The sequence below is a fragment of the Crocosphaera sp. genome (genome assembly GCF_030064895.1).
Lineage (GTDB): Bacteria > Cyanobacteriota > Cyanobacteriia > Cyanobacteriales > Microcystaceae > Crocosphaera.
The window spans coordinates 1-41,987 of the sequence record NZ_JASJEB010000025.1 but is presented as its reverse complement, the minus strand read 5'-3'; the positions used below and the strand labels follow the sequence as shown (position 1 = coordinate 41,987).

Below are 41,987 nucleotides of genomic sequence, written 5' to 3'. Positions count from 1 at the left end.
TAGGGTTTTAAACACAATAACCTACTTATTTATGAAATTTAGATACTAATATAAGTAATTTTAGGGAATATTAGGTAGGTTTTTGGGAGCAGCATCAACCCCCTCCAATGAAATAAATCTGAAATGATTAACGAACGCGATGGCCAATATCACGACGATAATATATACCAGGAAAATCAATAGCTTCGATACAACCATAAACCTTTTCGATCGCAGTTTGAAAATCTTTTCCCGTAGATGTAACTCCTAATACTCGTCCCCCGTCAGTCAAGAGTTTATCACCGTTTAACTTAGTTCCTGCTTGAAATACTGTTGATCCTAAGTTTTCCGCTTCCGTTATACCTGTAATGACTTTTCCCTTCTCATAAATTCCAGGATATCCTTCAGAAGCAGCTACCACACACACAGCACTACCGTCATACCATTGTAAAGGGGGAAACTCTGCTAAACGGCCTTCGATACAGGCCATCAATAACTCATCCAAGGGCGTTTCCAATAGAGGTAACACCGCTTGAGTTTCGGGATCACCAAAGCGACAATTATATTCTAGAACCTTGGGATCACCCTCTGGAGTCACCATCAAACCAGCATAGAGTACCCCACAATAATGAATCCCCTGTTGACGCAAAGCAGACACAGTAGCTTCTAAAATCTCAGTTTGTACCCTTTCTAATAACTCAGGAGTAGCGATGGGTGCCGGTGCATAAACCCCCATTCCCCCCGTATTCGGGCCAGTGTCCCCTTCTCCAATGCGTTTATGATCCTGTGCAGGAAGTAAAGGCCGTACCGTTTTCCCATCGGTAACAGCTAAAATAGACACCTCTTCCCCTTCTAAAAATTCTTCGACCACCAGGGAAGAGAACCCTGTTTCTATTAACTCATCTACTGCAGCTTGCGCTTCTTCCACCGTTTGAGCAACAATAACCCCTTTTCCGGCAGCTAACTTATCTGCTTTGACTACAATCGGGGCCCCTTGTTTAGCAATATAAGTCTTAGCTGCATCTGGATCTTTAAAAGTTTTCCCTTCGGCGATCGCAATACCAGCAGAGGCCATCAATTTTTTTGCCCAAGACTTACTGGACTCGATTTGCGCACCATCCTGAGTTGGTCCAAACACCTTAACATTGTAGCGTTGTAAATAATCAGTGATCCCTTTGGCCAAGGGAACTTCTGGCCCCACGACCACGAGATCAATTTTATGTTTCTGCACAGACTCAGCAATCTTAGCAAAGTCATCCACGGAATAAGGGAGGTTTTCGCATTTTTCCAACAAAGCAGTGCCTCCATTACCAGGAGTACAAAAACACTGCTCAACTTGAGGGGACTGAAGTAGTTTCCAAACTAGGGCGTGTTCGCGCCCTCCATTGCCAACAACTAATACTTTCACGCTTCAATAATGGATAATTGATAATGGATAATTGATAATGGATAATTAACCCATCTCTCAATTGCATAACCCATCAATATAATAAATCTGTGAGTGCTATTATTGCAATCTTCATCAAGAAGAAGAAAGTGTCAACAACTAAAAACTGATCACCGATCACTGATAACTGATAACTGAAAAAACTGATGTTTCGCATATATACGAATCAATTACTAGGACAAAAATGGGTTAAAAACTATCAAGGATATTTACCCATTTTTGCTTGTATTTTAGGCTTTACTGATACCGGTTTAATTCCTGGTATTTCGGCAGCAGGGGCGACTCCAGAATCACGAAAATATACTGCGATCGCCGATGCAGAATTTTTAATTAATGGGGTACGATCTTCTTATAAATATCAGTTACCTCCTTTACATCAAGGAGTTTCTCCTGTGTTTATTACTCGTGCAGTTATAGAAGATTGCAATATCCCCATTCATTTATTTAATGCTGGTTTACCTATACCTCCTGCTGTTTCTTATATTGATTTAAAAGGACAACCTGCACAATGTTTAACCACAGGAAAAGCCTTGCCAATATCCTTAGTTTATGATTTATTTCAACAAGGATTAAACTGGGGACAAAATTTGTCTAAAAATGCAACAAATAATTATTTAATTATCAGTGAATGTGTAGTTGGTGGAACAACAACAGCTTTAGCAATTTTAACAGGATTAGGTATTGATTCCAACGGAAAAGTTAATAGTAGTCATCCTAATTGTAATCATGAACAAAAAGAATTGATTGTCAAAAAAGGGTTAAAAAATTCTGGATATTATAATTTTTTTCAACCTATTAATCCTTTTCAATTAGTCGCTGCTGTATGTGATCCCATGCAAATTGTAGTAGCAGGAATGGCTATTAGTGCGAGTAGAAAAACAGGAGTAATGTTAGCAGGTGGTACCCAAATGTTAGCGGTTTATGCTTTAATTAAAACCATTATTAATACATCTCAATATAAGGCTAATTTAGATAATATTATTGTGGGGACAACTCGTTGGGTAGCAGAAGATTTGACAGGGGATACTGTCGGTTTAGCTGATTCTATTGGGACAGTTCCTTTATTAGCAAGTAAACTAAATTTTTCTAACTCTTCTTATCAACAATTAAAAATGTATGAACAGGGTTATGTTAAAGAGGGTGTGGGTGCTGGAGGAGCTGCGATCGCGGCTTCTTTATCTTTTAATTGGACACAAGAAAAGTTATTAAATAGTATTGAAAATCTTGTTAATAATTATCACAGAATAATAAATTAGGTATATTTTGACTAGCCAATTCAACACTATTATGATCAAGAACCGCTATAATCTTAAAAAAAGGCAATCCAATGTTTAGAAAAAATGCCCAAGAAGATTAGAGAATTAAAGAAAATATTAAAAAAAGTAGGATTTACTGTTAAACCTGCCAAAGGAAGTCATAGTAAATAGACAAATCCTAAACTCTCTCAATCTATTATTATTGCAGGAAAAGATAGTAATGACGCTAAACCTTATCTTGAAAAACAAGTTACCGAAGCACTTTTAGCCTTAAAACAACTTAATCAAGAGGACAATTAATTATGAAATATACAATTGTTATTCAATGGTCAAATGAAGATAACTGTTTTGTTGTATTTTTACCCGAATTTGAGGATGTAATGCAACCAGTTACTCATGGTGAAACGTATCAAGAAGCCTTTGAAAATGCCCAGGAAGTGCTAGAATTATTAACTGAATCTTTAATTGAAGAAAATAAACCTTTACCCAGTATTAAACCACTTTTTAAAGTTGCATAGTGGTTAACTTGAGGTGAGAAATTTTATTAATGTACTCAAGGAATTAGTATGATCCCAAAATCACTATTCTCGAATGATTTATAATTTTCCATATTAAGATAAATGTTCCCTTAGCTTCTGTTTTTGCGAATCATAATTATCATTTAGTAATCAATATATTAAGTAATTTCTAGTTTATTAGAGTATAACCTCTTAGCTATTGATGATTAACTCTTTTTGATTTTAAATTGTTATGATGTATTAACGAAATATAATTTTAGGAGAGTCAAACTATCGATGTTTCAATTACTTTTGAATTCCTTGGTATTACTATCTTTAAATATTGATAATCAATCATCAACTAATCCACCAAAAAGTATTGTTGAAGTTATTAAAAATAGTCAAATAATTGCTCAAAATAGTAAAAAAAATCAACAATTTAATCAATTAAAACAAGAATTAGAAACAGCAGGATTTGAGGTCATTATTGCCTTACCACCAAAAAGAGGTGCTTATGGACTCTTACAAGTTAGCACAAAAAAAATATGGATTAATCCTGTCGTTTTCGATCTTAATATTGCCCTACCGACTCTTATTCATGAATCGGTTCATGCGTCACAAGTTTGTGCAGGAAATGGACAAATAACAACATTAGGATTAACCCTAAACCCAATGAATCAAGCGCGTCCATTTTTTCAAGGCTATACTGATACTCATCGAAGAGACTTAGAAAGAGAAGCGTATACCGTACAAACCCAACCAAATAGTTTTGAACTAGCATTATCTTTACTCAGAGAAAATTGTAAACTAAGTAATTAATTATTAACTGTTAACTGATAACAGATAACCGCTTCAATTTTCCCCCAATACTTCCTGAAAATTAAACTCAGATGCAGCTAAAACAAAGACAGTAGTTGGTAAATCTTGAGTCCATTGTTGTAGTTTTTCGTAGTTAGTAACAAACAACTTATCCTCAGTAGGAGAAGGCATTCCCAAAAAGATAAAATCGGCCCCTTTTGATGACTGTTTAAGAATAGTAGCAAAAGTACGTCCATCAGCTACAATAATCTCAGATACAGCATCAATACGTAAATCTTCGACTAATTTATCTAAATTATTTTGTGCCTCACTAACAGCACTCTCATCCATTACCACTAACTTAAGATGAATCTCGCCCTTTTGCCACTTAGGATTAGAATGGAGCAAATAAGCCAAAATCAGCATTAAACTACCATTACCTTGTATTCCTCCACTCCACCAAACATCGATGCGAAAACGGCGGCTTTTCGACTCATTCCAGGGATCATAAGGTAAATTAGGATTTTCTCGCAAAACAATCACATTGCGTTTTGCCTTATAAAGATTAGCGATCATTTGACAATAGCGATCGCGGTGAATCATTTGCTGAGAATCTCCCAGTAAGATGGTATTAGGAACAATGGATCCTAAACCGTAGGTTTCCACCAGTCTTTCTGCCCCATCAAAAGGATCCGGGGCCGTAATTAATCTCACTAAAGCTTCTACCCCATGACGTTCCAAATAGTCCCGAATGCGCCTTTCTAAAACAGCTTGACTAGCAACATCTCGTGATCCTTCGGGCAAAACACTCGACACAGTAATTAACCCTCGATTATGGGTTAAAGCTTGTGCTAACTGGATCAACGGCCAGCGTTTGCGTGGGGCCCCAGACAACACCAAAAATTGAGGCCGCCAATTTTTCGTATCATCAGTCTGACGATCCATTTGTAAAACGGCCATCCGCAATAAAGCCATCCAAATACCCCGTCTTACATCCCCCCAAGTCACCATCAACTCCCGTTGACGAACCCAGAAATAGATAGCAATAACAACAATTCCTGCCACACAAGTTGCTACAGGATCGATGAGAAACATCACCCCTAAACAACCGATCGCCCCTAACCAAGATAAAGCCCAATGTACCCGAAAAGATGGACGAAAAGAAGGACTATTTAACAACCCTTCTAACCCGGCCGAAATATTTAACACCAGATAAGTGGTTAAGAAAAACATCGTCAATACCGGGGCAATTAAATTTAAGTCCCCAATAAAAACAGCCGCGATCGCCACAGTAAAGGTGACTAAAGTGCCTATTCTCGGTTCATCCTTAAACCCACTCCCTTGGCCTAAAAAGCGCATCCAGGGGGGTAAAATACCGTCTCTGGCCAACGCTTGCAGAATACGTGGGGCCCCTAAAATACTGCCAATAGCACTACTGAGGGTTGCCCCCCAAACCCCTAAAGAAATAGCTGGCCCCCAAACCGCCATCTTTTCCATGATGAAAGGTTCTGCGATCAAGGTGCTAGTATCAGCCCGCATCGCTAAAAAAAGAGGTAAAGTAATATAAATGACAAATCCCGTACCAACGGCGGCTAAAGTTCCCGTAGGTAAGGCTTTAATAGGATCACGTAGATCACCCGACATATTCACCCCGGCCATGATCCCTGTTACCGCCGGAAAAAATACAGCAAATACCGTCCAAAAGGGTTCTTTGTCTGTTACCCCCCAGAGTTCAATGGAAGTCTCTTCTACAGGATGTCCAAAATAGAAGGATAATAAGGAGAGAATAATCGCTCCCATAATAAAGTATTGCGCTTTGATGGCGATATCTGCCGAAGCAAAGGCTAATATTCCTACCCCAACGGTAACTATTAAGGCAATATAGAGTTGATTGAGGTTATATTGAGGAAAAGCTGTTACCACACTTTCCGCAAAACCGATGGTGTATAGGGCTACGGATAAGGCTTGAGCAAAATAGAGAGGGATACCTACTGCCCCTCCAGTTTCCACACCCAGAGAACGACTAATCATATAATAAGCCCCTCCTGTCCTGACCACACGGTCCGTAGCGATCGCACAAACAGAAAGAGCGGTTAAAAAGGTGATAGCATTAGCTAAAATAACAATTAAGGCGGTTCCAATTAAACCCGCATTCCCTACTACCCAACCGAAGCGTAAGTACATGATTACGCCCAGGATGGTGAGAATGGAAGGTGTGTAAACGCCCCCGAAGGTTCCTAAACCCGGTGTAGGGTCTTTGAGGGTTGGTTTGGAGAAGAAAGGCAATTTCACAGATGACTCTAACCATATCTAGTTTCTCATCGTTAATTATGCCAGATTTTTTTTGATTGGGAATTTCTAAGAGGTCATAAGTTAGCTGCCCCTAACTTTTGAAAGATAGGGGAGATGGGGAGACTTGGGAGACGGGGGGACTGGGAGATGGGGGGACTGGGAGATGGGGGGACTGGGGGACTGGGAGATGGGGGGACTGGGAGACTGGCAGATGGGGAGACTGGCAGATGGGGAGACTGGGAGATGGGGAGACGGGGGGACTGGGAGATGGGGGGACTGGGAGACTGGGAGATGGGGGGAAAAATATTAATTTTGTTTTTATTCTTTCCACATTTTCCACACTCCCTCCCCAGGAGAGAATTAGCGGTTTTTCAATTGCTAGTTTCTGATTCTTGAGTTTCTGGAGTTTCTTTTTTCTCAAGAAGTTCTGCTGTTTTTTCTGCTTCAGTTGAAGCGCGTTTTTTGCGATCAGCTTCTAAGGTATCTTCTATAACCGTTAATAACTGCTGCATTTTGTCGAGGTTACCACGATAGATATCGAGATCCTTTTGTAGTTTTTCTGAGGAAAATTTGAGACCTTCGGAAATCTGTGTAATGGTTTCAGTGCGTTTTTCCTCATCTTTGACGAGATCAGCGTCAATTTCCATCAATAAGGTGTATAAACCGATGGCAAATAAACGACTATACTTAAATTTGGGGTTAGCTGCGATCGACCCAAAGGTTCCCCATAAAATACCTTCTCCTGCTTGGACATCGGTAACATGGGTGAGTTTGTCTTTAAAATCAGCAATAGGCAGTCCTTTAGCTTCGTTTAAGATAGCCTCAGCTTCTTGATGATACTTATCACTACTATCATCAACTGCTTGACATAGGCCGTTAAAAATAGAAGCTTTATCGCTTTCGGGACTGTACCCCTGCATAAAACGTTGAAAAGAGGTAACAACACCTAAAGCATAGATGGGATCGTAGCGAAAATCGATGTTGACGGACAGGAGGTGCATTTCTACCAGCAATTCTTCTACAAACCGCCGATAAATGGAGTTTATGGGCCGGGTGTGATAGCCATAAAATTTACGCTTGGTATCAGAAACAGTACGAATATTATCCACGAAGTAGAAATAAATAAATTTTCAATAGTCACTGTTATCTATTGTCCCCTGTAAGGAGTCCTTTGCCAAGTTTTCCGTGTTTGGTGTGTGTGTGGGGAGTGTGGGAAGGGTGGGAGGAGTGGGGAGTGTGGGGAGAATTTGTATTTTGAACGTTTTAGAAAAAAATTATTGTTTATAATCGAGCCATAATGTTTAAAACTGTTCCCTTTCTTGTCTCTCTCAACCCCCATAATTAACCCTGTAGGGGCGAACGGCCGTTCGCCCCTACCTAGAAACTATTATGAAAGCATCAACAGTTATAAACAATTATAAAAATGGACAACGAGACTTCTCAGGGCAAAAACTGAGGGGACAAAACTTTACTGGACAAAACTTATCAGGTGCAAACTTTAGTAACTGTGATATCCGAGGTGCAAACTTTAAAGGAGCAACCCTTATAGGGACAAACTTTGCAGGGGCAACGGCAGGGCTACAAAAACGCTGGATGATAGGATTATTATTGGTGGTATTCCTGTTTATTGGGCTATCTAGCTTCTTTTCCACTGTTCTTGGAGGTTTGGTTACTGATATTTATAGCTCCAGTGTCGAAAACCAAGTGGCAGGATGGACTAATTTACTGGGACTGCTTATTTTTTGTATTTTTAGTTACTTTCGTGGACTATGGGGGGGGCTAGTAGCTGTAGCCATAGCCTTCGCCATAGCCTTCCCCGTAGGCATAACTTTCACCGTCACTATACCTTTCGCCGTAGGGATAGCCTTTGCTGGAGTCTTCACAGCAGCAGTAGTCTTGGTCGGAGCCGTAACTTTCGCCGTAGCTTTCGCCGTAGCTTCCGCTTTATATGGAGCCTTAGTCGGAGTCGTAGCTTTCGCCGGAGCCGTATACGGAGCCATAGCCGTATACAGATTCATAGCCGTAGCCATAGCCACAGCGTTAACCCTATTTGCCTTTTATAGCAGTCGCCAAAGCTATTAGGACATTTTTCTGTTCCCTGTTCCCTGTTCCCTGTTCCCTTAAAATATAATTTATGTGTCCTAACTAGCCTGTCTATTGCTATATATTGCTTATCGTGCCATCAAAGGAGATCCTAGAGATGCTTGGATAAGAAACTTTGCGGTTGCTTTTGCTGCAACCGGCGGCACAACCTTTAAAAATGCTGATCTTACTGATGCTAACTTCACCAAAGCTAGACTAAAAAGTACAGACTTTCGAGACGCTATTTTAATCCGTACTTGTTTTAAAAACACCCAAAAATTAGATCGTATTCGTCCAGGGAAAACACTTCTTAGGCAACCCCGTGTCAGAGACTTATTAATAACAGGAGATGGCTACAAAGAGAACTATCAAAATGATGATTTACGGGGTGCAAACTTGGATGGAGCTAACTTAAATAAAGCAAATTTAAAACAATGCGATCTCAGTGAAGCATCATTAAGAGCCACTAATTTAGAATGGGCAAACTTAACAGAAGTTTCCGCATTACAAACAAATTTTACCAGATGTAATTTAACAGGAGCTTGTTTAGAAGCTTGGAATATTGATAAAACAACTATTTTAGATAATGTAGATTGTCAGTATGTTTTCTTGTTAGAAAAACCAGATAAAAACGGCAATAGAGATAGGCATCCCCACGATCCTGATAAAGTGTTTCAACCAGGAGATTTTGAACAACTGTACAGTAAAATTATGGAGACAGTACAGTTATTATTACGTAATGGGGTTAATTCCGAAGCTTTTAAAATTGCCTTTCAAAAAATCATGGCAGAAAATCCCGAAATTACTTATGATTCTATCCAAGGTATTGAGAAAAAAGGTAAAGATGTAGTGGTTACTGTGGAAGTTCCCAAAGATGCTGATAAAGGAAACATTGAACATCAATTTAATGAAGCTTATGAAATGAGATTAGAAGCGGTTAAAAAAACTGTTTTATTGGAAGCAGCAGAAAAATCTAAAAAAGAAATGAAAGAATACAATAAAAATCTTACAGAAATTGCTAAACTAGCTTTAACCAATCAACCCAAATTAACCAATATTATCGATAATAAAGCTATGAATAACAGTCCAGACAATAGCCAAAATATTACCGCAGGTGGAGATGTTACTTTAACTAATTCTAATGCAAATTTACGAGAAATGAGCGGTAAGATTAATAACCTAATTCAACAATTACCTGATCAAAAAAATGAACAAATTCATAGCATAAAAGAGCTATTAAGTCAATTAAAAACCCTAATAGAAACTGACGAAAATCTTGATAATGAAAACCAAAAAGACGCATTAGAAGCTGTTGAAAGTTTGGCAGAAGCAGCTAATAAACCAGAAGATAGTAAGTTGAAAAAATATGCAAAACTTTCTAAAAATGCCTTAATTGGAATTGGAAAAAACTTACCCCATGCGACAAAATTAGTGGAAGGATGTAATGAATTATTACCTGTGATCGCTGAATTATTAGGGTTAGGTTAATATATCATTGTAGGGTGTATTACGCCACGCTAATACACCGAAAAACTCGATTCTGGTGGGTTACGACGGATTCTTATCATCTCGTTATGACCAAACATTGAACATTGAACATTGAACATTGAATATTTTGGTTTCAAGCCTCTCCCTTTAGGGAGAAAGAAGTTTGGGAGAGGTTTCAAGCCTACTTCCAAACGAATGATAAATGATAAATGTTAAATGATAAATGAAATGACCTAAATTATAGTCGTCTAACCCACCCTACTTGAATTAACTGTTAACTGCTAACTGTTCACTGATATTACGGGCGAATTAATAATTCTCCTTCACAGACTAATTTATCGGTGTCTAACTGAAAGGAATTAATAGAAACATCTGAACCTAAATCCACTGAAAAATCTTTAACATTATGATTATTTATATCAGGAATACCCTGAATTTCAACTTCAGATAATTGTAATGTTTGTGGAGGAATCAAAGTTAATTTTGCTTTAATATTTAAAGGATTAGTAACACCATTATGAGTTAAATTTCCTTGTAAAATAAAATAATTATTATCTAAATAAGCTCCGTGCCAATCAATATCATAACTTTCTAATAATCGAGAGGGTTCTGAGATTCCTTGATGTTCTAATAAAGTTTCCAGTAACCCTTTAAACCCTTCTCCTAATAAAGCAGATGAAATAGAAGCTTGTAGATTTTGATTACTAATTGCTACCGCTCCAGATACCCGAATAGTCTCCAATAATTGTAGAGGTTTGCCTCGTAAAACTTGACCAATATTAATACGAATATTTTCCCCTTTTAATTGAACTTCTCCTAAATGTAAACCTTGATAAATAGCTTGATTACCATTTAAAGTAACCCCAGAAACATGACCTTTCAAAATTTGGCGATCGCTGCCTTGAATAGAAATATCTAGGGTTTCCACTTCCTCAACTTGGGAACGTAACCAAAACTGCATAGCAGGGGATAGAACCTTACTGATAACACGACTCATAAATTTTTCACTCCACACACACATATCAACCTAAAGTTTAGGCTATTTGTGAATTATATTGCAATCAATTTTAATTATCAGTAACAGCATAGCGTAGCCACTTTCCGAACTCCGAACTCCGAACTCCGAACTCAACTTAAGATTTTTTGGCTTTTTCAGCCCCTTCAATATGGAAACGTTCCACAGAAGACAGTAAATCACGGGAAATACCCACCAAATTTTGTAAAGAACCAGCCACCCGTTGAGATTCTTGGGAAGTTTCTTGAGCAGTTAATTCCACCGACTGCATAACTTGACTCACAGCCTTAGAATTTTCCTGTTGTTGAACCGTATCCCCAGTAATCGATCGCACCAAGGTATTAATGTGATTAGAAACATCGATAATATCTTCTAGAGAACGTTTCGCTTGTTCCGATCTATCCGTCACATCAATCACCTGTTGAATACCCTCTTCCATCGCCGTCATTACCGAACCAGTTTCACTTTGAATTTGCAGTACAATTTGTTCAATTTCTTTCAAAGATTTTGCCGAACGATCAGCCAACTGACGAACTTCATCAGCTACGATCGCGAAACCTCGTCCAGCTTCTCCTGCCCTAGCTGCTTGAATAGAAGCATTGAGAGCCAGTAAATTGGTTCTAGAAGCAATTTGAGAGATTAGAGCAACAATTTTGGAAATTTCTTGAGACGCTTCTGCTAAACGTTTTACCTTACGAGTGGTTTCAGACACAGTTTCTCGAATTTGCAGAATACCAGCCACAGTTCGTTCTACCGCTTCACCCCCTTTCAGAGCAGTTACCGAGGAGGTATGAGCAACTTCCTCCGCTTCACGGGCATTTTCTGCCACCCGTTGGATAGATTCCGTCATCACCTGAACCGAGTTCAAAGTAACAGCTAATTCTTCCGCCATCCGTAGCGCGTCACGGGAATTATTCCGAGCGAACAATTCACTATCAGTAGAACTCTTATTAACCTGTTTAGCGGTGCGTTTCACCTGGGCGACAATTTCCCGTAGATTATGAATAGTCAAGTTAAAGGCATCAGCAACCGCCCCTAATACGTCGGCAGTCACTTCAGCTTCTACAGTTAAATCCCCTCTAGCTGCCCCTTCCACATCATCCAGAAGGCGAATAACCTGCCGTTGCAGTTCTTCTCTAGCTTGTTCTATTTCCGCAGCCCGTTGTTGCGCCTCTTTGGTGGTAGTGAGGATGACACTGGAAAGTTGGTTAAAACTATGGGATAACTGACCTAACTCATCTTCCGAGTAAACCGTCGCCTTAACATTGAAATCACCAGCATACATGGAATCGAACTGGGTCTGAAGATCCTCGATAGTGCGTTTTAGTTGATAAGAACTGAGTAGGCCAAAAAGGAGAGTCCCTCCAAACCCGACTAAACCGCCCGTTAAAGCCAGTAACAATAGAGTATTACCTTTTTTGGGTTCCGACGAAACTTCCGCCCCCTCTTCCGATGGTTTCACTTGTTCAGTGGCCGGCCGTTCTTCCTTTACCTCAGTAGCTTTTGGTTTAGGAGACATTAACCAAGCGAAACCACTAACCAACAAAATAGCCATAAAAGAAGCAACTCCCGTGCTACCGGCCGCTATCCAGGGTTTTGATTTCAGAGGAGCATTGAAAAACCAACGGAAGTAACCTTGTTCCGTTTCTACCTGTGGTTTGTTTACTTTGAGACTACTATCAGACAAAGAGGTATTACCCCCATCATCAGACTTGACCCAATTAATCGTTTCCGGTTCTTGTTCCGATAAGAGATTATCAGTTTGTAACCCGAAACTATCACTCAAATTCTCTGTCCCTTGGCTAAAGAGACCAGAATCAGGTAACTGATCGTTCATCTCTGTGAAATCAAAATTAGATAAATCCTCTAAAGCCTCATCTTGAAACGAATCAAGCTCATTTAATACTTGCTTATGTTCTTCGATTTGGCCAGATGTCATCATTTCGGGATTGGCCTTAATAGTGGGAGTATCCTCACCAGCATGATTAGACCAATGATTAGCAGAGTCCAGTGAGGAGGTTGTGTTCTCACGGTTGGCCAAAGAAGGAGGGTTAAGATTGGAGGAGACAACAAAAGTATTATCTTCGTCGTCTGCTATTACTGAGTTGGTAATGGCTTCAGTTTCTAAACCTTGTTCATCACTAAAAGGAAAGTCAGGAAAGTCCTCGTCAACAAAATCGGACCAATCATTGTCTTCGGAGTCGGATTCATCGCTGTCAGCCAGATCAGTTTGAGAATCAAAAGGTTTAACCTCGCTGAGGGTGCTAAAAGGATCAACTTCCATTTGAAAGCCGCTTACTTCTTGCTCCTGATGATTCTGATGATTATTGTCTAAAGGTTTCCCTTGAGATCCTTGTTGCCCAATAGTGGGTTCTCCTAAATCTTCGTCATCAAAAATAGTACTATCCCAGTCTAGTGCATCGAGATCAAAATCTTGAGATCCCCAATCATCTGATGAGGATTCCGACTCTGACCATTTTTCTTCCATATCAATGTCTCCAGAACTGATATTAGAGGATTGAGTCAGGTTATTACCGTTATGATTATTCTCAGACTGATCCAGTAGTTGTTGTGCTTGTGTCAATCCTTGTTTAGCACAGTCTACTAAATCGGGGCGATCGCTACGACTAATGACCAATTGATATTGCTGACAAGCAGTTTCGTATCTTCCTAAACTGAAATAAATATGACCCCGTAATAACAAAACATCAGGATCTTCAGGGAAAGCCTCAACCATTGGTTCCATAAGGGTAGCGGCCTGTTCAAAGTTTCCCTGTCCGTAAGCGGAATAGGCTTCATTATACAATTTTGCGTAGTCGGTCCCTGATGTCATTGCCTTTCTCCTATGGGTTAAATATGGTCAGTTATGGGTTTTAAGTTAAGGGTTATCAATTAGGTATATCTATGTAAATGAATCTCTGCCTCAGATGATTCGTTTATGTCGCCCATCGGGCTGAGCGTAAAATTGCAATTTGGTCTAGTAGTCTTAAAACTTGATTGCTATTGTCTTGGTTTACCCATTCTCCTTGAACATAGGGAGCAATGTGATCGGCAACATTATTGGGGGCTTGTAATTGTTCAATATCAAGCCACTCCATATCACCTAACTGATCGATGGCTAAACCTAAAAGGGTGTCTTGTTCTTCTACAGCAATCACAGGAATTTCTGGGCGATCGGTTCGTAAAGGAACAATGTTGCCCAAAAATTGTCCCAAGTCCGCTACCCAAATCACTTGTCCCCTCAAATTGAGAGTTCCTAAGAGTAAGGGAGAGGCATTAGGAATGGGAGTGATACGTTCTGGACTTTGCTGCATTACTTCGCGAATGGCAATAGCCGGAAGGGCAAATTCTTCTTTTGAAGGCAGATGAAACCGTAAATATAGCTCGCCTTCAGGGGTTTTTAATTCCTGAAGTTCAGGGGAAATATCCTGCTGCTTGTCTTGATCGAAATCTAAATCTAAATTCCCAACCATAGTTTGTTCGATGTTATCAATAAGAGTGGGTTTATTAACGTAGCAGTTGTTGAATTGTGCCAATCAGTTCAACATCTTCAAAAGGTTTAGCGATGTACGCATCTGCCCCTTGTTTCATACCCCAATAACGATCAAATTCTTCTCCTTTAGAAGAACACATGACAATAGGAACATTTTGGGTGCTAGGATTGGTTTTAATACGACGACAGACTTCATAGCCATTCATCTTGGGCATGACGATATCTAAGACAATTAGATCCGGATTAGATTCTTCAATCTCTTTGAGGGCTTTAATACCGTCCTCTGCTACTGTTACTTTCCAACCATTCTTTTTGAGAATATTGGCAATCATTTTTTGTTGTGCTGGACTATCTTCTACCAGTAAAACTGCTCTCATAATGTTTTCTCTATAGACTGGGGATTTAGATAAATCACTCACTTTCTGGCTGATAGATGATTGTTTAGTCATAATGAATAAATGAGAAACTAAAATCTTTAAACTCAACCGAATTGTTGGGGACTGATAAGACTCCGTCGGGACGGACAGGGTTGAAAAAACACTTCTTTTCCCCAAGTGTACATACTTAATTTGCCCAAATTTTCTGAGAAAACAACAAGACAAACAGAGAAATTTTTTTGGTTCTCTAGTGAGAGCGACTTCTCATTTTTGGTGTGACATATTTTTCAATCAATAACAATAACTCTTGTTCTCCGAAGGGTTTGGTGAGATAGTCCGTTGCTCCTACCATACGCGCTCTAATGCGATCGATAAAGCCTTCTTTTCCTGTAAGCATCATGATTGGTGTATATTTAAACACTTTTGAGTGTCGGAGCATGGCACAAATCTCATAGCCATCTAATTTTGGCATGGCAATGTCACAGAGAATGACATCGGGTTTTAGTTCAAAGATTAGACTTAAGCCTGGAAGAGGATCGGTAATTAGGGAGATTTGATAACCGTTTTTCTTTAAAATACTCTCTACTGTTTTGCTAACGGAGAGATCGTCATCGATACAGACTACGTGAGGGCTATTTCTACTTTTGGCTTCTGTTGATGGTTTTTTTGTCTTAGATATTGAGGGGGATATGGTCATGACTGGGTGTAACCATCCTCTTTCCACATAAGGATAAAGTCCCCGTGCCAGGGTTCCTAAATTCCTTTGTAAGCGACGGGAAAGTCGTCTCAGGGAAGTTTTCCCATCAGCCCAGTGCAATAATTGTTCATAAGCTTTTTGCGGCAAGGTATTTTGTAATTGTTGTGGTGCAGCAATAGTTAATGCTTGTTGGGGACTCTCAAAGTAAGGATGTAATTGTTTCCACTGTTGCACCTCTTGCATCATTTCCCTGACTAATGGCTCAATTTCTATACTGATTAAAAGTGGATCTAATGCTAAACCCATTTCAAAGACAAATGCTCCTTGTCTTAAACTGAGTAAGTCAAAGAGGGTTTCTCTTACCATTTGTTGTATGATACTTTTTCCTTGATCTGGAGTTAAGCGATTTTGTTTAATTAATTGCCATAAATACGCATATTCAGCTTCATTATGACTGATTCTCTGTATTTTTTCCAGGTCTTCTGGAACAATATTCACCTGATAACGAAATAAATAGTCTCGCAGCCTACGACACCCTCTATTTTGACTTTGGGTGGCATAAACGATTTCCCCATTGACAAAAAAAACTAACCAAAATATCCCGGGGGAGTCAATCTTCTCAGTTGCTGATGAGTATAATAGCGATGCCTCCCCTAGTGATGTTTGATCTGCTTCGATCAAAAGCTCTCCTGTTCGTTGTCCTAGTTTGATCAATTGCAGGATGCTACGTATATCAATTTCATTTAAAGTTCCCTGCATAATGATTTACACGAATTGGGTATTCTTATGTTAGATGCGGGTTAAATCTCCATCTATACCGATGTCCTGCCTCGGAGCCTTTCAACGGCTGGTAGTTGAGCAAATGGGGTTTCAACCCAGTGTATCTATGATACAATTATAGAGTTTAATTATAGCTTAGTTGTTTAGACTTTAAGCCGCAAAGGAAGGGGCTTAATCCCCTAATTTATAGGTCGAAATAGTAAACATTTTTATAAGTTCTTTAATCAAGTTGTGTGGATATGTGACAATAATAGATTCAGGTAATGCCAGAGAGGCGATTTTGTGATCACGCGGACTAACACTGTTGAATATTGCATTACTACCTCGACATTATCCCCATGTTAACAATCTAGACAACAGCAATATCGAGAGGATTGTGGCTAGTGCTATATCTTGCAGAAGTCAAAAAACAAACAAGAGGTTTTATTGGTGGTTATCGGACAGAGATTAAACTCTTAGCTTGTCAACATAACGATCAAACCTGGAGTCCTGTTCCTGGGGAAGAAGTCATCGCCCTTGACGAATTTGATCAGATGGGGGAAGGAACTCTCTTGATGGTGAATCTGGGCAATAATCGTCAAGTTCAGGGAGAACCCGAAGCAGCGGCCCCGGAATTAGTGAGACAGTTACAAAAGTTATCGCGGCTTTCCGAAAAGCTCAAAAACCAAGAAGAAGAGATAGAACAGTGGAAACAATCTCTCACCTATCAAAGTCAAGAGCTGGGCAGACGTGAAGCGGAAATGGAAGCTCGTCTTGAACAGTTAGAGGAGGTGGAAAAGGAGCTTTCTCAAATCGAACGCCGTCGTCAGGAAGCTGATTCAGCTTGGGATCGAGTTGATCAAACTCAACAACAATTAGAGGATTTTCAGCGTTGTTTTGGTCCGATCTTACAATTACCTGGGGTAGAAGCCGAAAAAATTCAACAACTTGTGATTCGTATTTCTGAGAGTTCTCAGGGCCTAGACTCTTTAGAAAAACCCTTTTCTGCAGCCCTAAAAGCGTTAGAAGAACAGCAAGCAATTTTCCAGCCGTTTTGGCAAGAGTGGGATAGCCTCAAAGCACAAGTGCAACGCCAAAACAGAGAAGTAAAACAACAAGGAGAAATTCTTGAAAACCGTTTTCAGGCTTTAGAAGAAACCCAAATTTCTCTTGAAAAAGCGAAGATTCAATGTGGCGTTCAACAAAATATTCTTAGCAATAAAGAAGACCGCTTAAAAAAGGTTAACGATAATTTACAGGTTATTCAAGACTTACAACAAACCTTAGAACAAGTTGCTAACGGGACGGGCGATATTGGCTCAGAAGGGAAAATCGATCTGGTGTCCCTGGAAAATATGCCCTTGGGAGAATTAGAAGAAAAGGTAAAAAGTCTACAAGAAGATTTAGAGAAATTGGTGCGTTTTGTCAATGATCAAGAAGAAGAATTGACCCTGCAATGTCAGACGGTTAAAGAACTACGAGATAAGTTAACTGATGCCGGTGATTTTGAGCGTTTAGATATAGAAAACGAACTGGCGGAAGAACAGGAAAGAAAAGAATTTTTAGATGAAACTTTGGTTGGTCAAAGACGTAATCTTAAAGAAAGACAAGAAGTTCTACTACAACATCTACGGGTTTTACGTCGTCGTCAAGGAGTGATGGACTTTGATGGACAAACACCAAGTATTAATTTAGACCCCATACTTCTTCAATTGGAAACATGGGAAAATAAAACTGTTTACGAACAGCAAACCTTAGAAACAGAAATTCAGAATCTATACAATAGCGTTGAAGAAATCCAGACTATGATTAAACAAATGGATACAGAACAATGTCAAAAGACGAAACAATTGGAAGCAGAAAGAGAAAACTGGCAGCAAGCACAAATTGAAGTTGCTCAATTACAAGTTCGTATCGATCTGTACGAAAATGCTTTGAAACCACTACAAAGACCAATGGATGAAACTAAACATCAATTAGGCATTCTTGGAGAGTGGTTGAATCCCTCTTAAACTCAGTAGATCAAAAACTTACTTGTTTAGGCTGCAAGGGAGCAGGGAGTGGGGAGAAGGGGAGATTATTTTCAAACTTTTTCGAGTAAATAAAGTTGTTTAACTGAAACTTAGTTATCAGTTATCAGTGACCAGTGACCCACTGGTTAGCTTGTAAACGACAATAACCATAATCCACTAATTCCCAAACCTAGCCAGAGTAAACAGCAAATTCTGGTTAAGTTTAATGCGTTTTCGATGGTTTGAGGGGTAATGGCATTGAGCGGATCTCCTAATAATGGTTTTTGTTTAATCACTCCCTGATAAGTATTTTTCCCGCCTAATTGAACCCCTAAAATAGCAGCATAAATACACTCACTCCATCCTGAGTTAGGACTAGGATCTTTAGGGGCATCTCGACGACAAATAGATAAAACAAGGATAGGCTTTCCTGATAGGATAGCCAAGGTTAGAACAGTGAGACGACAAGGAATCCAAGTTAAAATATCTTCAAATTTTGCACTAAACCAGCCTAGATCAGTAAAGGGTTGTTGTCGATAACCGACCATGGAATCAAGGGTACTGGCTGCTTTATAAGCTAAGGGTAAAGCAACCGGACCGACCCCAGGAAAAAAGGCTCCTGCGATCGCATAAAATAAAGGGGTTGTAACCCCATCAATGGCATTTTCTGACACCGTTTCTAGGATAGCGCGCCAGATTTCTTCGGGGGAGAGATTGGCTGTATCACGGCCCACATATTGACCGAGTTTGCTTCTGGCCAGGTCAATATTTCCCTCCCTTAATGGGGTCAAGACATCAAGAGCTGCTAATCTTAAACTACGTCCTGCAAAACAACTGGCTAAGAGAATAATTTCTAGAAAAATTCCTATCCAGGGATAGAGATGATCTCTAAGGAAATGGAGACTCCATGCTATCATTCCACTGCTAATAATTAAGCCTAATCCTAAAATAACTCCAGCAAAACGCCGTTGTCTTTTTCCCTGACAAGTAGAAAGTACAAAGTTAGAATAGGTTGAGATGAGCCAACCCATCACTTGTACAGGGTGTAACCACCCCCAAGGATCTGCTATAAGATAGTCAACAATGGCAGCAAAGATGAGAACAATTATGGTAGCATTTGTATCCAAATTAGGTCTTTATCCTCAGTTGAGTTATCCTTAATTTTTACCAGGGGATTGTTGAATTTTTGAGACATTTTTTTCCCAGTTTTGCCCATCAAAGGGCTTGATTTCAAAGTCCGATAAGGTCACGTCATCAAGACAGTTGACATTAACATCAAACCAGCCTGGATGGGAACGGGGACGATAAAAGGAATGGATACCACAAACCGAACAGAAAGTATGTTGTGCTATGTGGGTATTAAATGTATAAGTCGTGAGCAATTGTTCTCCTTGAATTAAGGTAAAGTTTTCGGGGGGAACCAATAGATGAATAAAACCTTTTTTGCGACAAATAGAACAGTTACAATCAATAGCTTCCCATTGTTCAATAATGACCTCAAAGCGCACTGCACCGCAGTGACAGCCTCCACGAAGTACAACAGAAGAGGGTAAATTTACCATAAGAATTGTTTCCTTAGACAATAAAACTGACTGCTTCTCCAAGGGACGCTTTCCAACTACGGGCATCGTAGTAAAGATCCGCTAAAGTTATCTTATAAAGGGCTTCTTTGAGCTTTTGATGGAGTCGTTTCCAAAGACTAAAGGTTACCCAATCTTCTACTTGCTCAAGATCGGGGTTATAGTGGGGTAATGGCTCAATTGTCTCCCCAACTGCGTCTAATATTTGCCCTAAAGAAATTTGACTGGGTTGGCGGGCTAATTGATAGCCACCTCGCGATCCTCTGAGTGAATTAACTAGGCCACTACGACGCATTTCAATCAGTAATTTTTCTAAGTATGGTGCTGGTAAATCTTGTCGCTTGGCGATCGCTTTTACTGATGTTGGTCCATAGTTCGGCTGTAAACTTAGATCCAGTAAGGCTTTAACGCTATAATGACTGCGAGTTGTTAGTTTCATTTGCTTGATTATCCTCAATATTTTCCGGTTATTATCAGAGGACGATGATAGATTGCTGTTGAATTTATAACATTTTTCTAAAGAGAAAAGGTAGCAAAGTCAAACTTATGTAAATTTGTTGGGGATTAGGGTCGAAATATTGGGAACAATGAATTATTATTGATCTTGTGGAATGGTAGATAAATTTTGCAAATTGTGTGTAAAATAATTATAGAGATAGTTAGTAACTTGATCATTTTTTTGATTTTTACTACCCTCTTAGTTAGTTACCATTCTGTCAACCCTATTATTCACTTAAATTACTGTTGAAGTTAATGACACAAGACAAACCCCTAACCGGAACCGAGTTAGTAGACAAAGTTAAAGAGCTAGGTGACCTTAGCAAAGAAGAAAAAGCAAGAGCTTGCGGCTATTATACCCAGACCAAAAATGGTATAGAGCGAGTTAATATGATGAAGTTTCTTAATGCTTTAATAGACGCTGAGGGCATTGAGCTTGATAGTAGTACCGAAGGACAAGGAAGAGGTGGTCGTTCAGCTAGTTACAAGATTAGTGTGCAATCTAATGGTAATCTTTTGATTGGCTCTGCTTATACCAAAAAAATGGGCTTGCAATCTGGAGATGAATTTGAGATTACACTAGGCCGTAAACATATTCATCTTAAGCAGGTGGGTGTGCCGGATGAAGATGAAGAATAATTGTTATGCTCATCCTTGTTTTAACAGACAAAAAAATAGCGTCGCTTAGCCTCTAACTGAGCAACGCTAATCAGAACAGTAAAAATGTATTATTTAGAGTGAGGGTTGCTTTCCCGATGTGGGGAAGTGACCCTCATGTATTTGTTTTAGTGACATCCTCCCAGGCAGGTCGCTAGGCTTTGTGGGGGGCTTCCCTAACTCACCATAAGGCTTTCCTGGTTATTCTCGCTTATACGAGGCTTCGCCACTTATCTAGAACACATTGGGACTAGAGATGAGTACATATTCCACTGTTGTTTCCCCAACAGAAGGACTAATCAGGGGTTTTCGTTTCCCAGAGTCCCTGGGTACTTTCTCTGAATTTATTCAATTTTTTTCGTATTTACCAAGCTCTGGAGGTCCCGTCATTTGACTGTCTTTCACTCTCATCTCGGATGGATACATTCCAACTTTGGCTCAATTCAGGTTCTTCCCTTACAGCCAATTCTAGTTTATCGCAAAATCTCTACTCTGGCTCTCATCCCTCCATTTTCGTTCCTCAAGGAAGAGCATATCTTGCTCAATGGGGGATTTCTCGTCAGGGGGGTTAAAAATTAAGGTCCGCTAAACACAGCAGCTTCCACGTCCTCACGGGATAGAGAATACTTAAAAGCTCGTGTAATATCCGAACCATCGGCTCCTGCTTTAAGATAACAAACAATAATTTCTTCCACATCTAAGCTAAGTTGTGCTTTCCAGTTAGGTTTCGTCACAGTCCAACAATTTAAGTTTTGTTGATCTTGTTGACAGCCTAAAGCAGACAGCCATTGTTCAAGGATGGGGAGAGAATGATTGTATAAGGGAGTATCAGGGGCAGGAAGGGTCATAATGAGGTTAATAAGGTTTGAGTGGTATTACGTGCCTCAGAAACGAAAATAAGGGCTACTGAGGCATAGTCTTGGGGTAAGGCGGTATTGGGTATGACTTCATCGCCTCTTAGAATAGCAATAAAAATGGCTAAAACCAAGCAACCGATTAAGGTTAATCCTAAAATAAAAAGGGCAAATAACTCTCCACCAGATAATGGGCGATCGCTGGCATCCAAATAAGCAGAAGTGGACCATTGTCCTGTTTTCGGGTCTTTTTTTGCTTCTGAGGGATCTTGGATCACATTCCAACGAGAATAGCCTATTTTTAGATCATACAGGGATCTGCTCTGAGGATTACTTAGTATCCCATAAGCTTCGTTAAGACGCTGAAATTGAGTTGTTGCCAGAGCGGAGGGTAATTCTGTAGTATCAGGGTGATAACGTTTGCTTAACTCTCGATAGGCACGACGTATTTCGATGACCGAAGCGGACGGATGGAGTCCTAAAATAGCATAATGGCTATTAGCAAAAGGCATCTGAGGGGGTATTTTCCCTGATGTTGATTGTTGGGTAGTGTGCTGCTCAGTCACAGGATCTTTTTTATCATTCCTTGTGGACATATTGTAACTAAACTTACCAGAAGGTTTCTACATCGTTATGAGATTATTAAATTTTATCGGGCAACAGGCAACAATGAAATGGCAAAGGTTGCCAAAGCTATTGATTAAAGTTTGTTTGATTGGTTTGTTATCTTTAGGGATAAGTTTTAACTGTTGGATTATTTCTCCTGCCACAGCTAATATCGATGATGATCGTCTTGATGGTAACATTTTTGTCGTTTATGCGGGGAATGGTTCTTTAGTGCCGGCTAAATTGTCTTTAAAAGATTCTTTGGATAGGGAAATGCCGACGGTGCTTGTTTATTATTTGGATGATAGTCGAGATTGTAAACAGTTTGCGATCGTGGTTTCTCGTATTCAAGAATTTTATGGTCGCGCAGCTAATATTATTCCTATTAGTGTTGATAGTATTCCTGCAAAAGATAGTTATACTAGGGAAGAAGCTGGTTATTATTATCAGGATATTATTCCGCAAACGGTTATTCTTGATGGTGAGGGTGACAAAATTTTTGATGGTCAAGGACAGGTAAAATATGAGGCGGTTGATGATGTTCTAAGAGAAGTTTTTAACCTTTTGCCTCGTTCTGAGTCTGTGGAGTTAAAACGACGCACTGTTAATGAGTTTAATGAGGAATTAGTTGATAGTTGATAGGTTATATAGCAATAAGATTTTAGCTATGAGAAAATCGTCTTTCTGGGTTTAACAAGGTTAAACTTATACAAGGATTGACTCGTAGGTTTATCATACTATTACGTGCTAATATATAGCACTTCTCATACTTGTGAGGTACATAGGTTATCGCTTTGAGGCAGGAGGCAGGAGGCAGGAGGCAGGGGGCAGGAGTTAGGTGTACCTCGTAAGTCCGAGAAACGCTATATTATCTCTTCTGACATATCATTAGTGATTGCTATATGTTGGTAGGTGCTTAATATTATTAAGTACCTACATAATTGTTATAAAAACTCTCTAAATTTTTAATGAAATTGGATAATACAATTATGATCTTTAGTAAGTCTTGGTTTGTATTCTTTTCGTTAATAATCGCTTTATTATTAATTTTGAGTATCCTGTTTTATCAACCGAGATGGTTATTAAGCATAATAGTTAAAGTTTCTCCTGGGGTTTACTATTTTTCTGAAACTACTGATCAAATTGTTGCTATTACTATTGATGATGGACTAAATACGATAACAACACCAAAAATATTAGACACTTTGGAAGAAAATGATACTAAGGCAACTTTTTTTCTAATTAGTGAAAGAATAAAAAGTAATGAGAGTATTCTTAAAAATATGATTAATAATGGTCATGAAATTGGTAATCATATGGTTAAAGATGAGAAAAGTATTTTCTTATCAAAAGAAGAATTTGAAGAAGAATTTTTGACCACTGATGAAATTTTAAATCAATTTTTGTTAGATAAATCACCAAAACTAAATTGGTTTCGTCCTGGAGGTGGTTGGTATAATTCTCGAATGTTAGAAACAGTCAAAAAATATAGTTATCAGACAGCTTTAGGTTCAATTTTTCCCTATGATACTAATATTCCTTCTTCTGAATTTGCTAGTTATCATATCTTAGCTAATTTACGTCCTGGTGCTATTATTGTCTTACATGATAGTAGTAGAGACGGTAAGTCTGGAGACTGGGGAGAAAGAACAAATATAACCTTAAAAAAGATTCTTCCTGAGATCAAAAAAAGAGGTTATCGAACAGTTACTCTATCAGAAATGTTCCTTGGAGGTTAATATGAATCATGTTGTTTTTCGGCCTGCTTGTCCTGATGATGCTTTAGAAGTTGCTAAACTTGCTATCCTAGCAGGAGGTGGTATTTTTGAGTTTTTATTGGAAGATTTTGTGAAGGATATTTCTTTAGAAAATTTAGTAGCTTTGGAAGTTAAAAAAGAGACGGGAAACCTATCTTATATTCAGACAGAAGTAGCAGAGTTAAACGGTAAAATTATTGGTAGTCTTAAAAGTACGGATGCTAACCAGGAAGATATAACTAAGGAAGAAAAAGATTTTCTACCTTCAGAAAAACTAGATTGGTTAAAGAATTTGTTTTCTGATAGAACAAAAGAAGGTTATTATATTAATAGTTTAGCTGTTAATAGTAATTATAGAAAGCAAGGTATAGGAAAAAAATTAATAGATAATGTTAAAGATAAAGCTAAACAAAATAATGATTCTTTTCTTACATTGCATGTTTGGTCTGATAATGTGAGAGCAATTAAATTTTATGAAAATCAAGGATTTAAAGCAGTTAAACAACTTGATATTGATTTTCATCCGCTTATGCCTCATTATGGTGGGATGCAGTTAATGCAGTGTATGTTAACGAAATAATTCATAAGATTTAGATTTTTTTAAAGAATATTAAATGTTGTTGGGGTAATATTTCTACTGTTTTATCCCAGATTAATCCGACTTTATTCATTTCTTTTTTAACTTGTTTTTTGGTCATTTTGTGTAAAGTTTTAATAGGAATTAAAGGATTTTCACGACGATATTCTGCTAGGACAACTTTACCCCCTGATTTTAAAGAACTTACAATATTTTCCATGGTTTCTTGCGGATATTCAAACTCGTGATAAGCATCTACCATTAACACAGTATCAACAGAATTGTTAGGTAAGTTAGGATTTTTTATAGTTCCTAAAATAGTTTCTATATTGTTGACTTTGTTTTCTTCTTTAAGAAAATCGATAATATCTAACATTTCTGGTTGAATATCTACAGCAAAAACCTTGCCATTAGAAACTAACTCAGCAAGACGAAAGGAAAAATAACCACTCCCTGCACCAATATCAGCAATAGTTTCTGTTGGTTTTAAGTTTAAATATTCAATTACTTTTGATGGTTTTTCTTGTTGTTCTCTACTAGGTCTTTCTAACCATAAAAATTCTTGATGTCCCATAACTTTTGCAATTTCTCGACCTAAATAAAACTTACCAATTCCATCACGACTATGTAAGGCGTGATATTGATAATTCTCATTATTATTGTTTTCTTTTTGAGGAATGATAGAAGTATCATAGGTTAAGTTTTGACCAGCAATAACAAAGAAAGCAACTAATAAAATTAAACTCAGGATAAAGATTTTTAAAGGTTTCATAAGTTTTTTAGTATTCTTCGGAAAGTAATTTGTTACAATTAAATTATATACCACTACTAATTAGGGTCAAGACGTTAAAGAGATTCTTCGTACCTCGGAATGAAAATTTAGTAATCTAGAGGAATTAGGAATTTTTGCACTCAATTTTTGAGTATTTTTGCCTTGAATAAACTAATATTTCACTGATTGGGAAGGAAAATAATGAGTAAAAAATTTTGGGTTTTTACCATCGGTTTAGCGAGTATTTTTAGCAGTTTATCCCCTGTAATCTTAGCAGCGCAAAATAAAGCTTCTATTAGCTATTTTAGTCGTTCTCCTCGTCTTATTAATGTCACCACAACTTATCGAGGTGCGAGAGTTAACCGTCCTAGATATTACTATACTATTGACTTACCCGTTGGAGTTGGAACACCCTTAAAAAAAATTACCATTAATCAACGTCAAGGGTTTGATGAGATTGACTATTATCCTCAAGATACTATTGCTTTTCAAGGAACACCTCATCATCGAGAAAATTCCTTAAATATTGAAGAAACAACTTGGGATAAACAAACAGAAACAATGACGATTATTTTTGATCCTCCTGTGTCTCCAGGAACAAGATTTACAGTAGGATTAAGGGCGAAGAAAAATCCAGCATACGGAGGAATATATCTGTTTGGAGTAACAGCATTTCCCGCAGGAAATAACCCTAGAGAATTATATTTAGGGGTTGGACGTTTACAGTTTGATGGGAATGATGATGGAGATTTTGATTAAGATTATGTCATTTCATTTATCATTTAACATTTATCATTTATCATTCGTTTGTAAGTAGGTTTGAAACCAAAATGTTCAATGTTCAATGTTTGGTCATTGAAAAAGTAATCTTAATGGTCAAGAAATAGTAAGCATTCAGGTGATTTATTAAAAAGCTGAATGCTTAAAAAGGTGATCCTAAAAATTAAGATAATAAATCTCACCTAATTCTGTGCTAACATAGAGACAAATGGTAATTTTTCCCCATGTTATTACATCCTGCTAACTTACTTTACTGGGTTTTAATTTGTATTGGAATCGTTTTCTTTCTGCTTGTTATTTTTTCAGGTGGAGGAGACGAAGGGGGCAATATTGATAGTGATATCGACATCAATATTGATAGTAATGGCTTCAATTTAGAAGCGGATGTGGAAGCAGATATTGAAGCAGATGTTAACGGCGATGGAGATGATATAAACCCTTTTCAACTATTAACTTGGTTTGGCTTAGGAAAAGCACCTTTAATGATTTTGTTAGGTATTGATTTTAGTGCTTGGGGGGTAGCTGGTTGGACTTTAAATACCATACTAGGTAGTCTCACTGGAACTATTCCTTATCGATTTTTTGGCTTAGGAGGTTTAGTCTTTCTTGTTTCTTTATTTATAGGCTTATGGACAGGAAAATTATTATCTAATCCCATAGGACAGATATTTTCTTCTTTTGGGGAAGATGTAAAAAGTGAGCGTTTAATTGGCTGTGTGGGAACAGTTACATCCAAAACTATTCCTTATTTAATCGAAGGAAAAATAGGACAAGCAGATGTCTATGACACCGCAGGTAATTTAGTTACCATTAGTATTAGTTTACCCCACTGGGCTGATGTTATTCCCCATCACGGACAACAAATTTTAATTATTGATCGTCAAGAACATAGTTACATTGGAATTAGTAAAGATAGTTCTGATGAAGATAAATGGATTAATCAAACTAACTTACCAAAAGATTCTTAAAAAGAGGTACAAAAATGAATCCTAACTTTGAATTACAATTGCTGCAATCTTTACCTAAAATAACTTTTGATGCTAGTTTAATGAATTTAGATGAAAGGGAGTTGTTGAAACAAAAAGAAAATCAAATAAATTTCTTGGTGGAGCAACCTATTGTTGAAGAAATATCATCAGTTAATTCTCCTTATATTGGACAGTTGGGAGCAACCTTAAATAGTTTTCCGTTTGTAGGAATTTTAGGTAGTATTGGTGCTTTATTATTCCTCTTATTATTAAGTGTTTGGTTGTACACTAGATTTTATGTTATTGCACCGAATAATGAAGCATTAGTGAGAACTGGTGGTGTTTTTAAAAAGAGTAAAACTGTTATTTTAAATGGGGGTTGTATTGTCATTCCTGGGTTCCATGAAATCACCCGTGTTCCTTTAAGAGAAATTTCTATTGATGTGGTACGCGCTGCTAATTTAGCTGTGAGAACTCAAGACTATTTAAGGGCAAATATGAGGGTAACATTCTATATCTGTATTGCTCAAGAAGAAAAGGATATTTTAGCAGCAGCAGCAAGATTATCTAAGCAAGGTAAAATCTCAGAAAATGATATCAAAGACGCTATTGAAAAACGTGCAGATGATGCTATTCGTGCAGCAGCTAAGAAGAAAAAAATAGCCGAGATAGACTCAGATAAATTAGGGTTTGCTGATGCTGTTTTAAACTTAATTCAAAATGATCTTAAAAAAGTTGGTTTAACTCTTAATAATATTGCTATTTCTGAGATAGAAGAAAGCGATACGTATGATGAAAATAACTTTTTTGATGCTCAAGGAGTTAGATTAAGAACCGAAACTATCCAGAAATCAATTCAACAAAAAAGAGAAGTTGAACTAGAAACTCAAGTAGCTATTGAACAACGAGAGTTAGAAGCAGAAAAACAAACCTTAGAAATCATTAAGCAGAAAGAAGATGCTAACTTAACCCAACAAAAAGATGTAGAATTTTTACGGGCCCAACAACAAAGAGAAATTCAAGAAACTAAGGATCAAGAAGCTGCCAAAATTGAGAAAAATAAAATATTACAGGAACAAGAAGTTGAAGAAGAGAAAATTTCTAAAGAGTTAATTATTCAACAAAAAAGAATTGCTGTTAATATCGAACTTGAGGAACAAAATAAACAATTAAAAGTGACTCAAACCCTGCAACAACAAGAAACTGAAGTTGCAGAAATTAATCGTCAAAAAATGATTCAAGCTTCTCAACTTGAAGCTCAAGCTGAAGTAGCTGCTGCTGAACAACAATCAAAAATTGCTCAACAACAGGCCGCTATTGCTATTGCTAATAAAGAGAAAGAAAGGTTTGACTCGGAAGCCGAAAAAGCCCAAGCTGAGGCTGCTGTTATCACTGCTCAAGAGGTAGAAAAAGCCCAACGGGAACAACGTTTAGTGGTGATTACTGCGGAACAAGAAGCCCAAAAAATTCAGATTTCTGAGCAAAATGTGGTAGAAATTGACGTATTCCGTCGTCGTCGTCAGGCAGAAATTGCTCGTCAAGCTGCGGAGTTAGAAGCTGAGTCCATTCGCACCCTAGCTGATGCCAATAAGTATAAAATGTTGGCTGAAGCGGAGAGTAAACAAGCTCTGATTGAGGCGGAAAATGCTCTGAGCAATGCAAACAGGACTGCTGACCTCATAAAAGAGCTTTGGCCGCAATTAGCTCCTCAATTGCCCCATATTCTGGAATCTTTAGCCCCTCAACCTGGGGTGTTAGGGGATGCCAAAATTTATGCTTTTCCAGGGTTAAACGGCAATAATAGTAATGGAACGGGAGATATTAGCAAGTTAATGTTATCTACCAGTGGTTTAACTTTGATTAACTCTTTATTAGAGGAAGGAAAGTTAGGTACATTAATTCAGCAAGTTAAAACCGCTTTAAACAGCGATGAAATATCAGAAACTAAGGAGGAAGAAAAGCCTAATGTATCTGAAGCGTCATCTACTATAACACCCCAAGAATCAACTATTTCAACGGAAGAAGTTTCATAATGGATAATGGACAATGGACAATGGACAATGACCTATCCTGAATAGTAATGTGAGCATCCTGCTCACTGATCCTAAATATAGCAAGCAAGATGCTTGCACTGCGTTAAATCTAATACACGTTTATTGACTGAAATAATGACGTAGAGGTTTTGAGGTGTTTTATCGATTTTTAGACAGATTTCGATAGGTAACTCTACATTTACACTTTAGCATTTTTTGAAAAAAACACAAGTCTCAAATTTTGTCATATTTGGTCAAAATCAGGGAAAAGTGATCTTTGTAAACGAGTGTAAATTAGTTGAAATAGCTTATATAAATCTCTTGTTTAGATAATCCTGGGTTATTAGTGGGCTGATGAGACTAATTAATACACTTAACGTAATGTAGATGCTTTTAAGTGTTTTATCGATTTTTAGAAAGATTTCGACAGGTAACTCTACATTTAAACTTTAGCATTTTTTGAAAAAAACACAAGTCTCAAATACCGTCATATTTCGGCAAAATCGGGGAAAAGTTATCTTTGTAAACGAGTGTAAATTAGTTAGAATAGCTTATATAAATCTTTGGGTTAGATAACTTTGGTTTATTATTTCAAAAGGGGAAGATTTAATGTATCAATTAAAATGACATTCCTATTTTTTACTTAGGAATCCATGCTTTATAAACATAAACTCCTCCGATATCGTCAATATCTAAAGGACCTATTTTCTCTCTTGTAAACTTAAAACCTGCCTCCTTTAAGAGTTTTTCATATTCACTACAAGAAACCTTAAAATCACCTAACTCACGTAATCCTGAATCTAGAGCTTGCTGCTCAAGTGTTGCTAATATACCTTCTTCTTTTTCGAGAGCTTTTTGAATAATGTGATTATGATAAGCATTCAGAGCTTGTTCTTTCTCTTCTCGATTATCAGAATCATGTTCTCTTAAAAATTCATCACCAACAATCATCAATCCACCATGCTTTAAATTTTTCTTGACATTTTCAAAATAAATTTCTTTATCAGCCTTTTTAATATGATGATCAGCAAAAGCAGAAAAAATATAATCAAATTGGCCAGGAGGATTATAGTCTCGACTATCTTTATGATAAAGGTTAACTTCAATATCTTGGCTATATGCTCTCAGCTCTCTTTTTTTTATTTTAAGAAGTTTGAAGCAATGCCAGTCAACTTCAATAGCATCTATTTTTCTCAAGTTTCTGAGGCTATTAACAACCTTCATTGTAAAAATGCCTGTTCCAGCACCCAATTCCAAAACGTCAAGTGGGTCTTTAGTCTCCGAACTATGTTTTTGACAAATTCCAATCATTTTTTTTGTCATTTCTTGATAATATTCATGTTTTTCTTCGTGTTCATCATAATCAACAACATCAATGTATTCAGACATTTCAACCCATTTTCTTTTATATTGAGTTAGTCCAGAAAAAATGCGATCACTGATTTCCATAATTTCTTGCTCTGATGTATCTTGACAAGAAATTTCTACCAAAAAGTCAGAATTGATCAATAAATCAAATTGCTTTTGGTATTCGTTAATCTTTTGAGTATTTGCTACAAATGAAATGTTTTTTTGCTCAAGTAACTCATTATCATACATTGCTAATATAGAAGAATTATTTTTTTCATCATGAGAGATTGTAATAACCGAAAAATCTTTGGTATAATTTTCTCCTAAAATATTAGATAATCGAGCATAGCTCATCCCATAAACCTTGTATTTCCGTGAATGTTCTTGCAGAATTTTGTAATAACTTTGAAAATCTTCTGGTTTTGTAAATACAAAAATTCTTTCGTTATTTTCATTAGATGTGTTGCTGATTTTCTTCCCTGTTGGTAGCTTCCAAAATTCTTCTTCAACATCAACAAGTGCAATAGCCTGAACAACTAGATGCGGATAAAAAAGTTCTTGTAAATGAATTAAATATTTTGAATATTCAGAAGCAGGAATTGAATAAGTTGATTTTAAATTATTTGAATAGTTAATTAAATCCGCATAAGACTTAGTAATTATTTTCTGAAACAAGACATTTTTCTGTGCTGATGTATTTTTTTTCAAACGATCCATTGCATTGTGAATCTCTGAAAACTGTTTATCAAGATTACAGTAATATTTATAAGGAGATTTACTAAAATTATCAAACAAAGATTGTAATTTAGGAAACTTATCATTAAGCCAAATATCAATTTCTTCCTTACGTCTTTCTGGTAACATTTCTTGTAGTAATTCATCCCAAGTTTCCCTTCTAAAACCATCACGTTTTTGTAAACAGGCAAGAGGATTACTAATTTCTTCTCCAAAGGTAATTAATTTACAGTTTTCTAGTTTGCCATATAGCCAACCAATCTCAAAATTGATCCAGGGTCTTTTTGATGCACCAGGGGTTAAACAAACAACTCCATAATTAGACTGATTAAGGTTGTCTGACGTTTCTTGAAACCAAGGACTTCCTGATGTAATATCTTCAGAAGAAATCCAAGGTTCTAAATCTCCATACTTAAACATTTCATTTTTAAGACACTCTGCCAATTTTCTTCCAAGTCTTCCAGTCCAAGAAATAAATACTTTAGTCATAATGATTTCTCTCTTTAAATAAAAATTAAGGTATTCCGATTCCAAAAGCTTCTTCTCCTTGTTTTAGTCTACCATGAGTGGGCATTACCATCAGGTAACCATACGGGAACCTAATTGCTGTATCGCCATCATAGGCAACTATCTCATTTTCAGCAATAGAAACAAAGTTCTCAAAATGGCGTATAAAATAAAAATTATGAGTTTGAGATTTAATAATTTTTTTGATTTTAACAACAGTGTTTGAAGTCGAGTTTTGTAATGAGGATTTTGTTAATTTCAGCATTTTTAATTTGTCCAAGACTGATACAATAACATCATAGGCAACTCGATTAGTATTATCTGCATCATGTTGTCCACATTCTACAATAATTCCAATACCTCCAGACCGATCGACTTCATCAATCAACATAGTATGTCCTCGATGAATTTCCCAACCACAGGTATAGAATTGAATTCCTGTCATTGAAAAGAGTTTTAGATGTTCTTCTGTTAAAGTTCCTGCACAAAAAGGGTTTGTTGGTGCAGAAGTAGAATGAAGATCGATTAAGTAATCAACATCTTGAAGAAAAGGAGTAAGCTCTTTAGCCAAGGATAATTCATGTCCAAATGATTTACTATTGCCGAATGAACGATTCAAATCATAGTCAATAAAACGTTTTTGATGTTGAATTGCTTGACAATTAGCAATGATCGTAATTAGACGACCCTTTACTAAAGGAGAGCATGTTAATAACTGATTTTCAAAGGTTTTAATGGCTTGTAATCCACATAATTCATTTCCATGTACCCCAGCGACAAGACAAACAGTTGCTCCCAGCAATTCTGTATCAAATATATTGATATGGCAATTGTTATTTTTGATAGTAACTTTTCTCATATTATTTTCAATAAGCTTAAAATTGAGTAACCTATCAAAACAATATATATAGACGCAAAAAAAATAGGTATATATTTCTCAATTTTAGTCAATCTGCGATACTTTATTGAGAGATGCTCCTCTATTTCCCACTCTCTCGTATAACAGGGAAATGGTAATTTTTGTTCCATTTCAAAAATGACTTTAAATTTAAGATAGTTTAGTTGTTTATATGAATCAATATTCAAGTACCAAGAAATACATAATATTAATCCGAATAATAGGAATAATAAAGACAGTATTTTGTAATTACTGATTATTTTTTCTATATCAGTAAAGAACGTCAAAATACCAAGTAATGCGGAAATAAGTGACAAGTAGAATTGATTAGCTTTACCTCGCCTTGCTGCTACTCTATCCATCATTTCAACATATAGCTTGTATTGTTCAAGTAGATAAGGCAAATTATCAAACTCATCATTTGACCCTTGTTTATTTGACATAATTAATCAAGAATTACACTTTTTTTAAGGTAACTCAACAGAAGTCGGTTTAGCAATATGAGGCAGTCCCCAGCCCAACTTTTCCCTGAGAATACGGAAAAATTCAGGTTCTTCTAGCCTAATAAAACGTGCAGAATAAGGAGACTTTTCCACATAAATTCTATCTTCCGGCAACACATAACACCCTCCATTGCCATCCACAACTAAAACCATTCGGTTAGGAGTAGCAGGAAAAATACTCACCGGTTCCTTATCAGAAAATACCAAAGAACGAGAAGCCAAAGAATGGGGGCAAATAGGGGCTAATTGTAACACTGGGACATCAGGAGTCACCACCGGACCTCCCGCGCTTAAAGAATAGGCTGTAGACCCCGTAGGAGTGGATAAAATCAAACCATCAGCAGCAATATCCACTGGTGCGTGTCTGCCAATTTTGATCTCAAAATGACACATACTGGTCAAAGGTTCGCGGTGAATGACCATTTCATTGAGAGATAAGGCTTCCCATAACAAAGTCTCCCCACGATATAGCTGTACCGTCAACATGGTACGTTCTTCTATTTCGTACTCTCCTGCCAAAACCTTGTCTAGGACTTTTGATAACTGGTTCAGATAAATTTCTGTCAAAAAGCCCATGTGTCCCGTATTAATCGTTAATAAAGGGATACCACAAGGGCCTAACTGTCGATAAGCAGACAATACAGTACCATCTCCCCCCAAGACCAGAGCAAAAGCCATATCTTGATCAAAATTCGGGGGAATTAATTTATCAATGGAAGTATGACAAACAGGACTTTCAGGGTGAGAATAGCCAAGGAGTCCTCCTCGGCCAGTCTCTAAAACAACAGTCCAGCCTTTTTCCGTCAACTCAGTTTGTAAATCTTGAGCAGCTTTACAAGCGACGGGTTTGAGATCGTTATATATAATGCCGACTTTTGGCACAACCAATTATCCTGGATCAGTGTTAACTTATACAGAAGATTTAAAAGGGGTTTTCTTTTTCTTCTTCGCTTTGTTCTTTTCGTAATCGATTTCTTTGAGCTTTTTAAGAATACGACTGAAATACTCTTGAAAATAAGCTTCTAAAGTAGTCGTTTCCTTGACATCAACCCCCAGGGTTTTGTAAACATCATCCATTGAGGCATTTAAGGGTTTACCACTAGCCAAAACTTCAGCGAACGCTAGGCGGTCAGAAATATTATACGTCCATTGGAAGAAACGAGTAAAGCCACGTAAAAATCTTAGCAGTCCCAAGGGTACGCGGGCAATTTTTACTCGTTTATCTGAGAGTCTCTCACATAAGTCGATAATTTCTTCTGGTGTCCAGGCTTTTGTACCGATCATGGGATAGGTTTGTTTTTGGGTTTCGGGAACTTCTAACACCCGAATGGTTAATCTAGCAACGTCTTGGGTGTCCATATAGGCGATAGGAGTACTTTCTCCTGATATCCAAACCGCTTGATTATCCAACATCGGAACAGCGTATTGACCAATTAAGCCCTGCATAAAGCCACAAGGTCGTAAGATAGTATAGTTTAGTCCTGATTCTTTTAAAAACTTCTCTGTACAATGTTTTATCTTCATTAATGGCACATCAGGATACTTTTCAGCGTTGAGAAGGGAAAAGAAGATGTAGCGATCAATCCCTGCTTTTTGAACCGCTTGAATTAAGTTAACCTTGCCATTCCAGTCTATTTCTTTCATGGATAAACTGTCCGTTGGCCTCGCTGCTGCTGCGTCGATAACAGCCTCCATTCCCTCTAAGACACGGGGTAAAGTTTCGGGTTTACAAAAGTCCCCCATCATCAACTCTGCGCCCCATTCTTTTAAAAAAGCAGCTTTTCTAGCATTTCTGACTAAACAACGGACTTCATGTCCTTCATCTAAGGCAGAGCGCACTATCTGTCGCCCTAATGTCCCTGTTGCGCCAACGATTAATAACTTCATTTATAAAAATTGTAATGTTTCTTAACGTTTCTCTAAGATATTAGCAGAAATTTACACCCTTTGGAGATTTTGTCTAAGATCAAAATCAGTGAACAGTTAGCAGTTAGCAGTGACCAGTCACCAGTTATCGCTTATCAGTTTGCCAGTCTCCCCAATATTCTTTAAGGATAATACTGAATATTACTTGAGTGATATTAATAAGATTTTAGGTATTTTAGCTAATGGAATTAAAGAAAATATTTGATTTTAATTTTACTCACTTTCTCCAATTAATGTAAAAGCTCCCCAAATACTTATTTTGTCGGGATCTCGTTTTTTTGCAGCTAATAATGCTTGACGTAACGCTTGAGCTTTACTCATTTTTTCTTGATAAAGATTGCGATAAAAATTATTCATAATATCTGCTGTTTCATCATCTTCAACTGCCCAGAGAGATACCAAAACAGTGGGAACCCCTGCTGCCAAAATAGAACGAGATAAGCCAATAACTCCATCTCCTGTAATTTCACCTCTTCCGGTATCACAAGCACTTAAAACCACTAATTCTGCTTTTAAAGGGGTTGTTCCAGGGAGTCCATACTGTTCCATGATTTCGTCTGTTGTAAGCCATCCATCATTATTTTCATCGGGAGCAAAGGCTAAAATTCCAGGGGAACCAATGCCATTAATTTCATCTAATAAACCATGAGTTGCAAAGTGAATAATTTGAGCATTGGGCATTTTTTCAATTACTTTTGTTTCTGTAGCTAGAGAACCTTTTAAAGGTTCAAAATCACCAAATAAGTTTAATTCTCGGAACATTTTAGCAAGTTCATCAACTTCATGACCGGCCCAAGGTAAAGAAGATAAAGGTCGTTCTTCTGAGCCAACTGGTGTTTGAGGCATAGTAGGATTTCCTACCATAAGAATTTCTTTACTTTTATTTTCTTTTTGAATTCTTTGAGCATTTTGACGGGTAAAAAAGAGGGATTGAATAGAAGGTGCTACCATTAATGTGTGTTTATCAATCAAGTATTTTCCTTCTGCATCTTGTAGGGCAGAAAAAGGTAGTTGAAAGAGGATTTCATCAGGGATAATAATTACAGTATCTTCTTCTTTTTCGGGTAACAACTCTTTAATAGGTTCGATTAAAATATTATGAAGTTGATGAAGATTTTCCTTTAATTCTACTTCGTCTAAAAATTGATAACTTTCGTCAGTTTGATCTGAATTGTCACGACCTCTTACCCCAATATCTGCCTCTCGCATTTCTGGAATTAAGGTTTTTAAAGAAATATTATTTTTGGTTAGATTAACTTCCCGAAAAAAAATTTCTCCTGTTGGTTTAACTACCCAAATATAAAGTGTTCCTGATGTTCCCCTTCGCTTACCGTCATGAATAATATCATCTCTGGGAATAATCGTATATTCAATTAAAGTGGCATTTTGTTGTTTAGCAATTTGTTTAATCTTTTCAATTTTTATCGTTTCAGATAAACTATTTTCTGTATTATTATTAACTGATAATCTTTGAAACTGTAAATTAACAAAAGCTCGGTTTCTTCCATTTTCAGAATCTTCTAAAGCTTTTTCTATTTTATTTTGAGCAATTAATACTTGTTGCAGTAAGTTGTAGGTATATAGTTGAGTATCAAACATTGATATTCTATAAGTATCAGCATTGGCCAGTTGACCTCGCATTTTTTCTAAAATTTCAATCGCATTACGGAGTTTTCCCTCTGCAACTTGTAACTTACCTTCTGTCAACAAAGTATGCGCTAAATTATTTAAAAATTCGGCTTCAAATAATGGTTCATCAATCTCTTTTGCTATTCCCAATGCTTGTTGATGGTATTCAATAGCTTTTTCGTAATTTTTCTTGTGATCAGCTACCAGTCCAAGACTTCCCAAAGCTCGGCTTTTTATGAGAGCAATATTTTTAAGATTTTTTGTTTGAGCAATATCAAGACTTTGAGAATAGTGTTGTTCTGCTTTGTCGTAATTCTTTTCTTCGTGATAAACAATGCCTATATGAATAAGAATATCAGCCTTATAATACAAATCATTTTCTTCTTCTGCAATTGCTAATCCTTGTTTATAATGTGTTAAAGCTTTATCATAATTATCTAAATTTGTTTCAATAAATCCTAAGTTTCCTAAAGCTCTTTTCTTCACGTAATTATCATTTACTGTCTCAGCAATTTCTAAACTTTCTTTGTATAGCTCTTTAGCTTTGTCATAGTCACCTAAAGCTTCATAAGTATTGCCTCGACTAATGAGTAGTCTTCCCTTATATTCAAGGGTTTCTAGTTTTTCGGCAATAGTTAATGCTTGTTCAGTAGTTTCAAGAGCTTTGAGATATTGTCCCAACTTATTGTATCCCACCCCTAAACTACCTAATACTTGTACTTGACGTGGCAGATTGTTGGTATTAAGAATAAGGGGCAAAACAGTTTCTAATGTATTAACTGCCATTTGATATTGAGCTAGGCGATTATAGGCAGCACCAAGCATAATAAGAGTCTTAATTCGTCCTTGTGAATCTTGAAGTCTTTGATAATTTTCTAACGCATCTTGCAAATGCTCAATAGAACTTTCAAATTCATTAATTTTAAACTTTTCAACACCAAGACGATAAAGCTGATTGACTTCTTCTAAGTTTAATGGTTGAGTTTGAGCCACGATTTTGGAAGTGGTTAATTGGGAATCAAACGCTATATGAAGGAAGAAAATAATAGCGGTGATTTTAATGAGTTTACTAAGGTTAAAAATTTTTGAGCGCATAATGTGAACCATTGTATTATTCAATTTTTGATAGCATTAACAAATTTATTGAAATCCAGGAGGAAGTACCTCACTAACATCTAAAATCGAGTCTTGATTATCCAACTCACAGTCAGAATCATCAGGATTATCAGAATCACAGAGACCCTTTCTAGACTGCAACTGTTGTGTAGCTTCCGACTGTTGTGTACTGTTGGATTGTTGTATGTCGGTAGATTGTTCTATTGCTACCTGATTATTAATAGTAGGATTTACTTGATCTACTTGATCTACTTGATCTACTTGATCTACTTGATCTACTTGATCTACTTGCTCTACTTCAACTGGTATAAATTCCACTCCAAATGTACCCCCCAGAAAAGATTGATTACCATTTAGTGTTATAATGATTGGGGCAACCGTTCCGCTAGCGTTTGAGGGTATACTAGAGGGCCCTATATTTTTGATATTTAAGAAAAGTCCTTCCTGGTCTCCCAATAGTCCATCTGGTCCAGGTCCAATAAGAGCTTGACATATAGTCTGCTCACATCCAAAAGTCTGACTAGATACTGGAACAAATTTTCGGTCATCCTCTGGGCCAACTCTTGTAATTAATATATCTTCAGATGGAAGAATGTTTTCTGCTATACCTCCACTGACAAAAGGTATTTGACTATCTCCTCTCACTACAATGCTACCTTCAACCTTAGTGCCATCATCAAACTCTAGATCAAAATTTTGATTAAAAATTGATACATTTTCATCTCCATATACGATGTTAATTTCAGTTTTGACATCATTGTCAGGATTATCATCAAGATTATTAGCCACAGCGCCCCTATCAAACCGCACAACGATACTTGTAGGTACGACCCCTATTCCGTCGTCATTTAGAGGCGGATTCCCTGGAATTTTAACACGTACTTGATTATCACCTGAAAACGTCATCAAGCCCCGGTCTTCAAGAAAGTCCCTAATGGAACCATCTAAAAGGGGTATATTTACAATCCCTCTATCTGAAGAATCTCCTATTCTTAAAATATCTCCACTAATCGAGACAGGGTCACTATTAGTCTGAACAAAAGGTATATCGCGTGTTCCAACAGCCTGAAATAACCCACCTGCTTCAATGGTGGCTCCATTTGCTCCGGTTTGGATTGTTACTACAAAAATATTGCCAGTTGTTGATCTCAATGTGACTTCTGTTGGATTATCTGTGTCACTATCTGAAGCAGTCAAATCACCTGTTCTGATAGTGCTTCTAGCTCCTAGTGTTATATCGCCAGCTGAGTCACCTGTGACTGTATTAATACTTCCTACCGTAATGGTTGCACCTTGAATGGTAATATCTCTTCCATTGGTATTGACTGATTGCGATGTATCATCCATTGAAAAATTACCTATACCATTTCCATCTGCATCTGCTGTAAATCGAATAGAACCTGTTCCTGATTGAAAAGTTAATATACCATCAAGTAATGTTGGAATTAAAGTAGGATTATCTCCTTGGGTTAAGTCTTGGATTCTAATATTGTTTGATGCTTCTAAAATAATGTTTGTATTTCCTCCTACAGTTTCTAATTCTGATTCAAAAATTGTAGTAGGTGCAGTATCATTAGTTTGACTCGGAGGATTATTTAAGACAGAACCTGGAGTTTGTGAATTGTCCCCTTGAAAAGTTGTATTTCCATCATTTCCACCATCTCCTAGTCCTCCTTGAATCGTGATATTCTCAGGATCTAATAATAAAGTTCCTGTGTTGCCATTAACTGCAGTTGTATCAACATCTCCCCGAAAAATTAAAGTTTGTTTTCCTGAAACTTCGACAAAACCACCATCCCCTGAAACATTACCACCCCTAGCAAATATTTCTCCATAAAATCCCGTCACATCATCAGCCCAAACTATCACCTTTCCCCCATCTCCTTCTACTAAACCATCTGCTCTAATTACGGAATCTTCACTTAAATAAGTCCGCAACGCATTCTGAACAGTTCCTTGACCTTTATAATCTCCTCCAATTAATGCCACACCACCCCCATCAACCCCAGAAACATCAATTTCTGCCCCAACAATTCCGACTCTATCTCCTAATACTTCAACGGTTCCACCCACACCAGAAATGGGGTTAGAAGCATCAATATTTCCTGATACAATAGCGTTTCCTACACCACCAGGAACTTGCAAATCACCTACCATAATTTGTCCATTATCAACAGTTATTCCCGTCTCTCCTACAGCGTTTCCTTCCGTTAATAATTGGGGTAAAGAGGCAACTGTAACAGGTGTATTCTCCCCATTAATTGCTGTTTTTGTAGCAACGGGTAAATCTAAACTTAATAAGTTTCCTTCTTGAGTAACACGAACATAATTTTCCCCAGGAATAGCAGCAACGGTGACATTTCCTCCCGGTGTAGAAAGGGTTCCCGTATTGATAACATTTCCCCCTACTAAAGTAATATTTTCTCCTGGCGAAACCGATAAATTACCTGCATTAATAATGCTTCCTGGTTCATCGGTGGTAAAAGCAAATCCTGTGGGATTTCCCATTAATTGACCATAATTATTAGACCCCAAAGCGTTAAACCAAAAATCACCAATTTGAATCCCGTTGGCAGTTGTTGCTGTGAATGATCCAGGCACTTGTAATTGTGCGTGGGGACCGAATAAAATACCAGCAGGATTAACAATATAAAGGTTAGAATTGCCCCCTGTAAGTTGAATTAATCCGTTAATAACTGAGGGATCTCCCCCTACTACTCGACCTAAAATATTCTGAATATTAGGGTTAGAAATAAAGTTAGCAATTTGTCCTTGATCTAGTCCAAATTTATCAAAACTATGGAACAAATTAGCTCCTGCTTGGGTTCCTCCACTAATATTAAATAAAGTCCCATCAGGAGAAACGACAAAGGTTCCAGTGCCATCATTTGCAGAGGTAATAGGTTGAGCAAAAATAGGACTAATCCTACTTTCTAAGGCAATTATTAAGGGAATAAAAAGCAAAGAAGATAATTGTTTAATCATAATTTAATATTTAAGCTAATAACAAAGGTAATTATTGTGAACCTAACGCTATGAAACCACAAGTCAATGTTAGGGAATTACTCGGATTCCTCGTATTTGTCTTGCGATACCAAGACCAAAGCTTATTAATTTATTCAAAGTCTAAACCCGTTTTTTAGAAAGGGAGCCTTAGCAGCAGATTTTTTTAACAAAAATTCACAAAATTGCACAAATTAGAATTATTCGCTAAGCTATGGCATAGTTCCCTAATTATCAAAAACAAATTCATAATAAACCAGCATTTCTCGTTCTTTTTCAATGAAATAGTAACGGCTTTTGTTATAGTGATGGTTTAATTGTTTTCTTTTTTAACAATCATAAGTTAACGTTTTTATCTTGACTAATTTTTAGTTAAGATTAGGTTCTATTGCAATAAAAAATTAGGATAATAACAATGTTAATACAGAAAAAGTTATGTTTTTTTATGATTTTTTTCACGTTTTGGGTATCAATTTTTTCTAAAAATATAAAAGTAATAGCACAAGTTAACCAACCATTTTTAGCCAACGAAAAACAACAACCCCCAAGGGAACAATTACCACCAGTTTCTCCAGAATTGCCACCTTCAGTTCCCATCGAGACAGAAGAAGTTGAAACAGAGCAAGATATTTTAGAATCCACTTTCTGTCCTGCTTTAAGCGTTTCAGCAGAGTCAATTTTTGTACGTAATATTGAAGTGGTTGATAGTACAATTTTGGAAGCAGATCAGTTAGAAATTTTGATAAAAGAAGTGCTTGAAAATTATGAAAATCGAGAAATTTCTATCACTTCATTGCAGAAACTTGCTGAAAGTATTACCAATCTTTACGTTAATCAAGGTTATATCAATTCCAGGGCCATTGTGTGTCAACCAACCACCGATAATCTGGTTCAAATTCAAGTGATTGAGGGAACCTTAGCCTGCATTATTCATGAAGAAAAAACAAAACCTAAAAAATAAGAAATTGGCATCAAAAATTATTTTTTATGAAATGGATTTTTTAAAAATCGTGAATTCGGCTAATTCAATCACTAAAAACTAGCGA

Annotated in this window: 35 protein-coding genes; 14 read left to right on the top strand and 21 right to left on the bottom strand. The window is 37.2% G+C overall.

Going from position 1 to position 41,987, the window contains the following annotated elements:
- Positions 1-127: 127 nt before the first annotated feature.
- Positions 128-1,387 (bottom strand): phosphoribosylamine--glycine ligase, encoded by a 1,260-nt coding sequence (gene purD, locus QNJ66_RS09020; protein WP_300505458.1) that lies wholly within the window; start codon positions 1,385-1,387, stop codon positions 128-130.
- 185 nt (positions 1,388-1,572) lie between these two features.
- Here purD and cobT point away from each other — a divergent pair, with 185 nt between their 5' ends.
- The 3 genes from cobT to QNJ66_RS09005 all read left to right on the top strand — a co-directional run bounded on the left by cobT (position 1,573) and on the right by QNJ66_RS09005 (position 3,998).
- Entirely contained in the window at positions 1,573-2,682 is a 1,110-nt protein-coding gene (cobT, locus tag QNJ66_RS09015; protein WP_300505457.1) for a nicotinate mononucleotide-dependent phosphoribosyltransferase CobT, read from the top strand.
- 302 nt (positions 2,683-2,984) lie between these two features.
- Positions 2,985-3,200: a type II toxin-antitoxin system HicB family antitoxin gene (locus QNJ66_RS09010; protein WP_300505456.1), complete on the top strand. Its 216-nt coding sequence runs from the start codon at positions 2,985-2,987 to the stop codon at positions 3,198-3,200.
- 276 nt (positions 3,201-3,476) lie between these two features.
- On the top strand, positions 3,477-3,998 hold the full coding sequence (locus QNJ66_RS09005) for a hypothetical protein (protein WP_300505455.1): 522 nt from the start codon (positions 3,477-3,479) through the stop codon (positions 3,996-3,998).
- Between the two features lie 33 nt (positions 3,999-4,031).
- Here the strand turns inward: QNJ66_RS09005 and QNJ66_RS09000 are convergent, their stop codons facing one another.
- Together QNJ66_RS09000 and psb29 are read right to left on the bottom strand one after the other, a co-directional pair.
- Positions 4,032-6,269 (bottom strand): amino acid permease, encoded by a 2,238-nt coding sequence (locus QNJ66_RS09000; protein ID WP_300505454.1) that lies wholly within the window; start codon positions 6,267-6,269, stop codon positions 4,032-4,034.
- A 371-nt stretch (positions 6,270-6,640) separates the two neighbouring features.
- Complete coding sequence (psb29, locus tag QNJ66_RS08995) at positions 6,641-7,378, bottom strand: photosystem II biogenesis protein Psp29 (RefSeq protein ID WP_300505453.1); 738 nt, start codon at positions 7,376-7,378, stop codon at positions 6,641-6,643.
- 280 nt (positions 7,379-7,658) lie between these two features.
- On the opposite strand from psb29, the gene QNJ66_RS08990 reads away from it, so the two are divergent.
- Both QNJ66_RS08990 and QNJ66_RS08985 read left to right on the top strand, forming a co-directional pair.
- Positions 7,659-8,351, top strand: coding sequence for a pentapeptide repeat-containing protein (locus QNJ66_RS08990; RefSeq protein WP_300505451.1), 693 nt, complete (start codon positions 7,659-7,661; stop codon positions 8,349-8,351).
- Between the two features lie 75 nt (positions 8,352-8,426).
- Positions 8,427-9,839, top strand: coding sequence for a pentapeptide repeat-containing protein (locus QNJ66_RS08985; protein ID WP_300505448.1), 1,413 nt, complete (start codon positions 8,427-8,429; stop codon positions 9,837-9,839).
- A 298-nt stretch (positions 9,840-10,137) separates the two neighbouring features.
- Here the strand turns inward: QNJ66_RS08985 and QNJ66_RS08980 are convergent, their stop codons facing one another.
- The 5 genes from QNJ66_RS08980 to QNJ66_RS08960 all read right to left on the bottom strand — a co-directional run bounded on the left by QNJ66_RS08980 (position 10,138) and on the right by QNJ66_RS08960 (position 16,180).
- Complete coding sequence (locus tag QNJ66_RS08980) at positions 10,138-10,836, bottom strand: DUF2993 domain-containing protein (RefSeq protein WP_300505445.1); 699 nt, start codon at positions 10,834-10,836, stop codon at positions 10,138-10,140.
- Between the two features lie 136 nt (positions 10,837-10,972).
- Entirely contained in the window at positions 10,973-13,687 is a 2,715-nt protein-coding gene (locus tag QNJ66_RS08975) for a methyl-accepting chemotaxis protein (RefSeq protein WP_300505442.1), read from the bottom strand.
- A gap of 103 nt (positions 13,688-13,790) precedes the next feature.
- Positions 13,791-14,327: a chemotaxis protein CheW gene (locus QNJ66_RS08970; protein WP_300505461.1), complete on the bottom strand. Its 537-nt coding sequence runs from the start codon at positions 14,325-14,327 to the stop codon at positions 13,791-13,793.
- Between the two features lie 34 nt (positions 14,328-14,361).
- Positions 14,362-14,724 carry a response regulator gene (locus tag QNJ66_RS08965; RefSeq protein ID WP_300505460.1) on the bottom strand — a complete coding sequence of 121 codons (363 nt, stop codon included), beginning with the start codon at positions 14,722-14,724 and terminating at the stop codon, positions 14,362-14,364.
- Between the two features lie 247 nt (positions 14,725-14,971).
- Complete coding sequence (locus QNJ66_RS08960) at positions 14,972-16,180, bottom strand: response regulator (RefSeq protein WP_300505439.1); 1,209 nt, start codon at positions 16,178-16,180, stop codon at positions 14,972-14,974.
- Between the two features lie 404 nt (positions 16,181-16,584).
- On the opposite strand from QNJ66_RS08960, the gene hmpF reads away from it, so the two are divergent.
- Complete coding sequence (gene hmpF, locus QNJ66_RS08955) at positions 16,585-18,192, top strand: pilus motility taxis protein HmpF (protein ID WP_300505436.1); 1,608 nt, start codon at positions 16,585-16,587, stop codon at positions 18,190-18,192.
- Between the two features lie 146 nt (positions 18,193-18,338).
- Here the strand turns inward: hmpF and cbiB are convergent, their stop codons facing one another.
- The 3 genes from cbiB to QNJ66_RS08940 are packed head-to-tail and all read right to left on the bottom strand — an operon-like array spanning position 18,339 to position 20,211.
- Entirely contained in the window at positions 18,339-19,319 is a 981-nt protein-coding gene (gene cbiB / locus QNJ66_RS08950; RefSeq protein ID WP_300505433.1) for an adenosylcobinamide-phosphate synthase CbiB, read from the bottom strand.
- A 30-nt stretch (positions 19,320-19,349) separates the two neighbouring features.
- Positions 19,350-19,754 carry a GFA family protein gene (locus QNJ66_RS08945; RefSeq protein WP_300505431.1) on the bottom strand — a complete coding sequence of 135 codons (405 nt, stop codon included), beginning with the start codon at positions 19,752-19,754 and terminating at the stop codon, positions 19,350-19,352.
- A gap of 13 nt (positions 19,755-19,767) precedes the next feature.
- Positions 19,768-20,211, bottom strand: a complete 444-nt coding sequence (locus tag QNJ66_RS08940; protein ID WP_300505429.1) for an RrF2 family transcriptional regulator — start codon at positions 20,209-20,211, stop codon at positions 19,768-19,770.
- A gap of 314 nt (positions 20,212-20,525) precedes the next feature.
- On the opposite strand from QNJ66_RS08940, the gene QNJ66_RS08935 reads away from it, so the two are divergent.
- Entirely contained in the window at positions 20,526-20,909 is a 384-nt protein-coding gene (locus tag QNJ66_RS08935; protein WP_300505426.1) for an AbrB family transcriptional regulator, read from the top strand.
- A gap of 593 nt (positions 20,910-21,502) precedes the next feature.
- Here the strand turns inward: QNJ66_RS08935 and QNJ66_RS08930 are convergent.
- A complete protein-coding gene (locus QNJ66_RS08930) occupies positions 21,503-21,775 on the bottom strand; it encodes a DUF3143 domain-containing protein (RefSeq protein ID WP_300505423.1) in 273 nt (90 codons plus the stop codon).
- A complete protein-coding gene (locus QNJ66_RS08925; RefSeq protein ID WP_300505459.1) occupies positions 21,772-22,293 on the bottom strand; it encodes a J domain-containing protein in 522 nt (173 codons plus the stop codon). Before QNJ66_RS08925 ends, QNJ66_RS08930 begins: the two co-directional genes overlap by 4 nt.
- Before the next feature lie 157 nt (positions 22,294-22,450).
- Between QNJ66_RS08925 and QNJ66_RS08920 the strand changes: the two genes are divergently transcribed.
- The 3 genes from QNJ66_RS08920 to QNJ66_RS08910 all read left to right on the top strand — a co-directional run bounded on the left by QNJ66_RS08920 (position 22,451) and on the right by QNJ66_RS08910 (position 24,724).
- Positions 22,451-23,026, top strand: coding sequence for a thylakoid membrane photosystem I accumulation factor (locus QNJ66_RS08920; protein WP_300505420.1), 576 nt, complete (start codon positions 22,451-22,453; stop codon positions 23,024-23,026).
- Between the two features lie 350 nt (positions 23,027-23,376).
- Positions 23,377-24,126, top strand: a complete 750-nt coding sequence (locus QNJ66_RS08915; protein ID WP_300505417.1) for a polysaccharide deacetylase family protein — start codon at positions 23,377-23,379, stop codon at positions 24,124-24,126.
- Position 24,127: 1 nt separating this feature from the next.
- Positions 24,128-24,724, top strand: a complete 597-nt coding sequence (locus tag QNJ66_RS08910; RefSeq protein WP_300505414.1) for a GNAT family N-acetyltransferase — start codon at positions 24,128-24,130, stop codon at positions 24,722-24,724.
- Between the two features lie 10 nt (positions 24,725-24,734).
- Here the strand turns inward: QNJ66_RS08910 and QNJ66_RS08905 are convergent, their stop codons facing one another.
- On the bottom strand, positions 24,735-25,493 hold the full coding sequence (locus tag QNJ66_RS08905; RefSeq protein WP_300505411.1) for a methyltransferase domain-containing protein: 759 nt from the start codon (positions 25,491-25,493) through the stop codon (positions 24,735-24,737).
- 201 nt (positions 25,494-25,694) lie between these two features.
- Between QNJ66_RS08905 and QNJ66_RS08900 the strand changes: the two genes are divergently transcribed.
- The 3 genes from QNJ66_RS08900 (at position 25,695) to QNJ66_RS08890 (ending at position 29,274) form a co-directional block, all read left to right on the top strand.
- Positions 25,695-26,252: a DUF2808 domain-containing protein gene (locus QNJ66_RS08900; protein WP_300505408.1), complete on the top strand. Its 558-nt coding sequence runs from the start codon at positions 25,695-25,697 to the stop codon at positions 26,250-26,252.
- A gap of 245 nt (positions 26,253-26,497) precedes the next feature.
- Entirely contained in the window at positions 26,498-27,241 is a 744-nt protein-coding gene (locus QNJ66_RS08895; RefSeq protein ID WP_300505405.1) for an OB-fold-containig protein, read from the top strand.
- A gap of 14 nt (positions 27,242-27,255) precedes the next feature.
- Complete coding sequence (locus QNJ66_RS08890) at positions 27,256-29,274, top strand: flotillin family protein (protein WP_300505402.1); 2,019 nt, start codon at positions 27,256-27,258, stop codon at positions 29,272-29,274.
- A 639-nt stretch (positions 29,275-29,913) separates the two neighbouring features.
- Here the strand turns inward: QNJ66_RS08890 and QNJ66_RS08885 are convergent.
- The 7 genes from QNJ66_RS08885 to QNJ66_RS08855 all read right to left on the bottom strand — a co-directional run bounded on the left by QNJ66_RS08885 (position 29,914) and on the right by QNJ66_RS08855 (position 40,923).
- Positions 29,914-31,848: a methyltransferase domain-containing protein gene (locus tag QNJ66_RS08885; RefSeq protein ID WP_300505399.1), complete on the bottom strand. Its 1,935-nt coding sequence runs from the start codon at positions 31,846-31,848 to the stop codon at positions 29,914-29,916.
- A 25-nt stretch (positions 31,849-31,873) separates the two neighbouring features.
- On the bottom strand, positions 31,874-32,725 hold the full coding sequence (locus QNJ66_RS08880; protein ID WP_300505397.1) for a succinylglutamate desuccinylase/aspartoacylase family protein: 852 nt from the start codon (positions 32,723-32,725) through the stop codon (positions 31,874-31,876).
- A complete protein-coding gene (locus QNJ66_RS08875) occupies positions 32,722-33,207 on the bottom strand; it encodes a hypothetical protein (RefSeq protein WP_300505395.1) in 486 nt (161 codons plus the stop codon). The genes QNJ66_RS08880 and QNJ66_RS08875 overlap by 4 nt, the downstream gene beginning before the upstream one ends.
- A gap of 24 nt (positions 33,208-33,231) precedes the next feature.
- Positions 33,232-34,149: an NAD(+) kinase gene (locus tag QNJ66_RS08870; RefSeq protein ID WP_300505392.1), complete on the bottom strand. Its 918-nt coding sequence runs from the start codon at positions 34,147-34,149 to the stop codon at positions 33,232-33,234.
- 27 nt (positions 34,150-34,176) lie between these two features.
- Positions 34,177-35,154: an SDR family oxidoreductase gene (locus QNJ66_RS08865; protein ID WP_300505389.1), complete on the bottom strand. Its 978-nt coding sequence runs from the start codon at positions 35,152-35,154 to the stop codon at positions 34,177-34,179.
- Between the two features lie 252 nt (positions 35,155-35,406).
- The gene (locus QNJ66_RS08860; protein ID WP_300505386.1) at positions 35,407-37,929 is read right to left on the bottom strand and encodes a CHAT domain-containing protein; all 2,523 of its coding nucleotides are present in this window, start codon (positions 37,927-37,929) and stop codon (positions 35,407-35,409) included.
- Between the two features lie 33 nt (positions 37,930-37,962).
- Positions 37,963-40,923, bottom strand: coding sequence for a filamentous hemagglutinin N-terminal domain-containing protein (locus QNJ66_RS08855; RefSeq protein ID WP_300505383.1), 2,961 nt, complete (start codon positions 40,921-40,923; stop codon positions 37,963-37,965).
- A gap of 463 nt (positions 40,924-41,386) precedes the next feature.
- Between QNJ66_RS08855 and QNJ66_RS08850 the strand changes: the two genes are divergently transcribed.
- Complete coding sequence (locus QNJ66_RS08850; RefSeq protein WP_300505381.1) at positions 41,387-41,902, top strand: POTRA domain-containing protein; 516 nt, start codon at positions 41,387-41,389, stop codon at positions 41,900-41,902.
- Positions 41,903-41,987: the final 85 nt, after the last annotated feature.

What these genes read in the sequence shown, in the direction of transcription:
- cobT (WP_300505457.1), top strand. Translation starts at nt 1,573, where the DNA reads ATGTTTCGCATATATACGAATCAATTACTAGGACAAAAATGGGTTAAA.
- QNJ66_RS09010 (WP_300505456.1), top strand. Translation starts at nt 2,985, where the DNA reads ATGAAATATACAATTGTTATTCAATGGTCAAATGAAGATAACTGTTTT.
- QNJ66_RS09005 (WP_300505455.1), top strand. Translation starts at nt 3,477, where the DNA reads ATGTTTCAATTACTTTTGAATTCCTTGGTATTACTATCTTTAAATATT.
- QNJ66_RS08990 (WP_300505451.1), top strand. Translation starts at nt 7,659, where the DNA reads ATGAAAGCATCAACAGTTATAAACAATTATAAAAATGGACAACGAGAC.
- QNJ66_RS08980 (WP_300505445.1), bottom strand. Translation starts at nt 10,836, where the DNA reads ATGAGTCGTGTTATCAGTAAGGTTCTATCCCCTGCTATGCAGTTTTGG.
- QNJ66_RS08975 (WP_300505442.1), bottom strand. Translation starts at nt 13,687, where the DNA reads ATGACATCAGGGACCGACTACGCAAAATTGTATAATGAAGCCTATTCC.
- QNJ66_RS08970 (WP_300505461.1), bottom strand. Translation starts at nt 14,327, where the DNA reads ATGGTTGGGAATTTAGATTTAGATTTCGATCAAGACAAGCAGCAGGAT.
- QNJ66_RS08965 (WP_300505460.1), bottom strand. Translation starts at nt 14,724, where the DNA reads ATGAGAGCAGTTTTACTGGTAGAAGATAGTCCAGCACAACAAAAAATG.
- QNJ66_RS08960 (WP_300505439.1), bottom strand. Translation starts at nt 16,180, where the DNA reads ATGCAGGGAACTTTAAATGAAATTGATATACGTAGCATCCTGCAATTG.
- QNJ66_RS08945 (WP_300505431.1), bottom strand. Translation starts at nt 19,754, where the DNA reads ATGGTAAATTTACCCTCTTCTGTTGTACTTCGTGGAGGCTGTCACTGC.
- QNJ66_RS08940 (WP_300505429.1), bottom strand. Translation starts at nt 20,211, where the DNA reads ATGAAACTAACAACTCGCAGTCATTATAGCGTTAAAGCCTTACTGGAT.
- QNJ66_RS08935 (WP_300505426.1), top strand. Translation starts at nt 20,526, where the DNA reads ATGACACAAGACAAACCCCTAACCGGAACCGAGTTAGTAGACAAAGTT.
- QNJ66_RS08930 (WP_300505423.1), bottom strand. Translation starts at nt 21,775, where the DNA reads ATGACCCTTCCTGCCCCTGATACTCCCTTATACAATCATTCTCTCCCC.
- QNJ66_RS08925 (WP_300505459.1), bottom strand. Translation starts at nt 22,293, where the DNA reads ATGCCTTTTGCTAATAGCCATTATGCTATTTTAGGACTCCATCCGTCC.
- QNJ66_RS08920 (WP_300505420.1), top strand. Translation starts at nt 22,451, where the DNA reads ATGAAATGGCAAAGGTTGCCAAAGCTATTGATTAAAGTTTGTTTGATT.
- QNJ66_RS08915 (WP_300505417.1), top strand. Translation starts at nt 23,377, where the DNA reads ATGATCTTTAGTAAGTCTTGGTTTGTATTCTTTTCGTTAATAATCGCT.
- QNJ66_RS08910 (WP_300505414.1), top strand. Translation starts at nt 24,128, where the DNA reads ATGAATCATGTTGTTTTTCGGCCTGCTTGTCCTGATGATGCTTTAGAA.
- QNJ66_RS08905 (WP_300505411.1), bottom strand. Translation starts at nt 25,493, where the DNA reads ATGAAACCTTTAAAAATCTTTATCCTGAGTTTAATTTTATTAGTTGCT.
- QNJ66_RS08900 (WP_300505408.1), top strand. Translation starts at nt 25,695, where the DNA reads ATGAGTAAAAAATTTTGGGTTTTTACCATCGGTTTAGCGAGTATTTTT.
- QNJ66_RS08895 (WP_300505405.1), top strand. Translation starts at nt 26,498, where the DNA reads ATGTTATTACATCCTGCTAACTTACTTTACTGGGTTTTAATTTGTATT.
- QNJ66_RS08890 (WP_300505402.1), top strand. Translation starts at nt 27,256, where the DNA reads ATGAATCCTAACTTTGAATTACAATTGCTGCAATCTTTACCTAAAATA.
- QNJ66_RS08885 (WP_300505399.1), bottom strand. Translation starts at nt 31,848, where the DNA reads ATGACTAAAGTATTTATTTCTTGGACTGGAAGACTTGGAAGAAAATTG.
- QNJ66_RS08880 (WP_300505397.1), bottom strand. Translation starts at nt 32,725, where the DNA reads ATGAGAAAAGTTACTATCAAAAATAACAATTGCCATATCAATATATTT.
- QNJ66_RS08875 (WP_300505395.1), bottom strand. Translation starts at nt 33,207, where the DNA reads ATGTCAAATAAACAAGGGTCAAATGATGAGTTTGATAATTTGCCTTAT.
- QNJ66_RS08865 (WP_300505389.1), bottom strand. Translation starts at nt 35,154, where the DNA reads ATGAAGTTATTAATCGTTGGCGCAACAGGGACATTAGGGCGACAGATA.
- QNJ66_RS08860 (WP_300505386.1), bottom strand. Translation starts at nt 37,929, where the DNA reads ATGGTTCACATTATGCGCTCAAAAATTTTTAACCTTAGTAAACTCATT.
- QNJ66_RS08855 (WP_300505383.1), bottom strand. Translation starts at nt 40,923, where the DNA reads ATGATTAAACAATTATCTTCTTTGCTTTTTATTCCCTTAATAATTGCC.
- QNJ66_RS08850 (WP_300505381.1), top strand. Translation starts at nt 41,387, where the DNA reads ATGATTTTTTTCACGTTTTGGGTATCAATTTTTTCTAAAAATATAAAA.